The following is a 57,671-nucleotide window of genomic DNA, read 5'->3' on the forward strand; positions in this document are numbered from 1 at the left end:
GTCAGCTCTGGCGTTTCTCTGAGAATTCGGTAAACACTGGGGTATCCGGCAATTCCAGTACCAGTCGCACGCCGCCGAGCAGTCCATCGTCGAAATAGGCTCGCCCACCGTGCAATTGCGCCTGCTGTGCCACCAGCGCCAGCCCCAGCCCGGATCCGCCCTTGGCGGCCTGACTGCCGCGCGCGAAGCGTTCGAAGACGGTGGCGCGTTCGGCGGCGGGAATGCCGTGCCCATTGTCGTCGACGCTGATCACTATGTGCCCGAACGGATCTCGATGCGCCGAGACCAGCGCCTCGGTCGCGCCGCCGTGCCGTGCGGAATTGGCCAGGGCATTGTCGATGGCCAGGCGCAGCCCGGTGGGCAGGCCGCGGGTGACGAGTTCGGCATCGGTGTCGATGCGCACCTTCAGATTCGGGAAGTGCCGGTTGGCATCGTGTGCGGCGGCATCGATGAGTTCGGCCACATCGGTGGCCACGTGATCGCGGGCATTGGTGAGGTCCCCGGCGGCGAGCCGTTCCAGCGCCGCGAGGGTGGATTCCACCCGGTTCTGCCCGCGATGCAGGTCGATGAGGATTTCCGCGCGCTGCGCCTCGTCCAGGTCCAGGGTGCGCAGCACTTCCAGATCGGTGCGCATGGCGGTGAGCGGGGTGCGCAGTTCGTGTGCGGAGACGGCGGCGAAATCGCGGGCGGTCTCCAGCGCGGCGGCGGTTTCGGCCTGTGCCCGGTCGATGCGCTCCAGCATGGTGTTGACCGCGTCGGCGAGCATTTCCGATTCGCGCACCCCGTGCCCGTCCACGGGCAGCGGGCCGCCGGGTTCACCGTGCCGGTCCAGTTGCCGGGTCAGGTTCGCGATCGGCCGCACCGCGCGCCCGCCGAACAGCCAGCCCAGTCCGGCCGCCGCGGCCACGGCCAGCAGCGCCGCCCACAGCACCCAGCGCCGCTGCGCGGCCGTGGTGCGCTCATTCTCGGTGGTCGGAATACCAAGGGAGACAACACGTCCGGAGGGTTGATTCTGGGTGGTGGTGAGCACCCGGTAGGTATTGCCGTCCACGGTGACGGTGTGATTCCCGACCGGTAGCGCGGGCAGCTGCACCGAGGTGCTGGCCAGTGACCCGTCGGCATTGCGCACGGTCAGCGCCATATCGTTGGTGGGTCCGAGCACGCCGAGCACGGTCACCGCGAGCACCGGTTCGATGAGCACCACCCGCGAGGTGACGGCCAGCTGCTGATCGGCCTGCGCGAGATTATTGCGCTCGATGGCGTACATGGTGAACCAACTCAGCGCCGCCACAATGATTGTCGCGCCGAGAGCGGCCGCCGCGGCGACGCGCGCCCGCAGTGAATACGAGCGGCGTCGCGGACTGCGCGGGCGGTTCACGGCGTCATTTCGGCGCGCGCAGCACGAATCCGACGCCGCGAATGGTGTGCAGCAGCCGGGGTGTGCCGTCGGTCTCGAGTTTGCGGCGCAGATAGCCGACGAAGACGTCCACCACATTGGTGTCGGCGGCGAAGTCGTAGCCCCACACCAGTTCCAGCAGTCGTTCCCGGCTCAATACCACCCCGGCGCTGCGCGCCAGTGTGGACAGCAATTCGAATTCCCTTTTGGTGAGCTCGATTTCGTCGCCGTGCAGCAGTGCGCGATATCCGGCGACGTCGACTTCCAAGGGCCCCACCGTGATTCCGCCCGGCACCGAGGACGGCGGCACATCACTGCGCCGCCGCAGCAGCGCCTTGATCCGCGCCACCAGTTCGGCCAGCACGAACGGTTTCACCAGGTAGTCGTCCGCCCCGGATTCCAGTCCGGCGATGCGGTCGTTGACCGAACTGCGCGCGGACAGCACGCAGATCGGCACCTCGTTGCCCATGGCGCGCAGGGCGGTGACCACGCCCGCGCCGTCCAGGATGGGCATATTCATATCGAGCACGATGGCATCGGGTGCGGTCTCGTTGACCGCGCGCAGCGCCTGCGCGCCGTCCCGGGCGATGACCACCCGGAAGCCCGAGAGCCGGAGCCCGCGTTCGACCGAGACAAGAACATCCTCGTCGTCATCGACGACCAGGACAGTAGGTAACTCGCCGCGTTCGCCCACGGGTTCCATTGTCGCAGTCTCTGCCTCAGTAGTTGTGGCAGGTGTCGGCGACGGTCTGGATGGTGGCGGCCATACCGGAGGCGCGCGGATCGTTCGCGGCGGAGTTCGCGGCGTCCGGGTTATCGCGCACGTAGGCGTCGAATTCGGCCTGGCGCTGCGCGGGCGACTGATCGAACTTGGCCTTCAATTCGGCCTTCTGCGATGGGTTCTGGTCCAGCAGCGAGGCCAGGGCGGGGGCCTTGTCGTGCAGTGCGGCGTCGACCTGGGCGAAGGTGCAGGTCGAATTCAGCAGCGGCGCGGCCAGATCCAGCGGGCTCGCGGAGGCGGTGGCGGGGGCCAGTGCGATCGCGACGGTGGCGAGCGCACCGGCGCCGAAGACTGCGGCGGTCCGGTGGTTACGGACGAAACTCATGTATCGGCCTTTCTCAGCGGTACACGGGTCCTGCGACCCGTGCCCGCCCGACGCTAGGCCACCGCCATGGGAGTCCCGTGAACGATCTCTGAGAAAACCGTGTGGGTGCCCGAATTCGCCCCGGTCAGCGCGTGATTCAGGCGGAGGGCGCGGTATCTCCGCTCGGCGCGGCGGCATTGGGGTCGATGCGCCGGAACGGGGTGGTGGCCGCGGTCGCGGCATCGGCGGCCGCGATGCGCTCCTTATCCTCCATCAGCGTCACCGCATCGCGGATCTGCTTCTCCAGGGTGGGCAGCATGCCCGCGTCCTCGATGGTGGGCGGCACCTCGAAGGTCTCGCCCGCCGCGATCTGGCGCATGGTGCGGCGCAGGATCTTTCCCGATCGGGTCTTGGGCAGCGAGGTCACCGCGACCACGTCGTACAGCGTGGCGATGGCGCCGACCCGATCCCGCACCCGCTCGATGACCTGGGCGCGCAACTCCTCGGGCGCGATATCGACACCGGCCTTGAGCACCACGTATCCGATGGGCCGCTGGCCCTTCAGCTCATCCGGCACCCCGACCACCGCGGTCTCGGCGACCAGCGGATGTCCGGCGATGGCGGCCTCGATGCCGCCCGCGGACAGGCGATGTCCGGCCATATTGATCACATCGTCGCTGCGGCCGAGCACGAACAGATAGCCGTCCTCGTCGAAGAAGCCGGAGTCGCCGGTCAGATAGTGCCCGGGATAGGCGGAGAGATAGGAGCGCTCGAAGCGCGCGTCATCACGCCACAGCGTGGTCAGCGTGCCGGGCGGCAGCGGCAGCCCGATGACGATATTGCCCTCGGTATTCGGCGGTACGGCGTTGCCCTCCGAATCCAGTACTCGCAGCCGATAACCGGGCACGGGAACCGAGGCCGATCCGGCCTTGATCGGAAGCTGTTGCAGTCCAAGCGGATTGGCGCAAATGGGCCAGCCCGTCTCGGTCTGCCACCAGTGATCCACCACCGGGCAGTCCGGCCGATCGGCGAGCAGGGTGTCGACCGACCATTCATAGGTGGCCGGATCCAGCCGCTCACCGGCGCAGAACAGCGCGCGCAGGGTGGACATGTCATGCCGCTTGGCCAGCGCCGCTTCGGGATCGGCGCGGCGGATGGCGCGCAACGCGGTTGGCGCGGTGAACATCACATCGACCTTGTAGTCCTCGATGAGCCGCCAGAACGTGCCCGCGTCCGGTGTCCCGATCGGCTTGCCCTCGTAAAGGATGGTGGTCGCCCCGACCAGCAGCGGCGCGTACACGATGTACGAATGCCCCACGACCCAGCCGATATCGGAGGTCGTGAGCATGGTCTGCCCGGCATTGACGTCGTAGATATTGCGCATCGACCAGGCCATCGACACCGCGTGCCCGCCGTTGTCGCGGACCACGCCCTTGGGCTTTCCGGTGGTGCCGGAGGTGTAGAGGATGTACAGCGGATCGGTCGCGGCCAGCGAAACCGGTGCGGCCGGTTCGGCGTCGCGGATCGCCTCATCCCAGTCCAGCCAGCGCGCGGCCACGGTCTGTGACGAATCAGGCAGATATTCGGTGGCGGCCTGTGCCGCGGAGAAGCGCAGTTCGGGAAAGCCGTCCCGCGCTTTGACCAGCACATTGCGCGGTGCGGTGGTCTCGGCGATATCCAACGCCTGCAACACGATCGGCGGGTATTCGATACGGCGGCCGGGTTCGAGCCCACCGGAGGCTGTGATGATCAGCACAGGTTCCGCGTCATCGATGCGAGCGGCCAATTCGTGCGCCGCGAAGCCGCCGAAAACCACCGAATGCACCGCACCGATGCGAGCACAGGCGAGCATCGCGATAACGGATTCCGGAATCATCGGCATATATATGACGACTCGATCGCCGGTTTTCACACCGAGTCGCACCATGGATCCGGCAAATCGGGCGACTTCGTCCAGCAGCTGTGCGTATGTGTAAACACGCCTGGTGCCGGTCATAGCGGAGTCGTATATTAGGGCGGGCTGATCGGCGCGACCCCCCTCTTGACCGCCGGAACCGCCCTCCGAGGGTGTGATCTCGCGCACATGACGATCAAGTGCGTTGTAGGAGGTGTTGAGGCGAGCGTCCGGGAACCAGCGCGCGGTCGGGCGCGCATTCGAGTCGAGGATCTGGGTGGGCGGAACATCCCAGCTGATGGATTCGGCCGCGGTGCGCCAGAACTCCGAGGGATCGACCAGGCTCAATTGATACGCCGGTCGGTACTCCTGCTTCGCGTTCAACCCCGTGACTCCCTAGCTCCGCAGCACGCATGTGAAGGGCATGGATGCCCGCCTCGATAGATCAGCCTGATTGTGGCAGACTTCACGCGACGTCCGGGCGGACGCCGCGACCTTTGATAATGCCTGCAAACGGCTGGTCAGAGACTGGTGGTTGCCAAGAGGTCACACAAGAAGTTATTGATCCGTTAGAATCGCATGTCACATATTTCGGCCGTCTTGGACGCAATTTCTCGGCCAGCCGCAGTTCTCGGCCAGCTCCGTCTGTCGAGCCCAGCGTGCGATCGCGGAGGCTCGCTGATGGCGCGTGGCTTGGGCCAGTTTGGAAAGTGAGTGGGAGATGCGTGACGCCGCAAGGTCCGGCAGCAATAAGCGCTGGGCGCTGAGCAACTGGGACCTGCGATGGAAGGTGACGGCGGTGCTCGCCGTCCCGCTGTTGGTCGCCGTCGTGCTGGGTGCGTCGAGGATCTCGGCAGAGTTCGCGGAGTCCAGCAGGCAGGGGAACGCGGTCGACCATGTCGCCGTTATTCCGGCGATCACCGGTTTGAGTGCCACGGCCGCTTCGGTGGTCGGTGGTCAGATGGTCCAGCTCGGCCCGAACCAGTCGATCACCACCGAACCCGAATTGGCGAGCCTGGATACCGCTATTCAGTTCGCCGAGCGCGCGGTCTCATCGCTGTCCGATCTCCCGAGTGCGCGTGCCGCGCTCGATGACATGATCACCGCTTCCAAAGCGGTTCGCGCCAATGGACTGGCGCCGCTCAAGACCACCGCCGAGGGCATCAACACCATCGAGCGGATTCGCGGTAACAGCGTCCGGACCGTGGAGAGCATCGTCTCCACCATCGCCGATAAGAACGTCGATCAATCCAAACTACGATTGGTCGACTCGCTGAACACCCGTGCCGTGCTGGTCGGCGAGGTCGCCGGTTTCGCGGACGCGCTGCGCAGCAATCCGAAGGACGGATTGCGCGATATCCAGATCGGTATCAGCACCGAGCGGCAGCTGCTCGCGGTCATGGCGCATCGGTTCGCCGACGGCGATCCGATCATCGCGGAGCTACAACGCCTGGTGGACACCCGTCTGCAGCTGGTCACCAGCCCGCAGGCGCAGGCCGGTCAGCTGCCGGTCTCGGATCTGAAGGATTCGCTGGTCTCCAGCGTCGAGAACTATCAGACCATCGGCACCAATTCGACCAAGGACATCGTGTCCCGAGTCGACGTGCTCGCGTCCAATGCGCGCGGCGACGCCATCCGCTACACCGTGATCGTCATCGCCACCATTCTCGGCGCGCTCGCGCTGGCCGTGTTGATCGCGCGCGCGATGATCGTGCCGCTGCGCCGTCTGCGCCTGGCCGCGCTCCGCGTCGCCGAATACGACTTGGCGCAGGAGGTCTCGCAGCTGCGTGACGGCGCCGATCCGGAAGACGTGCCGCTGGAGCCCATGCCGGTGCACACCGATGAGGAAATCGGTCAGCTGGCTCGCGCCGTCGACGATATCCACGGGCAGGCGCTGCGTCTGGCCGCCGATCAGGCCTCCATGCGTACCCAGGTCAACGATATGTTCGAGACCCTGGCGCGGCGCTCGAAGTCCCTTGTCGACCATCAGCTCTCGCTCATCGAGGCGATGGAGTACGACGAGAAGGACCCGCGCCTGCTCGAAAACCTCTTCCGCCTGGACCATCTCGCGGCGCGTATGCGTCGTAACGGTGACAACCTGCTGATTCTGGCCGGCACCAAACAGCGCCGCACCAAGTCCGCGCCCGTCGAGATCGCGGACGTGCTGCGTGCCGCCATCTCCGAGGTGGAGGACTACGAACGCGTCAAGCTGGGCGCGACCCCGCGTGGTGCGCTCACCGAACCGGCCGCCTCCGATATGGCGCACCTGTTCGCCGAGTTGCTCGATAACGCGCTGCGCGCCTCGCCGCCGGAGACGGACGTGAAGTTCACCTTCGCGCAGGCGCACGATCAGGGTTTGCTCATCGAGGTCGCGGACCGCGGTATCGGTATGCCCCCGGCTGAAATGGCCGAGATCAACCGGCGTTTGGAATCCACCGCCGAGGTGGGTCCGGATACCGCGCGGCATATGGGTCTGTTCGTGGTCGGCCGCCTGGCCGAGCGCCACGGCCTGAGCGTGCGACTGCGCCCGACCTTCGATACCGCCCGCGATCCCGGCGTCACCGTGACGGTGCACGTGCCCAAGCCGCTCATCGTGGCGGCGGGCGGTGCCATTTCGGTGCCGCCGCAGGGTAATCCGCAGCAGCCGGCCCCGGCCGCGCAGGGTGCGGGGAATCAGCAGGGCGCGCCGTCCTCCATGCAGATGCGTGCGGTCACCCGCACCGCGACCGGCAATGTCATGGTCACGGTGGATCCCGGTGTGAGCGGGCCGATTCCGGCCGGTGCGCCGGGAGCGCCCGGAGCACCGGCTCCGGCGGCCGCCTCGGGCGGTGCCTCGACGGGTCTGCCGCAGCGTTCGCCGGGTACCAACGTGCCGGGTGGTCTGCCCGGTAGCGGTGGCGGTCTCGGCGGTGGCGGACTTGCCGGTGGCGGTCTCGGCGGCGGTCTGCCGCAGCGTCAGCCGGGCGTGAACGGTCCGACCGTGAAGCACACCGTGGCCACCCCGTCGGTGGACAGACCCGGTGGGCTACCCCAGCGCGATCCGGGTGCGAATGGTCCGGCCGCGCCGGGTGCGCAGCCTGCCGCGAATCTGCCGCAGCGCCCGCCGGGCGATGGCCCGGCCCGGCCCGGCGGCGGTCTCGCCGCCAATATGCTTCGCCGCCAAGGTGGTCCGGGTGGTCCCGGTGGACTGCCCCAGCGTCCGGGTGGCCCCGGTGCGCCGGGTGGTCCGGGTGCACCGGGTGGTCTCGGCAACTCCGGCGGTCCGGGTGGTCCCGGCGGTCCGGGTAAGGGTGTCGGCCTCGGTGGCTCCAATGGTCTCGGTGGATCGGGTGACTCGGGTCTGACGCAGCGCGGTCCGGTACCGCCGCAGCGGGATGGTCTGGCTCCGCGTGATCCGGCGACCGGGCTTCCGCAGCGCGGTGGCGCTGATCAAGCGAACGGTTCGGCGTCCGGCGGTCTGCCGCAGCGCCAGCCGGGCACCAATGGCGCACCGGGTCGTGAGCCCAGTGTCGGCCTGCCGCCGCAGCGTTCCGCCCAGGGCGGACTGCCCACCCGTGAGCCGGGTGCCAATGGCGCGCCCGCGCGTGATGGTTTGCCGCAGCGCGGTGAGGCCGCAGGTGGTCTCCCGCAACGTGATTCGGGTCCGACCAACCGTCCGCAGCCGCCGCAGCGCGGTGGCGCGGATGCCGCCGCCGGTGGTCTGCCGCAGCGTGGTGACGCCGCGGGTGGTCTCCCGCAACGTGATTCGGGTGCGGGGAACCGTCCGCAGCCGCCGCAGCGCGGTGGTGCTGATGCCTCCGGTGGTCTGCCGCAGCGCGGTGGCTCCGACGCCCTGTCGGGTGGTCTCCCGCAGCGTGGCGGTTCGGATGCCCTGTCGGGTGGCTTGCCGCAGCGCGGTGGTTCGGATGCCCTGTCCGGTGGTCTGCCGCAGCGCGGTGATTCCGATGCTCTCTCGGGTGGCTTGCCGCAGCGCGGAAGCGGAGCGGATGGCGGCCCGCAGGGTCGTCAACAGCCGCCGCAGCGCGGTGGCCAGGATTCCCTCTCGGGCGGCCTGACTCAGCGTGATCCGTCCGCCGGTGGTCTCCCGCAGCGAGACGGCGGCAATGGTCTGCCGCAGCGGGATCAGTCCGGTGGTCTGCCGCAGCGCGATACGGGCAGGCACGGCCTGCCGCAGCGCGGTGGTGCCGATGCCGCGGGTGGTTTGCCGCAGCGCGGTGGCTCGGATACCGGCTCCAACGGTCTGCCGCAGCGTGATTCGGGTCAAGCGCTGGGTGGTGGAGCGGCGCAGCGTGGTGGCGATCAGGCCGGTGGCCTGCCGCGTCGTGCGCCCGGTGGCAATGGCGCGCCTGGCGCACCGCAGCAGGAAGCCGCGTTCGGCGGTCAGCCGCAGCGTCCGGGTGGTCTGCCCCAGCGTGGTGCGGATCCGGCCGGTAGTGGTTTGCCGCAGCGCGACGGCGGCTTGCCGCAGCGCGGTGGCACCGATGCGGGTGCGCCCGGTTTGCCGCAGCGCGGCGCCAGTGGTCTGCCGCAGCGGGATCCGGGTGCGGGTCTGCCGCAGCGGCCGGCTCCGCTGCCGGGTCTGGGTCTGCCGCAGGGTGATTCGGGTGATCCGAAGGACCGCGGCCGGCACAGTTTCCGTTCGAATCCGCAGAAGGCGGCCTCGTTCTTCCAGACCCGGTTGCAGCCCGCGACGGGTGAGGATCAGGCCTCCATGGGTACGCCGATCTTCGCTGAGATGATGTCGGCGTGGTTGTCGGATCCGAGCGCGGAGCGATCCCATGTGGCCTCGTCCTTCGAATCACCGGGTGATGAGGGTTGGCAGGCCGCGCAGCGGGTAAACGAGTCCGAGCCGCAGCGCCGTACGGCCGCGGGTCTGCCGCAACGTGATCCGGGTAACCGACTTGTGCCGGGCGGTGTCAACGGAAACGCTGACAAGGCGGCCCATCGCGACCCAGAATCCATCAGGTCGAGTCTGAGTCGGCATCAGCAAGGTGTCCGGGATGGCCGTGCGATGAAAGAAATGAACCTAACCGGAGATAAAGGAGACCGATGAACCCCGATCTAGGTGGTACGAAGCGTCAGCTGGATTGGCTGGTTTCGAATTTCGCCAATGAGGTTCCGGGCGTCGCACACGCGGTTCTGGTTTCGGCGGATGGTCTGCTGATGGCCGCGAGCGCGCAACTGCCCGTGGATCGTGCCGAGCAGCTGTCTGCCGTGACCGCGGGCCTCGCGAGCCTGTCGGTGGGCGTGTCCAATCTGTTCGAGGGCGGCACCGTCCTGCAGTCGGTGGTCGAGATGGAGCACGGTTACCTGCTCCTGATGGCCGTCGGCGACGGTTCCTACCTCGCGGTGCTCACGAATACCTCGTGCGACATCGGCCAGGTTGGATACGAAATGGCGTTGTTGGTCGAGCGAGTGGGCCAGACAGTCCAGGCCACACCTCGCGTCACGATGGGTTCCTGATGGCGGGATGGACATAGACAACGAACGCATCGGTAGCGCCGAGCCGAGCCTCGTTCGCCCGTATTCCCTGACTGCCGGCCGTACCCGGCCGAAGGTGGAATTGGCGTTGGAGGCGCTCGTCGCATCGCATCCGGTCGCCCTCGAGCGGCAGTTCGAACTCACCAACATCGAGACGTCAATCGTGGAGTTGTGCAGAGAATCGCCGTCTGTCGCCGAGGTCGCCGCGCGCCTGGGTATCCCGATCGGGGTGGCCCGGGTGCTGGTCGCTGATCTGATCGAAGCCGGCCATGTACGGGTTTCGGCGACATTGAAAGACGATTCCAGCGACGATGAACGTCGCGAGCTGATCGAAAGGGTTCTCAGTGGACTCCGGCGTATTTGATTCGACGACACAGGTCGATACGCGCACCAGCAAGCCCACGTCGGCCAAGATCGTGGTCGCCGGTGGGTTCGGTGTGGGTAAGACGACCCTGGTAGGTGCCGTCTCGGAGATCGTTCCGCTGCGCACCGAAGCTCTGGTGACCAATGCCAGTGTGGGCGTGGACTCCCTCACGGGTGTTCCGTCGAAGGCCACCACCACGGTGGCCATGGATTTCGGCCGTATCAGCCTGGCCGATGATCTGGTGCTCTACCTGTTCGGCACGCCCGGCCAGTACCGCTTCTGGTTCATGTGGGACGACCTCATCAAGGGCGCCATCGGCGCGGTGGTGCTGGTCGATACCCGTCGCCTGGAGGACAGTTTCGCCGCCGTCGATTATTTCGAGGCACGGAACCTACCCTTCCTGGTGGCGATCAATGAATTCGATGATGCGCCAAGGTATCCGGTGGAGGACATTCGTCAGGCGCTCGCGGTGCCCGCCGATGTCCCCATCCTGTCGATGGATGCCCGTCGCCGGGAACCGGTGAAGCAGGCGCTGGTCGCTGTCACCGAGTACGCGCTGCGCAAGGTCGTGCAGGGCTACTAGCAGGACGACGCGGCCTCCGGCGTTGCCCGCAGCGATGTCGGAGTCCGGTTAAGCTCGCGCGCGTGAAGACCTCGGCGCGAGAGTTGCTCGGCGAGTTGCTGGATCCCGGTTCCTTCGAGAGCTGGGATCTACCGCCGATCCCTGTCCAGGCTTCTTCCGCGTATCGGGCGGAGTTGGACGTAGCGGCGATGAAGGCCGGCATCGATGAGTCGGTGCTGACCGGTGCCGGAATGTTGCGCGGACGGCCGGTGGCCGTGATCGCATGCGAATTCGCCTTTCTCGCAGGGTCTGTCGGGGTTGCCGCGGCCGAGCGCATCGTGTCGGCGGTGGAGCGCGCCACCGAGCTGGGTCTGCCGCTGCTGGCCTCGCCGACTTCGGGTGGTACCCGAATGCAGGAGGGCACAGTGGCTTTCGTGCAGATGGTGAAGATCGCCGGAGCTGTCGCCGTGCACAGGTCCGCCGGGTATCCATATCTGGTGTATCTCCGCAATCCGACCATGGGTGGCGTCTTCGCCTCGTGGGGATCGTTGGGGCACATGACATTCGCCGAACCTGGCGCGCTGATCGGTTTTCTCGGACCGCGCGTCTACAAGGCACTTTACGGCCGCAGCTTCCCCGAGGGGGTGCAGACCGCAGAAAATCTGTACCACAGCGGCGTCATCGACGGCGTGGTGCCGATCTCGGTGTTTCGCCGGATCGCGCATCGGGCCCTGAATGTGCTGTGCGACGGTCCGCAGCCGCTCACCGAAATGGACGGTGACACCCGCGATTTCGACAATGGCGTGGGCATTCTGCAGGCCGGGCACGAACTGCGCGGTCCGGCGCTGCAGGTCGGGAATGATGTGCCCGCGTGGCAGTCGGTGCTGATCTCCCGGCGTGCCGATCGTCCGGGCATTCGCGAACTGCTCCGGCATGCGACCGACCGAGTTCCGTTGTCCGGCACCGGACAAGGTGAATCCGACCGGACGGTTGTGCACGCGCTGGCGCGCTTCCGCGGTCAGCCATGCATCGTCTTCGGCCACGACCGCGCGGGCCAGTCACCCGACCAGACCATGGGTCCGGCGGCGCTGCGCGAGGCGCGCCGCGCCATGCATCTGGCCGCCGAATTGCATGTGCCGCTGGTGCTGGTGATCGACACCATCGGCGCATCGCTCTCCCGCGAGGCCGAGGAGCGCGGCCTGGCTCCCGAAATAGCCCGCTGTCTGGCCGATCTCGTCACCCTCGACACCCCGACGGTCTCGGTGCTGCTGGGGCAGGGGAGTGGTGGCGGCGCGCTGGCGCTGCTGCCCGCCGACCGCGTGCTGGCCGCCGCCAATGGCTGGCTGGCCCCGCTGCCGCCGGAGGGTGCGAGCGCGATCGTCTACCGCGATACCCTGCACGCCCCGACAATGGCCGCGCGACAGGGCATTCGGGCGACGGAATTGCGGTCCAACGGGATCGTTGACCGCATCGTCCCCGAATATCCCGATGCCGCGGACGAAGCGGTGGATTTCGCGCTGCGCATGGTGTCGGCCATCGCGGCGGAGGTCGCGGACCTGACCGCCAAGCCGCTGGCTGAACTCCGCGCGGTCCGGCAGCTCCGCTATCGAAGGCTGGGGCTGCCCGAGTAGCGCTGCCGATGATCTTCGGGACACCGGTTTCGGGGGCTCACTGAAATGCTCGAATTTTACTATTGTCTCGAGATGACAGTTGGAAGTGCTTGCGGTGTAATGGAATTGCTTCCGTGAGTGGGTAACACGGAGGTTCTGCATGTACCGAACTGCTCGTCTCGTCATGATCGGAGCGGTCGCGGCCGCGGCGTTGACCACCGGCGCCGCGTCCGCCTCGGCCGATACCGGTTCGGCGAATCCCGGTTCGCTCGGCACGCTTTCGGCGAATACCGGTTCGAGCCCCGGCCTGCTGGTCAATCTGCTCACGGCCGGTTCCTCCGGTGCGGGCTCCTCGATCGGCGGCAATTCGCTGTCGTACCTGATCGAGCAATTGCTCATCAATTCCGGTTCGTTCACGCGCTGCCAGCTCAGCACCACCGACGATCCGTCCTGCGTCATCTGGCACTGATCGAATATCTGCTGGAAGTTAGCCCGCTCACATATCGCCATCCTGGCCTGACACGCGCGGGCGCGTGGTTGACGCCCAGGTGAACCACTTCTACGGTCGGAATGGTGACTTACCGGAGCGAGACCAGCGCAGTCCCCTCGATCGTCCTCAATGACGGCCATGTCATGCCCAAGCTCGGCTTCGGTGTGTTCAAGGTCGAATCGGGTGACACCGTCGACACCGTGGCGACCGCGCTGCAGGTCGGCTACCGGAGTATCGATACCGCGGCCATCTACGGCAACGAGTCGGAGGTGGGCCGCGCGCTCGCCGATTCGGGGCTGCCGCGCGATGAACTCTTCATCACCACCAAGCTGTGGAATCGCAATCAGGGCTATGACTCGACCCTGCGCGCCTTCGACGAGAGCATGAAGCGTCTGGAACTGGATGTTCTGGACCTCTATTTGATTCACTGGCCGATTGCCGAGTCCGGTTTGTACGTGGACACCTTCCGGGCGCTGCAGGCGCTCAAGGCGCAGGGCCGGGTCACCTCCATCGGCGTCTCGAATTTCACCCGCGAACATCTGGAGCGGGTCATCGAGGAGACCGGTGAGACCCCCACCGTGAACCAGATCGAATTGCACCCGTATCTCGCGCAGACCGAGTTGCGCGCCTTCCACGCCGAGCACGGCATCATCACCGAGGCGTGGAGCCCGCTGGGCCGGGGCGCGGAGCTGGAGGACGCGACCATCGCCGCCGTCGCGCAGGAGGTGGGCCGCACGCCCGCGCAGGTGATCCTGCGCTGGCATATGCAGCTCGGTAATGTCGCAATCCCGAAGTCGGTCACCGCCTCTCGCATCGCGGAGAACTTCGAGGTCTTCGATTTCGAGCTGACCCAGGATCAGGTGACGCGAATCAGCGCCCTGGACAACGGCACTCGCATCGGCCCGAATCCGGACGAGTTCCAGGTGGACGCGCCTGCCTGAGGTTCAGGGCCTCGGCGTTCCGGCCTGCGGCCACCGGCTGTCGAGGAGGTCGGCGAACATGCGGGTGACCCGATCGGCGAGGGCCGATGCGGTGGTTCCCATTTGGGCGGAACGCAATTCGAGTTTGCCGTCCACCGTGAGCGATGCCAGGCCGTGTGCGAGGCTCCACAGCGACAGGGCCAAGGTCTCGGCATCCTCGGGCGGCAGGCCGCCGGTGCGGGTGGCGTCGTCGATGATGCCCTCGAGGACGGCGTAGGCGGCATCGCCCGCGGCCTCGGTCTCGGGATGTTTCTCGGGCTGATGCAGTTCGGGCCGGAACATCAGCCGGAAGTACCCGGGGGACGCCCGCGCGAATTCCACGTACGCCACGGTCATGCGGATGATCGCGTCGCGCGGTCCGTCGGCTTGTTCGCGAGCTGAGATCAATTGCGCGCCAAGCTGTTCGAAGCCGCGCGTGGAAATCGCCGCCAGTAGCGCGGCTCGGTCGCTGAAGTGGTGGTACGGCGCGCCGGGGCTGACGCCCGCTTCGCGTGCGACCCGGCGCAGGCTCACCGCTGCCAAACCCTCGGTCTCGATGAGGTGCAGCGAGGCGCGCAGCAGCTCTTCGCGGAGGTCTCCGTGGTGGTAGCGGTCCTTGGTCGGCATGGGATGAGCGTAAGGGGTTGACTTCGGCGTGCCCTTGAATCTATACATTGTTTAGATTCTAAACACTGCTCAGATTGGAGCCGTCCCATGTCGGATCTCGTTCTCGTCACCGGCGCCTCGGGCTATCTCGCCGGGCATGTCATCGATGAATTGCAAGGTCAGGGCTATCGCGTGCGCGGCACGGTGCGCTCACTCGCCAAGGCCGCCGAACTCACCCACCTGACCGGAGTCGACTTCGTACCGGCCGATCTGGACTCCGACGCGGGGTGGGCGGAGGCCGTGGCGGGCTGCCGTTTCGTGCTGCACACCGCCTCGCCCTTCCCGCCCGCCGAACCCGAACACGAGGACGAACTGGTGCGCCCCGCGGTGGACGGCGCGCTGCGGGTGCTGCGCGCCGCGGCGGCCGCGGGTGTGCAACGGGTGGTGCTCACCTCATCGGTGGCGGCCGTCATGCGCGGGCACGGCGATCGGGTACTTACCGAGGACGACTGGTCGGATGTCAACGCCTGCAACGCCTATGAGAAGAGCAAGACCCTGGCCGAACGCGCCGCTTGGGATTTCGCGGCGGCGCATCCGGAACTCGAACTGGCCGTGATCAATCCGGGCATGATCCTGGGCCCGGTGCAGCGCGCCGCCGCCGGAACCTCGGTCGATGCCGTGCGCATCCTGCTGGCCCGGGAAATGCCGGGCCTGCCCGATCTCGGCTTCTCCACGGTCGATGTTCGCGATGTGGCCGTCGCGCACCGGCTCGCCATGGAACTGCCGCGGGCCGTGGGCAATCGCTACATCTGCGCGGGCGAACAGGTCGCGCTACCGGAGATGGCGCGTGCGATCGCCACCGAATACCGCGTCCCGACCCGGGTGCTGCCCGATTGGCTCGTCCGACTGAGCGCCCGTTTCAATCCCGCCGCCGCGACCGCCGCCCGCTACCTGGGCCGCACCGAACACGTCAGCGCCGCCAAGGCCCGGGACGAACTCGGCTGGACCATGCGCCCGGTCCAGCAGACCCTGCTCGACACCGCCGCCAGCCTGATCCGCTTCGGCGTCGTCGCCGACCCCGGCACCCCGCGCGGCAAGGCCCCCCGCCCCACCCCGCAAGCCGTCGCCTGACCGAATTCCCACACCGTGAGATGGTCACACAGTATGCAGCCCAAGGTATTTGGTGAGCTCCACTGCTGCCGCCCGCCCCGCGCGGTTGGCCCCGATGGTGCTCGCCGACGGCCCGTACCCCAGCAGATGGATGCGCGGATCAGCCGCCACCTGTGTGGCGAGCTGCCCGGTCATGGTGATCCCGCCACCCGGCCCGCGCAGCCGCAGCGGAGCGAGATGATCGAGGGAACTGCGGAACCCGGTGGCCCACAGAATCACGTCGGCGGCCTGGAAAGTGCCGTCGGCCCAACGGATTCCACCGGGTTCGATGTGATCGAACATGGGTTTGCGATCGAGCACGCCGCGTGCGCGGGCGGCGCGCACCCGGTCGTCCTCGGGCAGTCCGGTCACCGACACCACCGAGCCCGGCGGCAGTCCGCGCCGCACGCGATCCTCCACCATGGCGACCGCCGCGCGTCCGGCCTCCGGTCCGAACTTGCTGTCCCGGAACACCGGTTCGCGCCGGGTGACCCAGGTGGTGTCGGCGACCCGCGAAATCTCGTCCAGCAGTTGGATTGCCGTGATTCCGCCGCCGACCACGACCACATGCTTACCCGCGAATTCGCCGGCGGTGTTGTAGTCGTGCGCGTGCAACTGTCGTCCCGCGAAGGTGTCCGCGCCGCGATAGAAGGGAATGAACGGTTTATCCCACGTCCCCGTGGCGTTGATGAGCCCGCGGCTGCGAATATCGCTGTCCACGACCGGTTTAACGACCGAAGGGTCCGTGTGATCGAGGCTTACCGGCCGCACCTCGGAGTGCAGCAATCCGTCCACCTCGGCATCCGGGCAGGTGGCATCGGTCGCCCGATCGCACACCACACTCACCGATACCGGCCGATGCACGCGCAGGTCGAACCGCTTCTCGTACAACTCGAAGTAGTGCGGTACCGCGGTGGCGGCCTGCGCGTTCTCGGACCCGTCCGGCAGCGTCTCCTCGAAGGACATTCCGGGCAGATCGTGCACGCGGTTCACTGTGCTCAATGTCAAAGAAGGCCAGCGGAACTGCCACGCGCCGCCCGCCGCGGGCGCGTGGTCGACAATCAGAAAGTCCTGTTCGGGGCGTAATCCGAGTCTGCGCAGGTGGTACCCGACCGACAATCCGGCCTGGCCCGCACCGATCACCAGGATCTCGACATCGGGTGTTGCTGTCACGGACCCGACGGTACGCCCGCTTACAGTGAACATGTCCATGGGTACGTAGCACAGTGGGGAAGGACAAATGCTCGGAGTCAGCCGTGATGGCGATGTCGTCACCATCGAACTGCAGCGTCCGCAACGGCGGAACGCACTCAACGAAGAGCTCGTGCGGTTGCTGCGCGATGCGATCGAGGAGGCCGCGGGGTCGGCTCGGGTGATCGTGCTGACCGGTCAGGGTCCGCTGTTCAGCGCGGGCGCGGATCTGGACGGCGTCTATTCGGACAGTTTCCTGGGTGCGCTGCTCGGCATGCTGCGCGCCATCGAGACCGCACCGGTGCCGGTGATCTCCGCGATCAACGGGGGCGCGCTGGGTGCGGGCGTGCAATTGGCCATCGCCTCGGATCTGCGGGTGATGAGCCCGGATTCGTTCATCGCCATTCCGGCCGCGAAACTCGGTATCTCCGTGGATCGTTGGACGGTGCGGCGACTATCCACGCTGATCGGGCCGGGTCCGGCGCGCACCATTCTGCTGGGCGCGGAACGGGTGCAGGCGCAGGACGCGTACAACTTCGGTTTCGCCAATAAGATCGGCACGCTCGAGGACGCGCAGATGTGGGCCAAGCAGATCGCCGAGCTGGCTCCGCTCTCGCTGCGTCATATGAAGCTGGTTTTCAACGATGACGGCAGCCGCGGTGATGACACCGCCGAACAGAGCGCCGCCCTGGCCGCGGCCTGGGCCAGCGCCGATGCGCAGGAGGCACGGGTGGCTCGGTTGGAGAAGCGTTCCGCGAGATTCGAGGGCCGATGAACGACAAGCGCTTGGGCGCGAATGCGCGGAGACTGGCTGGTATGGCAGCGGGTGCATTCGGAATCTCCTGGGTGGTGCGGGCGGCATGGGGTATCCCCAATGCCATGGGTGCGTCGATCAATGCGATCGCGCCGACCGCGACCGGGGCGACGACCTATCGGAACAAGCAGTTTCACAACACCGAACCGAGTTCGCAGCTCACCGGTTCGGGACTGGAACTGCTGTATCAGCTACTGACACAACGCAATACGGGCAGGCCGCCGGGTGCGATCCCGCTGGAGACGCCGGTGGTGCCGGAACAGGCCGCCGATCTCGCGGTCACCTGGTACGGGCACGCCAGCTGTCTGGTCGAGGTGGACGGCTACCGGGTGCTCACCGATCCGGTGTGGAGCGAACGGGTTTCGCCGTCCGCGCTGGTCGGTCCGGCCCGGCTGCATCCGGTGCCGACGCCGCTGGAGGCGTTGCCGCCGGTGGACGCGGTGCTCATCTCGCATGACCATTACGACCATCTGGACCGCGATACCGTCGAAACGCTGGTGCAGACCCAGGACGCGGTGTTCATCGTGCCGATCGGTATCGGCGCGCATCTGCGGCACTGGGATGTCCCGGCCGATCGCATCGTCGAATTGGATTGGGCCGCTTCGGTTTCCCTGTCCGAGCTGGAGCGTGCGCATCCGGACGGCACCGATCTGGTCATCACCTGCTCCGAGGCCAGGCATTTCTCCGGTCGCGGTCTGGTGCGCAACACCACGCTGTGGGCGTCCTGGTCCATCGCCGGTCCGACCCGCCGGGTGTATTTCGGCGGCGATACCGGTTACACCAAGGCATTCGCGGAAGCGGGCGCGCGGCTGGGCCCGTTCGATCTGACTCTCCTTCCCATCGGCGCGTACGACCGGCACTGGCCGGACGTGCACATGAATCCCGAGGAGGCGGTGCGCGCACACGCCGATCTGTGTGTCGGCGATCCCGGATACGGGGTTTTGGTTCCCATCCACTGGGCAACCTTCAATCTGGCCTTCCACGGCTGGTCGGAGCCGGTTCGCCGGATGGTCGCCGCCGCGAAAGACGCCGGTACGACGGTCGCCGTGCCCAAGCCGGGACAGCGGATCGACCCGATTGGCCTCCCATCAGGGGATACGTGGTGGGAAGATGTGCGCGAATGACCGAAGACCGAGAGTGAAGGAGCAGGGACTGTGAGTCTGATTGACACGCTCAAGGGACTGGTCGGCAAGGGCAAGGAAGTGGCGGCCCAGAACGCCGAAAAGATCGAAAGCGCGGTCGACAAGGCCGGCAATGTGATCAATGACAAGACCGGCGGCAAGTACTCGTCGCAGATCGACAAGGGTACGGCCGCGGTCAAGAACGCGATTCCGGCCGATGCTCCGGCGGAGGCGCCCGCGCCCGCCGCCGAGCCCGCACCGGCCGAAGCCGCGGCCGCGCCCGCACCGGAGCCCGCACCCGAACCCGCTCCGGAACCGGCCCCCGCGCCGGAACCGGCTCCGGGAGATCAGCCACCGGCCTGATTTTCGCCGCCGCCCCCGTCATTCCGGCGGGCTTTTGGCCGGAATCCACTGCCCGCGAGGTGTGGATTCCCGGCCGTAAGCCATGCCGCGATGACGGGGTGAGCCGACCGTCGGCTTCGGACCCGGGAAGCCGTGGGCTGGCGGGAATATCCCGCACCCGGCCCTAGACTGCTGCCTATGGGGTCCCGCCGGGATTTCGGGGGTATCGAGGTTGGGCTCACCAACCTCGACAAGGTGCTGTATCCGGCCACCGGCACCACCAAGGGCGAGGTGATCGACTACTTCACCGCCATCGCCCCGGCACTGCTGCCGCATATCGCACTGCGGCCGGTGACTCGCAAACGCTGGCCCAACGGGGTCGAACAGGGCTCTTTCTTCGAGAAGAATCTGGCCGAGCACGCGCCGAAGTGGCTGGCGCGCCGCACCGTTCCGCATTCGGACCGCCCGGTGACCTATCCGCTCATCGATTCGGTGGCCGGTATGGCCTGGCTCGGACAGCAGGCCGCGCTGGAAGTGCATGTGCCGCAATGGGTTTTCGACGGGGAGACGCGCGGTCCGATCACCCGGCTGGTATTCGATCTGGATCCCGGCCCGGGAGCGGGGCTGTCGGAATGCGCGGAGGTGGCGCTGATCCTGCGGGATGTGGTGCGCGAGGTCGGACTGGACGCGTACCCGGTCACCAGCGGCTCCAAGGGAATTCACGTCTACGTGCCGTTGGATCGGCGGGTCGCCGCAGACGGTGCGTCGGCGGTCGCCAAACAGGTGGCGTCGAATCTGCAACAGCTGCGACCGGAATTGGTGACCGCGAATATGGCCAAGTCCGAGCGCGCGGGCAAGGTGCTGCTGGACTGGAGCCAGAACAATATGGCCAAGACCACCATCGCACCGTATTCGCTGCGCGGCCGCGCTGAGCCGTGGGTGGCCGCGCCGCGCGACTGGTCGGAGATCGAACAGCGTAAGAAGCTGCGGCACTTACGATTCGGCGACGTCCTGCGCCGCTGGGAGCGCGACGGCGATCTGCTGGCCGGGCTGGACGAGCCGGTGCCGGAGCAGCCCGACAAGCTGCACGTCTACCGTTCCAAGCGCACCGCCGAACGCACGCCGGAACCGGTGCCCGCCACCGCGCCCGCGTCCTCGGACGGGAATCGCTATGTGGTGCAACGACATCAGGCGCGGCGACTGCACTGGGATGTGCGACTCGAGCGCGATGGCGTGCTGGTGTCCTGGGCGGTGCCCAAGGGGCCGCCGGTCGACACCCATGAGAATCGGCTGGCCGTGCACACCGAGGATCATCCGCTGGAGTATCTGGACTTCCACGGCTCGATTCCCAAGGGGGAGTACGGGGCCGGGGATATGGAGATCTGGGATCACGGCACGTACGAGACCGAGAAGTGGCGGGACGACGAGGTGATCGTCCGACTGCACGGTGAGCGGCTGGACGGGCGGTACGCGCTGATCCGGACCGACGGCAAACAATGGCTCATGCACCTGATGAAGGATCAGGCCGGCGAGACGGAAGATCATGGCGCGCAACCCGATTCGCGAACCAGGAAGCCGGTTCCGCTGCCGCACGGCCTGACTCCCATGCTGGCCACTCCCGGCGATGTCGCGTCTCTCGATGCCGAGCAGTGGGCCTTCGAAACACTGTGGGACAGCGTCCGCCTGATCGCGGAGATCGAGGATGACGCGGTGGCGCTGCACGATGCCAATGGCCGCGGGGTCCGCCGCTTTCCAGGATTGGCGGCCCTGGGCGGCGAATTATCCGGTCACCGTGCGGTTCTGGACGGCGCGGCGGTCGTACTCGACGATCGGGGCCGCGCCGATCCCGCGCTGTTGCGCGCCGATCCGGGCAGTGCGGTGCTGGTGGCCTTCGACGTGCTGTATCTCGACGGCACCTCACTGCTGCGCAAGCGGTACGAGGATCGCCGCCGCGTGCTGGAGGCGCTCGCCGCACGCATGCCGTCCCTGATCGTCCCGCCGCTGCTGACGGGTTCCGGTGCCGAGGCGCTGCGCACCGGCGAGGAACAGGGCGCGGCGGGTGTGCTTGCCAAGCGCCGTGATTCGGTCTACCTGCCGGGGCGGCGCGGCCGATCCTGGGTCAGCACCCGCACTCCGGGCTCGTCTCGGTAGGCACGTTCAGGCGACGGCCGGGGTGATCTCGCTTTCCGGTCGCGGTTCGGCGGTCGCGTGCACCCCGTGGAAGCCCGGCAGGAAGCGATCGACATAGGGGATGAGCAGGTGGATGAGCGGCCCTATTCCGAAGGCGTACACCAGGGTTCCGATCCCGACGCTGCCGCCGAGCACCCAGCCGATGGCCAGGACGGTGACCTCGAGTGAGGTGCGCACCATCCATACCGGCCGCCCGGTCCGGCGAACCAGTCCAGTCATCAGGCCATCGCGCGGTCCCGGACCCATGCCCGCGCCGATGTACAGCACACTCGCGACCGCGTTGAGCAGCACCGCCGCCACCATGGCCGCGATGCGCAGCGGCAGCCCGTCGATATCGGGCATCACAGTCAGCCCCACATCCACCGCGATGCTGATCACCACCACATTGCTGACCGTCCCCAGCCCCGGCTTCTGCCGCAGCGGTATCCAGGCCAGCAATACCACCGCGCCGGTGATGGCGACGACGGTTCCGAAGCTGACCGGCACATTCCCGGCCACGCCCTGGTGGAACACATCCCACGGATCCAGACCGAGCGCCGCGCGCAGCATGACCGCCATGGACCACCCGTACAACCACAACCCGAAATAGAGGGCGACCAGCCTGCGCAGCAACATGCTCCAATGGTCCAGCCCACTGGCCCGCGAAAACAGATCCAGTCATCCGATACTGGCATCTTCTTCCGGAGTCCACCCTGCCCCCGCTATTCATGAGCGTCGGCTGTGGATGACTGTGGATAGCGGGGGAGATGCTGTGCGCGTGCGCCTGTGGAATTCGGGGTACGGGTGCGCGCGAATAGCGACCGGCCAGTTCTATTCATTTGCGCCGCACCGTCTTCCAGCGCAACGTCCTGGCAACGACGCGCGCTCGCCGTTGACCCGGAGGTATGCGCGGCAGTAACTTGAGGAATCCGATGCGCCGGAGTTGCAGGTCAGCGCGATGGGCGAAGCCCTCGGGCCTGGAGCGTCGGTGATTCGACGCTGGAGGCGGGCATGCGGCGAGATGACGCGACCGAGCGCGGGGGATTGGTGCCGGTCGAGCACGGACATTCATGGCGCACCGGACCGGGGCGCATCGTAATAATCTGTCTCGCAGTGCTTCTTGCGGCGTGGTCGGCGACCGCCGCCGCGGGTGCGGAGGGCGTGCCCGCGCCGGACGACGATCCCTTCTACGCCGCGCCCGCCGGACTGGAGTCCAATGCCGATGGGACGGTGCTGAATTCGCGGCCGATCTCGGTGCTGGGACTGAACCTGCCGGTGGCGGGCTGGCAATTGCAGTATCGGAGTACGGATTCGACGGGGGCGGCGGTGGCCGATGTGGCCACCGTGATGACACCGCTGCTGCCCTGGTTCGGCCCCGGTGGGCGGCCGCTGCTGTCGTACCAGGTGGCGGAGGACAGTCTCGGCACCCGCTGCGCGCCCTCGTTCGCCCTGCGCGGCGGCCGCGATATCTCGATTATCAATACCGCGCTTGATATTCCGTTCCTGACGGCCATGCTCTTGCGCGGCTGGGCCGTGGTGGTCTCCGATTACGAGGGTCCCGAATCGCGCTTCTTCGACGGGGTGAATTCCGGCCGGGGCGTGCTGGACGGCGTGCGCGCGGCCAGATCATTCCCACCTGCCGGGGTCACCGCGGACAGCCCGATCGGCGCGTGGGGCTATTCGGGCGGTGCCTTCGCGACCCTGTGGGCCATGCAGCAGCGCGCGGATTACGCACCGGAACTGTGGTTTTCGGGTGTGGCGGCGGGCGGCGTGCCCGCGAATATCGCCGCCATCTCCCGCAGGGTCGACGGCGGTGTCCAGGCCGGACTGGCGGTCTTGATGATCGCGGCCTTCGCCCGCATCGATCCCGGATCGGGCATTGCCGAGGATCTCAATGACAATGGCCGGGACATGCTCGCGCGCGAGTCCGCGGCCTGCGGTGCGGATATGGTGCTGCGGCACCTGAATCGGCATCTCGACGAATACTCCGATACGCCGAATCTACTGTGGCACCCGCAATTTCAGGCCGCCACCGAGCGGCAGGAGCTGGGTGCGGTAGCACCGGATGTGCCGCTGTACCTGTACCACAGCACCGCCGACGACGTGATTCCCGTGGAGGGCTTCAGCGCCCTGGTGGACCGCTATTGCGCTCTGGGAGCGAACATTACGGCCGTGCACTCCGGCATTCCCGGCCACAATCCGGCGGCCGCGGTGGAATCCCTCGGCGCCATGAACTACCTCGGTGACCGGTTCGCGGGCCTTCCCGCGCCCACCGGCTGCTGAACGGGCCTCGGCGACGGTCGAGGCCCGCAGTAGACGGCTGAAGTCCCCCGGAGACGGCTGAGGTCCCTCGGAGACGGCTGGGGCGCGCACCGAAATGGTGCGCGCCCCAACGGGATCCGCGTCGAACTACTTGGCGTCGTTGAACTTCGAGGTGCCCGGGGCCGCGGTCAGCGTGCCGATCAGGTCCATGCCCGCGACGACCAGCGCCGGGCCACCGACCACCAGGGTGCCGATGATGCCGCCGATGGTCGCGCCCGCGATCACACTGGCCACGACGCCGGGACCTGCGACGATGCCGGTCAGGCCGACCAGCGCGCCGAGCGCGGTGCCGATGAAGGCGCCGATGGCGGTGGCGATGCCGAACTGGCTGGCGAAGGTCTGCATGGCCAGCGCGTTCTCGGTGGTGGAGGCGACCGGCTGCACCACGACGGGGCGGGCCGAGGAGACGTCCTTGACCGCGGTGATGTCCAGGGTGCGCGCACCGTCGGAGACCGCGGCGGGCATGGTGTACTCGACGCCGTCCTGGCGGAAGGTGAGCGGCAGGCTGACCACGGTGTTACCCGCGTTGTCCTTGATATCGACCGACTTGCCGGTCAATTCGAACGCACCGTTGGTCAGGGTGGTGATCACGTCGTTCCCGACCAGGTTCGAGGAGTAGCCGATCTCGGGAGTCGTCTGGTCGGCATGTGCCACCCCGGAGCTCGCGATGGCGACCGCCACGGCGATGGGTGCGGCAACCGCCGTGATTTTGCGCAGCTTCATTGCTTGTCCAATCTTCATCAGGTTTTCGGGGCAACACACGCCCAACACGATCGATTCCCTTCCAATCGGAAACGTGTTGAGCCCCCGTGCGTTTGCGCTGCCCACTTGCTACCGATCACGGTAGCTCGCCCCACCGACACGTCGAATCATTTTTGACTCGAGAGTCGCTCAAAACAGCAGTTCGGTCACAATACCCATAGCGCAAAAAACTGCCAAAACGGACAGAGCGATGGCATCGGATCGACCCGGAGCGCCGGGGCGCGCTGTCAATTCGCCGGTGCCGCCGCGGGTGGTGATGGCCTCGCCGAGTTCACCCGCCCGGCGGCTGGCGACGGCCATTCCGGCGGTGAGGATATCTATCCACGGGTTCTGCGCGGCCTGGTGCAGCAGTGAATCCCGGGGCCGCAGTTTGCGCGCCGCCCGCAGCACCCGCATCTCCTCCAGCAGCAACGGGAGTCCGCGCAGGGTCAGTGCGATCACCACCGCCCATTCGTCCACCGGCACGCGATGCCGTACGCCGTGCCTGGTCCAGCCGATACGCCGCAGCGGCGCACCGAGTCTGGCGAGCGCGGGCGCGACCTCGCCCATCGGCGTGGTCCACGCGACCAGGAACGACGCGCCCAGCAGCAGGAAGCCGAACAGCACGATCTGGGTGTATCGCAGCAGCGCGCCCATGCCGACCGGGGCGTTGATGGCCGCGCCGATCAGAATGCCGACCCAGAACCACCAGGGGAAGCGGGGGAGTGTGCCCAGCGGTAGCCGGGCAATGAGTCCGGCCCCGATCAGCATGGCCGTGCCCAGTCCGAGCAGCGCCCAGGACGGAGTGAAGATGAGCAGCGCGCTGAACGCGAACACCCAGATGATCTTGGTGCCCGCCCAGAGCCGATGCACCGGGCTGTCGACCGGAACTTCGCGCAGGATGACACTGCTCATCGCAGTCCTCCGATCGAACCGTGGGCCGCCCGGGCGGCGGAATAGCTTGGCGGCGGGGCGTTTTCGACGAGCCTGCCATCGCTCAAATGCACGATCCGGTCGCAGACCGGTGCGGTCTCGGAGACGTCGTGCGAGATGATGACCAGGGTGAGCCCCGAATCACGCAGCCGCGCAAGCAATTCCACCACGCTGGCGCGGCCCGCCGGATCGAGTCCGGCCAGCGGTTCGTCCAGCACCACCACCTGCGGCCGACTGGCCACGATGGCGGCCAGCACCACGCGTTTGGCCTGTCCGCCGCTGAGCGATTCGATGGAACGCGAGGCCAGTGCCCGGTCCAGTCCGACCGCGTCGAGGGCGCGGGCGACGGCGGCGGTGCCGCGGCCACCCCAGTCCTCTATCTCCGCGCCGACGGTCTGGCGCTGCAATTGCAGCCGGGAATGCTGAAAAGCCAACTGCACCGCGCCGATTCGCTTGTGCGAGGGCTTGGCCCCGGTGTACTCGCGCAGTTCGCAGCTGCCGCCGCTGGGGATGGTCAGTCCGGCCATGATCCAGGCCAGCGTGGACTTGCCGGAGCCGTTACCGCCGACGACCAGCAGGGCCTCACCGCGCCGCACCGACAGGTCGATACCGTGCAGAGCCGGTGCCTCCCAGGGCGTTCCGCGATTGTAGGTGTGCCGGACGTCCTTCAGCTCGAGCACGGTATCGCCCATCGGCCCGCGCCGTTGATCGCGAACCGGGTGCGGCCAGGCGGGCAGGTGGGCGACCGTGCGCCCGCCCTGCAGGTGCACCACGCGGTCGGCGGCCGCGGCATCGGCTTCGTGATGGGTGACCAGCACGACCGCCATTCGATGCCGCCGGGGCAGATCCGCGAGCAGTGCGACGAGGTCGCGCCGCCCTTCCGGATCGATCATGGAGGTGGCCTCATCGGCCAGCAGCAGGGTGGGTTTGCGGGCCAGGGCGGCCGCGACCGCGAGCCGTTGCTGTTGTCCGCCCGAGAGTGTCGCGGTTTCCCGTCTACCCATGCCGGCCAGTCCGACCTCGCCGAGCAGGGCGTCGACGTCGACCGCGGCGGCGATTTCGGTGGGCAGTCCCCACACCACATCGTCGGCGACCAGGACGCCCAGGGTCTGGCTTTCGGGACGCTGCAAAACCATTGCGGTGCCGCCGTTCACACCGAGTCCGGCCGAGCCCGGCCGGGTGACGTCGCCGCCGGTGGGCGGGCGGCCCGCGAGAATCCTGGTGAGCGTGGACTTTCCGGAGCCGTTATGCCCCACCACCGCCACGAATTCCCCGACCTGAATCGTCATATCGATGCCGCACAGCGCATCGGTGGTCGCGTCCGGATAGCGAAACGCGACCTGCCGCAACGTAACCGGCAGCGGTGCGACCGGCCGATCGTCGGCGGGCGCGTCCAGCAGATCATCGCGTCCGGGCAGCCAGGCCAGTCGATCCAGCACGGTGCCGAGCACGAACCACGATACGATCCCGCTGACGAGCATGGCCGCGACGATGCCGCCGCCGATCCAGGCCCACCACCAGTGCAGCACCGAATCGGTGTACCCGGCGATATTGCAGCCGAGCGGTTCCAGCACCGCCTGCCGCGCCGCGAGATCCTGAATGCCCTTCGCGGTATTGCGGATGCTGTCGAACAGTAGATTGCGGGTTCGCGAGAACAACTGCAGCATGCCGACGGAGAACCCGGCGAACACCAGCCCGGCCAGCAGTGAGAGTCCGAGCACCGCGGGCAGTCCGCCGCCCCGCCGCTTGACGACCCCGATGATGCCGCCCACCACCGCGACCCCGACCAGGTTGGTGGCGGGCACCAGCCCCGCCGCCACGAAGGTCACCAGCGTTCCGGCGACGGTCGCCGCCACAATGGCCCGCAACCGCTGCCGGTGCGCCAGCAATCCGAGCGGCACCGCCGCCACCAATTGCAATGCCGCCGCGAACGGCACCAGCGACCCCACGGTCACCAGTCCCACCGTCGCGCCGCCCAGCACCGCCCCGGTGGCGAGCTCGATGGGCCGCAGCGGCCCGTGCGGAAGTGCGGACCCGCGGGGCCGGTCCGGCACGGCTAATCGAGTCTGGGACGAATCGGTCACGCCCTCCAGTCTGCCGTGCTCCGCCGACTACCCGCCCCGACCTGCGCCACATCCACACACTTTCGCCATACATGCGCACATCCGCACGTGTGTGACTATCTCGGCAACGGGGTGAGTGCGTAGTCGTAGCGGTGCAGTGTGGCGGTGCGGCGGCGGTAGCTGCGGGTGGTGCCGGGCCAGTTGTTGGTGATGCGGCCCGACGCGGTGCGGTACCAACTGGTGCAGAAGTTCCAGGGGGTGCGGGCCAGGCGGTGTTGCAGGGCGCTGTTGTACGCGTATTCGTTGTCGGCTTTGACCTCGAGGGTGTGGCCCGGGTTCTCGGCCAGCAGCTGGACCGCCTGGCGGATATAGCGCGCCTGGGATTCGAGCATGTAGATGATGGAGCCGACGCCGAGGTTGGTATTGGGCCCGTAGACCAGGAACAGATTCGGGAATTCCGGGACCGTGATGCCGAGGAAGGCGTGCGCGCCCTCGGCCCAGACATCGGAGAGATCGCGGCCACCGCGCCCGCGAATCCGCATGGGCCACAGGAATTCCGTGCCCTTGAAGCCGGTGCCGTAGATGATGACATCGGCCTCGTGCACCACTCTGTCGGCGGTACGTACCCCGTCGGGGACGATATCGCTGATGGCCGTGGTCTCCACATGCACATTGGGCTGGGTGAGCGCCGGATAGTAGTCGTTGGAGAACAGGCCGCGTTTACAGCCGATGGGGTAGTCGGGGGTCAGCTTGGCCAGCAGTTCGGGATCGGTGACCTGTTCTTCCAGGTGATTCTGTGCCATTCGGGAGACCCCGCGCACGATGCCCGGAAATTCCACCAGCCCCAATGCCACGAATTCGGCGATGGCCCACCAGGAAAAGCGTTCCGCCGCGGGCAATCCCGGCACGTGCAACAGCACGCGCTGATGCACCGGCTTGTAATCGGTGTCGAATTTGGGCAGCACCCAGGCGGCGGTGCGCTGGAAGAGCGTCAGTTCGGCCACATCCGGCTGGATCTCGGGAATGTACTGGATGGCGCTGGCCCCGGTTCCTATGCAGGCCACGCGTTTTCCCGCCAGCTTCACCTCGTGATCCCACAGCGCGGAATGGAAGGAAGCGCCCTCGAAGCTGTCGATCCCGGGGATATCCGGCATGGCGGGCCGGGACAGCTGCCCGACCGCCGAGACCAGCACATCCGCGGTGCGCGCGACCCCGTCGGCCGTCGTGACCGTCCACTGTCCGGAGGTTTCGTCGAATTCGGCCGCGGTGACATCGGCCCCGAAGACGATCGATTCCAGCAGTCCGTGCCGCTCGGCGACGCCGCGCGCGTACGCGAGAATATCGTCGCGCCCCGAATATCGCTGCCGCCATTTGGGTTTCGGCTCGCGAGAGAAGGAGTACAGCGGTGAGGGCACATCGCAGGCGGCCCCGGGATAGGTGTTCTCCCGCCAGACGCCCCCGAGGTCGGCGGCTCGCTCCAGAATGGTCACCTCCCGAAACCCATTCCGCTGCAATTCCACAGCCATCCCGATCCCGCCGAATCCGGCACCGATGACGATCACCGAAGGCATCGGCCCTCCTAACGTCGAAGACTGTTCTCACTGTAGAAGCCCGCTTCGCGCCGCGTAGCAGACCGGATCGAGAGTTTCGGCCATAATTCGGTTATGAGTACGGTGCCGGAGGCGGGGATCAAGGACTGGGACTTTCCGCGCGGGGTGGCGAGCGTGGCGCTGATGGTCGGGTTCGCGGCCGAGCACGGGGTGGCGGCGGGGCGCATGCTGCAGGGCAGCGGGCTCACCGAGAAGGTGCTTGCCGATCCGGACGCGCAGATCGACGCGCACACCGAACTGGCGGTGATCCGGAATCTGGTGCGCGAGCTCGGGGATCGGTCGAGTCTGGGACTGGAACTGGGCCGCCGGTATCGGATCACCACCTTCGGGATTTTCGGCTTCGCCTGCGTCAGCAGTCCTACCCTCGGCGAGGCCATCGCCTTCGCGCTGCGGTACCTGGAGCTCAGTTTCACCTTCTGCATTCCGGTGGCGCGCTGGCAGCCCGGGGAGTTCGTGGCGCGAATTCACGATGAGCGGGTGCCCGCGGATGTGCGCCGATTCCTGGTGGAGCGCGATGTGACCGCCATGCACCAGATGCTGTGCGATCTGCTGGGGCATCGGGTGGATCTGGTGCGCGCGGAATTCGATTTCCCCGCGCCGGACGATACCGCGCCTTATCTCGAAATCTACGGTCTGCTACCGAGTTTCGACCGCCCGCACAATCTGTTCACGATGGATCCGGCGGTGCTGGAGCAGCCGCTGCCGCAGGCCAATGAGCACACCCTGGCCATGTGCCTGGCGCAGTGCCGGGAATTGGTGTCGCGGCGGCGGGCGCGCACCGGCATCGCGGCGGATGTGCGGGAATTGCTGGTGCCGCGCGGCGGTGCGGACGGATTCGCCGCGCCACCCGGAATCGATTCGGTGGCAAGGGATCTGAATATGAGCACCCGGACGCTGCGGCGGCATCTGGATACCGCGGGCACCAGCTACCGGCAGCTGCTGGACGAAGTCCGCCGGGCGCTGGCCGAGGAAATGCTCACCGCCACGCCGCTTTCGGTGAGCGATGTGGCGATCCGGCTCGGTTACGCGGAGGCGTCCACCTTCATCCACGCCTTCAAGAGATGGACGGGCACAACGCCTTCCGCGTATCGCCGAGGTGCGCTCAGTCCTGCGGTTCGCTGAGCCAGCCGCCCATGGCGATGGGCCGGAACATGGTGAGCAGCTTGCCGTCGCGAATGGAGTGGAACAGCAGCGACGGATCCGGCGCGAAATCGATCGGCACGTGACCCGGTGCGGCCCTTTCCCATTCGAGGCCGATGGTGGAGGACACGCTCGGCGCGACGATCAGCGGTTTGCCCGCGAACGTGGTCACCAATCCCGCGTGTACGTGCCCGGTGAGAATGCCCAGGATGCGGTCGTCCCCGGCCACGATGTCGGCGAGCCGTTCCGGCTCTGTGAGCCGAATGGGATCGCAGACCGTGCTCTGCACCGCCGTCGGCGGATGATGCATGGCGATCAGCACGTGTTCGTCGGCCGGCGTCGCGGCCAGTAGATCGGTCAGAAAGGTGAGGGTGGCGTCCTCCAGCAGCCCTTCGGGTTTCCCGGGAATGCTGGAGTCGAGCAGGGCCAGGGTGAGCCCGTCGACGCTGTGCGCCTGATTGATCGGTGCGTAGCTCGCGGGCTCGTCGAACAGCACGGTGCGCATATTGCCGCGGTCATCGTGATTACCGGGCAGCAGAATCACCGGCACATCGGCGGTCAGGGCGGCGCGGGCCTGCCGGTATTCCTCGATATCGCCCTCATCCGCGATATCGCCGGTGACGATGATGACGTCGGGTCGCTGCGGCAGTTCGGCCAGAAAGGCCATCACCCGTTCGGCGCGTTCATTGTTCCGGGCGCCCATATTGAAGTGGGTGTCACTCAGCTGTGCCAGCAGAACCATCGGCATCACTTTCTGTGAAGGGCCGCATCACCGCGCCCGCAGCGGCGCAACGCCGCGCCACCAACTCAGGCTAGATGAGCTGCCACTATGCGGTCTCGGTGAGACTCGCCACCGAATATAGCGATCTCACATCAATCACCGCTTGTGGTGGCCCGGCTCATGGCTTTTCGCGCGTCATTCAACAACGCTTCCGGATCGTTCGTGATATCGCCGATGGCCCAGAAGTCCGCACCCGGCTCGGCCTCCAGCTCCAGCCGCGGGGGAGTGCGCCAGGACGCGTCCAATCCCAGCCGCCAGGAATGCAGATAGGTGCGATCGAAGGCCCCGGATTTGTCGAACAGTGGATCGCCGATGATCGCGTGGCCGATCCAGGCCAGGTGCACCCGGATCTGATGGCGGCGGCCGGTGATCGGCCGCAGCGCCAGCACGGTGCGCGATTCGTCGGCGGCCACCCGCGCGAATTCGGTGATCGACGGATAGTTCTTGCCCGCCAGCACATCTCGTTCGTCGACGAGCCAGCGATCGCCGTCCCGTCGAATGCTCTCGCGCGGCGCGGCAATGCGGATCCGGTTCTTGCGCCCCACGCTCAGGGGCAGCTCGATGATCCCGCGCTCGGGCAGCCCACCCGATTCGACCACCGCGAGATAGGCCTTGGCGGCGGTCCGCTTGTTGAATTGCCGCGTCAATTCCCCGTGGGCGGGCAGCTCTTTGGCGAGCAGCACCATGCCCGAGGTGACCTTGTCGATGCGATGCACCGGGTACAGCGTCTCCCCGGCGGCCGCGGCGAGCTCCACGATATCGGTGTCGTGGCGCTCGCCGGTCACCGATATCCCGGCGGGCTTATTGAGCGCGAGGATCTGCTCGTCCTCGGTGATCAGGCACTGTTTCCGCAGTTCCGGCCAACGCGTATCCACGGAATCAGCGTAGAGATCAGCCGATGGCCCGTTCCAACTCGGCCAGTCCGGCCTCCATATGGGCGGGCATCCGGTCCAGATCGGGGACGGTGCGGCGGCAGCCGACGAACCCGAAATCGAGATTGTCGCCATTGGTGGTGAGCGTGATGTTCATGGCCTGCGATTCGAAGGGAATCGACAGCGGATAGTTGCTGTCCAATCGCGCGCCCTGCATATAGACCGGTTTACGGGGCCCGGGCACATTGGAGATGACGAGATTGAACGGCATCCGCGGCAGCGCCTCGAATCCCGGCATCAGCGAAACCCCGAGCGGTGTCATCAGCAGTGCCGACAGCGCCATCGCCTCCATGCGCGGCAGCTGGGTGAAAACCTGTTTGGCCTCGCGCATGGAGGTGCTGATGGCGGTTAGTCGCGCCAGCGGATCATCCAGGTGCGTGGCCAGATTCGCCAGGCAGGCCGCGACCATATTGCCTTCGGCATCGGCCTCGGCGGCGCTGCGGATATTCACCGGCACCATGGCGATCAGCGGTTCGGCGGGCAGTCCGTCGTGTTCGATCAGATAGGCCCGCAGCGCCGCAGCGCTCATGGCGAGCACCACGTCGTTGACCGTCGCGCCGGTGGCGAGCCGAATGGCGTTGATGCGCTCCAGCGGCCAGGAGCGCACCGCGATGCGCCGCGCCCCGCCGATGGTCACATTGAACATGGTCTTGGGCGCGGTCATCGGCATGGTGAGCCGCCCGTCGATGGCCCCGCGCAGCGGCGAGGCGATATAGGCCGTACTTCTGATCATGCGCGGCAACGCTTTTCGCAGCTGTGACCACGGGCTCGGTGGTTCGGGTGCGTCCTGCACGACCGGCGCGGTGCCCCACGGCACCCGCACGCGCGCGTCGAACGGATCGTCGGTGAGGGTGTGCTGGAGCAGCCGCATGGCCGAGACGCCGTCGATGAGGGCGTGATGCATTTTCACGTAGACGGCGAAGCGCCCGTCGTCGAGTCCCTCGATGACGCGGGCCTCCCAGAGCGGCCGGTGCCGGTCCAGCAGGGTGCCGTGCAGTCGTTCGGTCAGGTCGATGAGCGCGTCCATGCCGCCGGGGGTGGGCAGGGCGGAACGCCGCAGGTGGTAGCCGAGATCGACCTTGTCGGCATGTGACCAGGTCAGGCTGGAGAAGCCGCCGAATCTGCGGCTGGGATGCCGCCGGAAGCGGGTGCGCACCTCGGTGGAGCCGGCCATCGAGTCGTAGACGTCGTGCAGGAATTCGGGACCCGCGTCGGCGGGTGGTTCGAACAGCTGCAAGCCGCCCACGTGCATGGGGTGTTCGCGGGATTCGACGGCGAGGAAGATCGCGTCGAGAGGGTTCAGGAGGTCCATCGGTTTCGCCTAACCGGTGGGGGCAGCATCGAGCCGGGGAGGGCTCGCACAGACTGCCGGGGAGAATTACGGTCGGCGACGCTGCCCCCCGCTGCCTTGACGGGGAATCACGTTATCACTGTGCTTGTTTCGTCATAGCCCGAACTTCGGAACGCAAACTATCGGTTTGGTTGCGATCGGTTTGCTCGGCGTCATTCCACTCTTCCCGCTCGGCTTCCTCGACCGAGGCGAAATGCATGCCGACAATGGTGCGCCGCCCGTGTGCGAACGGATGCACGCGATGCAGGGTGGTATCGGTGCGCATCAGATACAGATCGCCCGCGGTCAGCTCCCAGGAGTGAATCGGATTGCGGGTCAGCGTGCGATGGATATCGGAGTGGTCCCAGTCCCGCCGGGTGTGCGCGACGGTCTGCACGAAACCGCCGTCCTCCAGCGGCGGGCACTCCACCACCAGGACGAGCGCGAAAGCGTAGTCATCCCAATGCCATTGGCCGATGACGTCATCGTGATGCCGTCGCCGCACCGCGAACCGCCGCGGGGCCGGACAGGACAGCACATGCTGGGAGGCCACCTCGGCGAGCTTGTGCCGCAAGGGTTCACAGTCGTAGAGCTGTGGAATGCACTGCCCGCGCGCGACCACTTCGCGGGAGCCGATATCGACGGTGTGCCGTGCGGGCGGCTCCGCGGTCCGCGTCGCCTCCGATTCGGCGGCCGGGACTTCCCAGTCCAGATGATGGTCGACGATGGCGAGCGCCTCGGCGGCCAGGGCGCGTTTGACGCGATGCGGCAGCAGGAAGCCGAGCCGGGCTATTCCGGTCTCGGCCAAGCGGTCTCGCGCATGACGCAGGGCTGCGGGGTCCACCGCGCTCAGATGTCTCCGGGCGGCGTCCACGGTGCTGTGGTGCTGCACGTATCGATTGTATTCCGTTGCCCGCCAACGATTATGGATTCAGGTCGCCGAAGGATCACGATCGGGTGGCGGCCCGTGACCTTCGGTGGCCGGGAACGGGCGCGGCGGTGACGCTCCGGACTCGCCGCAGAGACGGGGGTCGTGCCGCAGCGGCAGGTCAGCGGGGGTAGCTTTGAATTCGCTATGGCTGACTACGGGCATGAGCTGAGGTTCGGGATATTCGTTCCGCCCGAGGCGGCGCGCGGGCAGGCGCTGCTGCGGCTCATTCGCCGCGCCGACGATTCCGGCCTGGAAGTGCTGGCGGTGCAGGACCATCCGTATCAGCCCGCCTTCCTGGACACCTGGACCCTGCTCTCCTACGCCGCCGCCATCACCCGCAGGCTCACCCTCATGCCCGCGGTGGCGAATCTGCCGCTGCGCCCGCCCGCGGTGCTGGCCCGCAGCGCCGCGAGCCTGGATCTGCTCAGCGGCGGCCGGATGGAACTGGGCCTGGGCGCGGGCGCGTTCTGGGATGCCATCGTCGCCATGGGCGGGGAACGCCGCACCCCCGCGCAGGCGCTGACCGCGCTGCGCGAGGCGGTCGGGGTGATCCGCGCGGTCTGGGGTGCGGACGGCCGCCCGTTCCTGGACGGCGAGTTCTACTCCCTGCACGGCGCGAAAGTCGGCCCGGCACAGGCGCATCGGATCGGCATCTGGCTGGGCGTCTACGGTCCGCGCGCCCTACGCCTGACCGGTGAGCTGGCCGACGGCTGGCTGGGCAGTTTCGCCTATTCGCCCCCGGACGCGCTGCCGCGCCTGATGACCGCCATCGATACCGGCGCTCGCGAGGCGGGCCGCGTCCCCGCCCTCATCCGCCGCGCCTACGTGATGGATCCGTCCATGCCGGTCGCCCAGCTCACCGAGGTGGCGCTGGCGCACGGCATCAGCGAATTCCTGCTCCCGGTGAATCCCGAAGGGGAGCGGGAGACACAGTATTTCGCCGCCGAGACCGCCCCCGCGGTGCGCGCCGCGGTCGCCGCCGCCCGCGTGGCCTAGCGGATCACTGTCCGAAGAATCGGCTGTTCAGAATCTGGCGCAGCGGGGACAGCGCGTTGCCGTAGCTGACCCGGTCCGAGCGCACGGTGTGCATGGAGCTGTCACCGCGCTTGGGGTCCTCGCAGATGACGCGAATGTGCTTGCCATTGGGCCGGATCGGGCCCAGCGTGAGATCGACCGTGCCCGATTTATCCACCACGCCCCACGGCCCGGCGAGATTCTTGCCCGCGATCTGACAGCGATTGCCCGCCTTCTCCCCGCTGACGTGCGCGGTGACGGCGGTGCGGCCCTGGATGACGGCCTTGGGTTCACTGGTGGCGGTGGCGGCGCCCGCGGCCAGCAGCGTGCCGAGGGTGCCGATCACGGCTGCGGTGATGATGCGGGTGCGGACCGAGCGACTCATGGTTCCGATAGTGAAGCGCGTCCCATGAGGTTTCTGTGAAGTCGGGGGATGAATTGGCGATGAACTTCGCGCCAAAACCCCTTCCACCTGGACGGTTTGATACGTTTTGTTGATCATGGATCGCGCCATCAGTCGTCGCGCCATGCTCGGTTTGGCCACCGCCGCCGGGCTGTCCATCGCCGCGTGCAGCCGCTCCGAGGAATCTTCGGGTACATCCACCACGTCGACAGTATCGAGCACCGATGCCGTCGCAATCGCCACCGACGCATATATTTTCGGATATCCGCTGGTGCTCATGCACGCGACGGCGGATACCGGTGGTCCGGTGAATCGCTTCCGGCACGCGCAGGGGCTGCCCACGTCGGCCGATCGGCTGCTGGTCCGCACCAACCTGGACACCCTCTATTCGACCGCCTGGCTGGATCTGGCCGACTCGCCGATGGTGTTGCAGGTGCCCGCGATCGAGCGCGGCCGCTTCTGGCTGATGCAATTGCTGGACGCCTGGTCGAACACCGTGCACGATCCCGGCAGCGTGCGGCCCGACAGCGGCCGTGCCGATCCGCCGTTCACATATCTGATCAGCGGCCCGCACTGGACCGGGCAGGTGCCGGACGGCGTCGCGCATCTGCGCATGCCCACGGTCACCGCGTGGCTGCTGGGCCGCGTGCAGGTCAACGGTGTCGCCGATCTGCCCGCGGTACATACCATCCAGGACCAATTGCGGCTGGCCCCACTGGCTTCCTGGCTGGCCGATCGCACCGCGCTCACCCCGGGCGTGCCGATCCCGCAGGGGCAGGGCGGCCGCAGCTATCCGGTCAAGGATGTGGCGGCGCTGGACGGCCGCCGGTTCTTCGATCGACTGTGCGATCTCATGTCCACCGACACGCCCGCCGAAGCCGACGCCCCCGCGCTGAAACGCTTCGCCGCCATCGGAATCGCGCCCGGCGGCAATGTGGACGCCCTGCGCCTGGAGGATCTCGACGCCGCCGCGGCGGCCGCGCGCAAGGCCATCGCGGGCTATGTGGACCCGGGCGCGTACACCGAGAACGGCTGGCTCTTCCACGACAATCTGGGCAGTTACGGCACCGATTACGCACTGCGGGCCGGTACCGCGCTCTCCGGGCTGGGCGCGAATCTGCGCCGCGACGCGCTGTATCCGACCACCTCGGATCTATCCGCCGACAACAATGGCCAGCCGCGCTCGTTCCGGTTGCGCTTCGATCCGGGCCAGTTGCCGCCGGTGGACGCCTTCTGGTCGCTGACCGCCTACGATTCGGATGATTTCCTGGTGGCCAATCCGGCGGGCATCTACACCCTCGGTCATCAGCTGCCGCCGGTGCCGGGTCCCGACGGTTCCTTCGAGATCACCGTGCAGAATGCCGATCCGGGACCGGCCGTGCCGCACGGCAATTGGCTGCCCATCCCGGCGTCGGGCACCTTTTCGCTGACCCTGCGGTTGTACGCGCCGCGACCCGAGGCGACCGACGGCAGTTGGAAGCCGCCCGAACTCAAACCGGTGTCCTGACTGTCCGGCCGGAGTGTTCTCTGCCAGAATCGAATTGCTATGAGTACGCTGAGCGCCGTTCATCGTGGGTTCCGGAGCCGATAGGACCAGCTGCGGACCGACCTCGAGGAGGATGTGGTGACTGCCGTAGCCCCCAAGCCGGAATCGGGATTAGAGGCCACTCGGCCCTACCCGGCGCGGCTGGGCCCCAAGGGTTCGTTCATCTACAAGGCGGTGACGACGACCGACCCCAAGGTGCTCGGCGTCATGTACCTGACCACCGCCATCTCGTTCTTCCTCATCGGCGGTTTGCTGGCGCTGCTGATGCGCGCCGAATTGGCTCGCCCGGGCATGCAGTTCCTGTCCACGGAGCAGTTCAATCAGCTGTTCACCATGCACGGCACGATCATGCTGCTGTTCTACGCCACGGCGATCGTGTTCGGCTTCGCCAACATCATCCTGCCGTTGCAGATCGGCGCGCCCGATGTGGCGTTCCCGCGCCTGAACGCGTTCAGCTACTGGCTGTACCTGTTCGGCGCGTCCATGGCGACGGCGGGCTTCGTGACCCCGGGTGGTGCGGCGGACTTCGGCTGGACGGCGTACACGCCGCTGTCGGACATCGTGCATTCGCCGGGCGTCGGCGCGGACCTGTGGATTCTGGGCCTGGCCGTCTCGGGCCTGGGCACGATTCTGGGTGGCGTGAACATGCTGACCACGGTGGTCTGCCTGCGCTGCCCGGGTATGACCATGTTCCGGATGCCGATCTTCACCTGGAATATCGCCGTCACCAGTGTGCTTGTGCTGCTTGCCTTCCCGTTGCTGACCGCGGCGCTGTTCGGCCTGGCGTACGACCGGCACCTGGGCGGGCACATCTACGATCCGGCCAATGGCGGGGCCATCCTGTACCAGCATCTGTTCTGGTACTTCGGCCATCCCGAGGTGTACATCATCGCGCTGCCGTTCTTCGGCATCGTCACCGAGATCTACCCGGTCTTCTCACGTAAGCCGATCTTCGGTTACACCACACTGGTTTACGCGACGCTGGCCATCGCGGCGCTGTCGATCGCGGTGTGGGCGCACCACATGTACGCCACGGGAGCCGTTCTGCTGCCGTACTTCTCGTTCATGACGTTCCTGATCGCGGTTCCGACGGGCGTGAAGTTCTTCAACTGGATCGGCACCATGTGGCGCGGACAGTTGACGTTCGAGACGCCCATGCTGTGGTCGATCGGGTTCCTGGTGACGTTCCTCTTCGGTGGTCTGTCGGGTGTCATCCTGGCCAGCCCGCCGCTGGACTTCCACGTGTCGGACTCGTATTTCGTTGTGGCGCACTTCCATTACGTGCTCTTCGGCACCATCGTGTTCGCCACCTTCGCGGGCATCTACTTCTGGTTCCCGAAGATGACCGGCCGCATGATGGACGAACGCCTGGGCAAGTGGCACTTCTGGGCGACATTCGTCGGCTTCCACACCACGTTCCTGGTGCAGCACTGGCTGGGCAACGAGGGTATGCCGCGCCGCTACGCGGACTACCTGGATACCGACGGATTCACCACGCTCAACACGATTTCCACGATCGGCGCGTTCATTCTCGGCGCTTCGATGCTGCCGTTCGTGTGGAACGTCTTCAAGAGCTACCGCTACGGCGAAGTGGTGACCGTGGACGATCCGTGGGGTTACGGCAACTCCCTGGAGTGGGCGACCTCCTGCCCGCCGCCGCGGCACAACTTCTACGAGCTGCCGCGTATTCGTTCCGAGCGTCCGGCGTTCGAGCTGCACTACCCGCACATGGTCGAGCGCATGCGCGCCGAGGCCCACGTGGGCTGGGGCACCAAATCGCATCGGGTCGCGGAGCTGGATGACAAGGTCTCCAGTTAGCGGAATTTTAGGATTGACATAGAAATTCACTTCGCCCTAATCTTGTGACCGTAACAAGATTATGGCGAAGGGCTTTTCATATGCGCAAGCTGCGGTTTTCCGGTGTTCCCGAGCAGATCGCCGGTGCCGAGCCGGTCCCCGGTCCCGGACAGCTGCTGGTCCGTTCGGAACTCGCGGGCGTCGGCGTGGGGCTCGTTCGCATGATCGCCTCGGACACCACGATCGATCCCGGCGGTGAGATCGCGGGCGTCGTCGTCGCCGTCGGCTCCGGCATCGCGCCGGAATGGGTCGGCCGCCGGGTGGCGGGTGTGGTGTTCGAGGGCGCGTACGCCGAATATGTCTTGGCGGCACCGGCATTGGTAACCGAGATCCCCGACGGGGTGGTCGCCGCCGATGCGCTCGCCATCGTGCGGGGCGGCCTGGTGGCGCTGGGTGCGCTGCGCGCCGGACGATTCGGGGCGGGGGAGTCGATCATGATCACCGGCGCGGCCAGCGGAAGCGGCCATCTCGCGGTGCAATTGGCCAAAGCCCTGGGCGCGAGCCGGGTCGCCGCGGCGGTGAGCTCCGCCGAGAAGGCCGAGTTCGTGCGTGAGTGCGGTGCCGATGCCGTGGTCACCTACGACGAGCCGTGGACCGAACGCGTGGATGTGGTGCTCGACGGCGTCGGCGGCGAGCTCGTCCAGCGCGGCGTGGAAGTGCTTGCGCCGCACGGCCGTCTGGTGGCGTACAGCGCCGGGCGCGGGACGGTCGACGCGAACAGTCTGCTCGCCGATCTGAAGACCGTCACCGGATTCTCGATCGGCCTGCTCAGCCGCACCCGGCCGGACCTGATCGACTCCTACCGTGCCGAACTGTGGAAACTGCTGGCGGCCGGGCTGATTCGCCCCCGGCACACCGTATTGCCGTTCGAGGGAATCGATGCCGCGATCGATCTCATCGCCACCCGCCGCAACCTCGGCCGCGTCATGATCCGCACGGCCTGAGGCGGCGCCGCGAGGTCGAATCACGGTCGCGGCCAGGGTCTTCCGTCGATGCGCTCGATATCGGTGTTGAGCCGCTCCAGGTAGCCCGCGAAGATCGCCACGTCCTCGGCCGACCAGTTCTCCATGACCCGTTGCAGCCCTTCGGTATTGGCCGCGCGCTCCTGCTCCAGGCCGCGTTCGCCCGCCGCGGTGATCCGGAATTTGCGGGCGATGCCGCCGTCCGGATCGGCGATGCGTTCCACCACGCCCGCGCGCAGCAGCGCCGCGGTCTGTCGGTTCAGGGTGGAGGTGTCCAGGCCGAATGCCTCGGTGAGCTGGCCGATCGTCATCGGTCCCTGGGCGCTGAGCCGGCTCAGCAGCACGTAGGCGCTGCGGTCCAGGCGGGTGCCGTCGCGCCGGTAGCGCGCGTTGATGGTGTACCGGCCGAGCAGCATGGTTTCGAATTCGACCCGGTCCGTGGGCTTTTCCATGCCGTCCTTCCGTTGCTGCCTGCGTGAGCCTGTCTATCACAGGTGATCTGGGTCACAGCATTGATATGCACCATGCATATCGTGTGTACCGTACACATGCGTTGCACTCGATCGATGAGGAGAAGCGCGTGGCCGTGTCAGCAAGTGACGCCCGAGCCGGATCGGCAGCCGTCCCCGGGCCCGGCGATCCGATCGGCGGACGGCCCGGCGGTATCGTCGGCGTCCTCGCCATGGCGGGCATCATCGCCGCCGTCATGCAGACCCTGGCGGTGCCGCTGCTCGGCGAACTGCCCGCGCTGCTGCACACCAGCGGATCCAATGCCTCCTGGGTGGTGACCGCGACCCTGCTCGCCGCGGCCGTCACCACACCGGTCGCGGGGCGGCTCGGCGACCTCTACGGCAAGCGCCGCATGCTGTTGATCTCCACGGTCCCGCTCATCGCGGGCTCGGTGCTGTGCGCCGTCGCCGGATCCGTCGCGCCGATGATCATCGGGCGCGGATTGCAGGGTATGGGCATGGGCATTCTGCCGCTTGGCATTTCGGCGCTGCGGGATCTGCTGCCCGCCGAACGGCTCGGCCCGTCCATCGCGATGGTGAGCGCCTCCATGGGAATCGGCGGCGCGGTGGGCCTGCCGGTCGCGGCAGCGGTTGCGCAGCACGCGAATTGGCGGGTGCTGTTCTGGGTGGCGGCCGGATTGAGCCTGCTCATCGCGATTCTCATCTACGTGGTGGTGCCCGATGTCCCGGTGCTCGCCAAGGGGCGTTTCGACGTGGTCGGCGCGGTCGGGCTCGGCGTCGGTCTGATCTGCCTGCTGATCGGTATTTCCAAGGGCGCGAGCTGGGGCTGGGACAACGGCGGCATCATCGGACTGCTCGTCGCGGCGGTTCTCGCGCTGGCGCTGTGGGGCTGGTGGGAGTTGCGCACCCGGGATCCGCTGGTGGATCTGCGCGTCACCGCGCGGCCCAGGGTGCTGCTGACCAATGCCTCGTCGATGGTGCTCGGCTTCGGCATGTACTCGGCCTCGCTGATCATTCCGCAGCTGCTGCAACTGCCCAGGTCCACCGGATACGGCCTGGGACAGTCGATGCTGGCGATGGGCCTGTGGATGGCCCCCGGCGGGCTGATGATGATGCTGGTGTCCCCGCTGGGCGCGAAGCTGTCGGCGGCGCGCGGTCCGAAGGTGACGCTGGTCGCCGGTGCGCTGGTGCTGGCCGCCGGTTACGCCTCCTCGACGGTGCTCATGGGTTCCACCTGGGGGCTGCTGGTGGCGGTCTGCGTATGCAACTGCGGTGTGGCGCTGGCCTACGGCGCGATGCCCGCGCTGATCATGAGCGCGGTGCCGCTATCCGAGACCGCGGCGGCGAACAGCTTCAATACCCTGATGCGCTCGATCGGCACCTCGTTCTCGGCCGCGGTCATCGGCGCGGTGCTGGCGCAAATGAGCACCACGCTCGGCGGTCATCCGATTCCGACCGAAAATGGTTTCCGCACAGGGCTTTTCATCGGCTGCGGGGTGGCGCTGGCCTCGGCCGCGATCGCCGCCTTCATTCCGGTCAAGGGTGAGGAAGCAAGCGGCCGCTCAACCACCGGCGCGAAGGCCGCGGTGGCCTGATCATTCGTCCACCTACGGCACGCTGGAAATAGCAGCAGACTTCCAGCAACTGTGCGGTACTGTCCGCAGTCGGAGCGAAAGACCGTATCCAATTGCGCTCCGGCTCATTCCGCCGCTCTCGACTTCGGGAGGGACAGTGCCAGCCCAGTCTCCGGATGTCCGCGTCGCCGTGCCGTTCGAATTGTCCCGCGCCCAAATGGAATTGTGGCTCGCGGACGATATCGGAGCCGGGGACCGCACCGCTCCGCGCGCCCTTCCCGGCCAGGCGCACTACCTGGAATTGCGGGGTGAACTCGACGCCGAACGCTTCGACGCGGCCTCGCGCCGCGCCTTCGAGGAGTTCGGCGTCGGCCGGCTGCGCATCGGCCGCGCCGACGGACAGCCGTATCAGTGGCTCGCCGCCGATATCGGCGGCGGACTCGAACGCGTCGACCTCACCCGCGAGGCCGAACCGTATCGGGCGGCGCTGGATTGGATGAACCGGCGGCATCGTGAACCCATCGAACTCATCGACGCGCCGCTGTGGGCCGCGGCGCTGCTGCGGGTCGAACCGGAGTTGCACATCTGGTACGCGCAGATGCATCACGTCGCCATCGACGGCTACGGCGGATTGAGCCTGATCGCGCGCATCGGACAGTGGTACGACGCACTGCTGCGCGGGACCGAGCCGGTGCCGTTCGGCGGTCTCGCGCCGGACCTGATCCAGGCTGCGGACGCCGAATACCGGGCGTCGGCGCGGTTCACCGCGGACCGCGACTATTGGCGGGAACGCTTCTCGGACTGGACCGTTGCGCCGCCCGCCGGGGTGGCGACCCGGGTGCGCGCTGCCGGTCCCGCACCCGTCGCGCTGCGCTCGGCGGGTGCGCTGTCACCGTTCGAATGGGTGGCGCTGGAACAGCTGGCCGCCGACTGCGCGGTGAGCCCCGCGCAGGTGCTGGTGGCCGCGGTGTGCGCGTTCCGGGCGGGCACCACCGGCGGGACCGAGCCGATGGTGCAGTTGGCGGCGTCCGCCCGAACCACCGCCGCGCTGAAGCGATCCGGCGGCATGCTGGCCAATGTGCTGCCGATCCGGCTGCGCTGCGCGGGCGCGATCACCGCGCGCGAGCTGATCGCGGCGGCGGCGCGGGAGATCACCGGCGGGCTCCGGCATCAGCGCTACCGCTTCGAGGAGCTGCGCCGCGATCTCGGCGTCACCCCCGATCAACTGCTCGGCCCGACCGTGAACCTGATGTTCTTCGACCGCACCAGCCGATTCGGCCGCGCCACCGGTGAATACCGCATCCTGTCCTCGGGTTCGGTGGCCGATCTGCACTTCAACCTGTACCGCGCCGGAGCCGAACAGGGTCTGTCGGTCGACCTGCTCGCCAACCCGGATCGCTATGACCAGACCGAGCTGAACGACCTCCTGAACCGCTTCCTGCTATTCCTCGGCAACCTTCTGGCCGCCGACCCGGATCAGCCCGTGGGCACCATCGGACTGCTGACCGATACCGAGCGCGACCGAATCCTGCACGCCCCCAACCGGATAGACGAGCCCGACCCCCGCCTGCTGCCCGACCTGCTGGCGGCCGGAGCCCGCCGCGGCGGCGACGGCACCGCGGTGGTCGACGGTGCGACCTCCCTCGCTTACAGCCAACTGGACGACCTATCGAATCGACTGGCGCACAGCCTGATTCGCCGCGGCATCGGCCCGGAGGACATAGTCGCCGTCCCCGCCCGCCGTAGCGCGGCCTGGGTGGTGGCCATCTGGGCGCTGGCCAAAGCCGGAGCCGCCTACCTGCCGGTCGATCCGGCCCACCCCGTCGACCGAATCGCCGCGATACTCCGCGAAGCCGGAGTCCGCCTCCTGATCGACACTCCCGCAACGCCATTCCCGGACCGGGTGCGCCACGGCCGCGAATCACTCACCGTCCCGGCACCATCGGACTCGCACGACAGCAGCGCCCCCGGCACGACCGCCACCGATCGCGTGCGCGCGCTGCGCCCGGGACATCCGGCGTATGTCATCTACACCTCGGGCTCGACCGGTGCGCCCAAGGGTGTGGTCGTCACCCACGCCGGTCTGACGGGATTGCTTGCGGCACAGGCCGATCACCTTCCGGCCGCCCCCGGTGATCGCGTGCTGTGCGCGACCATCCCGACCTTCGACGCCTCGCTGTGGGAGGTGCTGCTCGCCGCGACGACCGGGGCGACCCTGGTGATCGCCGACGGCGACTCCTACGCGGGCCCGCGCCTGGCGGATCTCATCCGCCGGGAACGGGTGACCCATGCCTTCCTCACGCCCGCCGTGCTCGCGGCCACCGATCCCACCGGACTGCCCACCCTGCACTACCTTTCGACCGGCGGCGAGGACTGCCCACCGGCCGTGGTCGCCGCGTGGTCACCCGGCCGCACCCTGGTCAACGTCTACGGCCCCACCGAGGCCAGCATCGTCACCAACCTCGCCGCGCTGACCCCGGACCGCCCGGTGACCCTCGGTACCCCGGTTCCCGGTATGCGCTGCTACGTCTTGGACCCGTGGCTCCGCCCCGTCCCGCCCGGTGTGGTCGGCGAGCTCTACCTCGGCGGCCCGGGCCTGGCCCGGGGCTTCCTCACCCGCCGGGCCGGGACCGCCGCCGCCTTCCTGGCCGATCCCTTCGGCGCGCCGGGGGAACGCCTGTACCGCACCGGCGATCTCGCCACCCGGACCGACTCCGGCGACCTCGAATTCCACGGCCGCCTGGATTCCCAGATCAAGATCCGCGGCCTCCGGATAGAGCTCGGCGAGATCGAAGCCGCCGTGGCCGCCTGTCCCGGCGTCGCTCAGGCCGTGGTCATGGTGCACGGCGGTCGCGACGCCGCCCAGCGGATCGTGGCCTACGCGGTGCCGGAGCCGGGGGTGCTGCTCACCACCCGGGAGCTGGAAGTGTCTGTGGCGCAGCGGTTGCCGAGCTATATGGTGCCGGTGATCGTGCTGCTGGATCGGCTCCCGGTCACCGCGAACGGGAAGGTCGATCGGGCCGCTCTGCCCGCACCCGCCCCGGTGGCCGGCCGGTATCGCGCGCCCGTCACCGAGGCGGAGAAGGTGGTGGCGGAGGCGTTCGCGCAGGTGCTCGGCGGGCGGCGCATCGGGCTGGACGATGACTTCTTCACGCTGGGCGGCGATTCGCTCGGGGCGGCATTGGTCGCGGGGCGGGTCGGGGCGGCGCTGGGCGTGGCGGCCGGGGTGCGGGATCTGTTCGAGGCCGGAACGGTGGCGGGATTCGCGGCGCGGGTGGGCGCGCGGGATCTGCTGGTGGAGCGGGAGCGGCCGGGGGTCCGGGAGCGGGGTGGGCCGGTGCCCATGTCGTATGCGCAGCAGCGGCTTTGGCTGGCGCAGCGGATGGATCCGGAGTCGGCGGCGTACAACATGCTGCTGGGGTTGCGGTTGAGCGGTGAGCTGGATGTCAGCGCGCTGACCGCCGCGCTCACCGATGTGGTGGAGCGGCACGAGGCGTTGCGCACCTCATTTCCCGAGGTCGACGGGGTGGTGCGGCAGCGGATCGCGCCGGTCGACACGGTGGTTTCGGGCCTGGTGGCGGAAACCGTTGCGGCCCAGGATGTCGAGGACACCCTGGCCGAGTTCGGGCGCGCCAGTTTCGATCTCGCGGCCGCCCCGCCGATTCTGGTGCGGCTGCTGCGGATTCATGACCCGAATGGCGTGGCGGAGCAGCATATTCTCGCCGTTCTGGTGCATCATGTGATCGCCGACGGACTTTCGCTCGCTCCATTCGCGAGGGATCTGGCGGCCGCGTATCCGGCCCGGGCACGCAGTGCGGCTCCGCAGTGGACCGCACTACCGGTGCAGTACGCGGATTACACCCTCTGGCAGCGCGAGGTGCTCGGCGCCGCGAACGATCCGGAGTCCGAACTGTCCAGGCAGCTCGGCTACTGGTCGCGCGCGCTGGCCGGGCTGCCGGTGGAATCCGGTCTGCCACCGCATCGGCCGCGCCCCGCGCGTGGCTCGCGGCGGGCGGAGCGGGTGAGTGTGGAGGTTCCCGGTAGCACCGTCCGGGGATTGCGCGAGGTGGCTCGCCGGCACGGCGCGACCATGTTCATGGTTGTGCACGCCGGCCTGTCGGCGGTGCTGGCCGCGGTATCGGGTGGAAGCGATATCGCGGTCGGCACCCCGGTGGCCGGGCGCGGTGACGCCCGCCTCGACGATCTGATCGGCATGTTCGTCAATACGCTCGTACTGCGGGTGCCGGTGGATCCGGCCGAATCCTGTGACGGCCTGCTGTCCCGGGTCCGCGATATCGATCTGAGCGCCTTCGCCCATGATGAAGCGCCGTTCGAGCACGTGGTCGACGCCCTCGGCCTGCCCCGTTCCGGCGTGCGGCATCCTCTGTTCCAGGTGATGCTGTCCTTCCGCCCGCGCGCGCACGCCGAATTCGAGCTGCCGGGTCTGCGGGTGGAGTCCGTCGAAATCCCGTTGCCACTGGTCAAATTCGATCTGGAATTCACCGTCGCGGAGTCCCCGGACGAATTGGCGGTGAGCCTGCGCTATGCGGCCGACCTCTTCGACGAGCCCGCCATGACCGCGCTCACGCAGCGGCTGTGCCGGATGCTGGAACATATCGCCGCCGATTCGGCGGCTCCGGTCGGCGCGGTCGACCTGTGTTCCGCCGATGAGCATCGCCTGCTGCGCGAATGGAACGAGACCAGTCAGGCGGTCGCGATCACGCTGCCGCAGTTGCTGACCCGTGCGGCCGCCTATGATCCGGACGCGTGCGCGCTGCGCTGTGAAAGCGGTGCGTTGAGCTACCGCGAGCTCGGTGAGCGCGCGAATCAGCTGGCGCGCACACTGATCGCGCTCGGCGTCGGCCCGGAGGACATCGTCGCGGTGGCGCTGCCGCGCTCCCCGGAATGGGTGATCGCGGTCTGCGCGGTCGCGCACAGCGGCGCGGCCTATCTGCCCGTGGACCCCAACGCGCCCGCCGAACGCATCGAGCATATGCTCGCGGATTCCGGTGCGGCCCTGGGCATCACCACCGATCGCCGCCGCGCGGACCTGCCCGCGCCGGCCGGTGGCGGCTGGTTGCTCATCGACCCGGACGAGCCCGCCGACGAGTTCGCGCCGCCGATCACCGACGCCGACCGGGTGCGCCCGCTGCGCCTGCACCATCCGGCGTACGTCATGTACACCTCGGGGTCGACCGGAATCCCCAAGGCCGCCACCATCACTCACGGCGGCCTGGCGAATGTCCTGGTCACCCAGGCGCAGCGCTGCGACGCCGATCCGGACGCCCGGGTGCTGGCGGTGGCCTCGCCCAGTTTCGACGCCTCCATGTGGGAGTTGCTGCTGGCCTTGGGATCCGGTGCGACCCTGGTGCTGGCTCCGCCCTGGGCGTACGCGGGTGACGCCCTGCTCGAACTGCTGGAGCGGGAGCGCATTACGCACGCCATGCTCACCCCGCGCGTACTGGCGACGCTCACCGATCCGGGGCGGCTCCCGCAATTGCGGCTGCTGGCCACCGCCGGTGAGACCTGCCCGCCGGAACTGGCCGCTCGCTGGTCCACCGGACGGTGTTTCGTCAATGTCTACGGCCCGACCGAGACCACCATCTGGTCGAGCGTCAGCCGTCCGCTGCGCGCCGACGCCACCGTATCCATCGGCGGTCCGGTGATCGGTGCGCGCTGCCATGTCCTGGACGGCCGCCTGCGCCCGGTGCCGCCGGGCGTGATCGGCGAAATCTATATCGCCGGGCCGGGTTTGGCGCGCGGTTATCATCGCCGCCCCGGATTCACCGCGACCCGTTTCGTATCCAGCCCGTTCGCGAGCACCGGCGAACGCCTGTACCGCACCGGTGATCTCGGCTGCTGGCGCGGTGACGGTGAACTGGATTACCACGGCCGCAATGACTTCCAGATCAAGATTCGCGGCGTCCGCGTCGAACTCGGTGAGATCGAGGGCGCGCTGTCGGCCGCCCCCGGGGTCGCGGATGCCGTGGTCGTCCTGCACGCCGATGCGTCATCCGGGCCGGGGGAACCCGAGATCGTCGCGTACGTGGTCCCCGATGCGGGACACCGGATCGATCCGGCCGAACTGCGCACCGAACTGGCGCGGGTGCTGCCGGCGCATTATCTGCCGACGGTGGCGATCGTGGAACGCCTTCCACTGACCATCACCGGGAAGGTGGATCGAGCCGCCCTGCCCGCCCCCGTGCGCGCTCGGGAACGGTATCGCGCACCGGAGACCCCACTCGAGGAGACGGTCGCGCGCGCGTACGCGGCGGTGCTCGGCCTGGATCGCGTCGGCGCGGATGGCGATTTCTTCTCGCTCGGCGGCAATTCATTGAGCGCCACCCGTGCGGTGGCGGCATTGCGCGGTGCCGGTATCGAGTTGGATCTGCGGGCGTTGTTCGAGGAGCCGACCGTGACCGGGCTGGCCGGGGCGCTGGCGGCGCGCGGGGTGTGCGCGCCGTTCGATCCGGTCGGCGAGGACACGCGCCCCCGGCCGGACCTGGTGCCGCTGTCCTTCGCGCAGCAGGGTATTTGGCTGCTGGACCGGCTCGGGGCGGGCGCGGCCTACCATATTCCGCTGGCCGTACGGCTGAGTGGAGCCCTCGACGTGACCGCGCTGACCGCGGCGGTGGCGGATGTGGTGTGGCGGCACGAGGCGCTGCGCACCTGGTTTCCCGAACGGGACGGGATGCCGTATCAGGCCGTGGCACAGGACGATATCGGCGTGCTCGACATCCGCCGGGTGTCGCGGCAGCGACTGGACCGCGCACTGCGCGAATTCGAGTGCGAGCCTTTCGATCTCGCCGCCGAGCCGCCGATTCGAGCACGGCTCTACGGCATCGACGAGCCGGGCCGCCCCGCCTCCTGGGTGCTGATCCTGGTCGTGCACCACGTGAATGCCGACGGATTCTCACTCGGTCCGCTCGCCCGCGATCTCGCCACCGCCTATACCGCCCGCGCGCTCGGCGCCGCACCGAAATGGCCCGCGCTGCCGATGCAGTACTCGGACTACGCGATTCGCCAGCACGCCGCGCTGGGTGCCGCCGATGATCCGGGCTCGGAACTGAATCGGCAACTGAAGCAGTGGATTTCGGTACTGGACGGCGCACCGCTGGAATTGCCGCTGCCCTTCGATCGCCCGCGCCCCAGGCAGTCCGAGCATGCCGGTGGCAGCGTCGAATCGACCGTGCCGCCGGAGATCACGATCGGCCTGCGGGAACTCGGCCGCCGCCAGCGCGCCTCGCTGTTCATGGTGGTGCATGCGGCGCTGGCCGTACTGCTGGCGAAGCTGTCCGGCACAACGGATATCGTCATCGGCACTCCGACCGCCGGGCGGGATCGGCCGGGTCTGGACGATCTGGTGGGCATGTTCGTCAATCCCGTCGCGCTGCGCGTCCCCGTCGACGGCCGGGAATCCTTCGGCGGGCTGCTGCATCGGGTCCGCGATATCGATGTCGAGGCGCTCGATAACGCGCACACTCCCTTCGAGCGGATAGTCGAAGCGCTCGATCTGCCGCGTTCCACCGCCCGGCATCCGCTGTTCCAGGTCGTGCTGTCCTATCAGAGCTTCGGCTCGACCGAACTGGCCCTGCCCGGCGTTCGCGTCGAAGCCCTGCCGCCGTACACCGGCGCGGTCCGATTCGATCTGGAATTCGAAGTGGCGGAGCGGAATTCCACCCTCGGCCTCACCCTGCGCTATGACACCGCCCTGTTCGACCCGGGCACCGCCGAAAGCGTGCTGCACCGTTTCGGCCGCCTCCTCGCCCAGGCCGCCGCCACCCCGGATCGCCCGGTGCGGGCCATGGACGTGCTCACCCCTGAGGAACGCCACGACATTCTGTACAGCTGGAACCGCACCGGCGGTGCCACCTGCATCAACCTGCCCGGCCTGATGTGCCGCGCGGTCGCCCTGGCCCCCGATGCCACCGCCGTCGTGTATGGCGACCGCACCCTCACCTACCGCGAACTCAACGAACGGTCGAACCGGCTGACCCGGGCCCTCATTCGCCGCGGCATAGGTACCGGCGATGTGGTGGCGGTGGCCATCCGCCGCTCACTGGATTGGGTGATCGCGCTGTGGGCGGTGGCCAAATCCGGCGCGACCTACCTTCCGATAGATCCCCGCCACCCTTCCGGCCGCATCGATCAGCTGCTCACGGATTCCCATGCGGCACTGGGTATCACGACCGCAGACGTGGGTGCCTGGCTGACCGGCCCGCGCGAGGTCGCCGCGGCCGCCGATGAACACCCGGCTACCAGGGGCGCGTCCCGCCGGGGCGTCGCACCTCGTGCCGCACAGCCCATTTGGCTGGTACTGGATGCTCCGGAGGTCTCGGCGGAACTGGCCGCCACTTCGGCAGCCGTCGTCACCGGAAATGAGCGCCTCCGCAATGTGCGACTCCACGACGCGGCCTACCTCATCTTCACCTCCGGCTCGACCGGCGCACCCAAGGGTGTGGTCATCACGCACGCCGGTCTCGCCAATACGGTCGCCGCACAGGCCGAACACTGCGCTCCCCAGCGTGATTCACGCATCCTCGCGGCGGCGTCCCAGAGCTTCGACGCCTCGATCTGGGAGCTGCTGCTCGCCCTCGGCGCGGCCGCCACCCTGGTCATCGCCGACCCGGACCTCTACGGCGGCCCCGAACTCACCGATCTCATCCGCCGAGAACGAATCACCCACGCCTTCCTCACCCCCGCGGTCCTCGCGGAACTGGATCCGGCGGAATTGCGAACGGTCGCAACGGATTCATGCGAGGGCGCGAGCGACATACGCTGCGAGGCCGAGTCGGAGTTGCGGGTGCTGGTGACCGGTGGGGAGGCGGTGCCGCCCGCGCTGGCGGCCCGGTGGTCCGCCGATCGCCGCCTGCTGATCGCGTACGGTCCCAGCGAGGTCACCGTCATCTCCAATTACAGTGCGCCGTATGAGCGGGGGCAGCCGGTCACGCTGGGCGGACCGGCGACCGGGATACGCTGCTATGTCCTCGACGCCTGTCTGCACCCGGTGCCCGACGGCGTGACGGGGGAGATGTACATCGCCGGGCCGGGTGTCGCGCGCGGCTATCACGGCCGGAAGGGGCTGACCGCGCTCCGCTTCCTGCCCGATCCGTTCGCGCCGGGCCGGATGTATCGCACCGGGGATGCGGTGCGCCGCCGGGCCGATGGCTCGCTGGAGTTCCTGGGCCGCACTGATTCCCAGCTCAAGGTGCGCGGTATGCGCGTCGAACCCGGCGAGATCGAGGCCGCGCTCACCGACCTGCCGGGCGTCGGCCAGGCCGTTGTCGTCCTGTACACGGAGACGCCCGGCGATCCCCGCATCGTCGCCTACATCACCGCCGACGCGCCGAACCTGGAGGTCACCGGCGTGCGCGCGGCTTTGACGGCCACCCTGCCCGGGCACCTGGTCCCCTCCGCCATCGTGCTGTGCGAACGACTGCCGCTCACCGTGAACGGCAAACTCGACCGCGCCGCCCTGCCCGCCCCGGCACCCGAAACCGCCGAGTTCCGCGCCCCGGCCACCACCGCCGAGCGCGCGGTGGCACGCGTATTCGCCGAGGTCCTGCACCTCGACCGGGTCGGCCTGGACGACGACTTCTTCCGCCTCGGCGGCAATTCCCTCAACGCCACCAGGGTCGCCGCGCGCCTGGGTACGGCACTGGGCGTGCGAGTACCGGTGCGCTCGATCTTCGACGCCCCCACGGTGGCAACCCTGGCCGACCACCTGGCCACCGCCCCGCGCACCACCCGTACCCCGCTCACCCCACAACCCCGCCCGGACCGCATTCCGCTCTCCTATGCGCAGCAACGCCTTTGGCTGCTGCACCGCCTCGACCCGCGATCCGACGCCTATCACATCCCGCTGATCCTGCGCCTGCGCGGCCGCTTGAACGCGCCCGCCATGGCGGCGGCGGTACGCGAGGTCATCGCCCGCCACGAAACCCTGCGTACCTACTTCCCCGACACCGACGGCGAAGGCTCCCAACGGATCCTGACCACCGGATCCGGTGATGCGCTCGGCTCCCCGGAAGATCGGACCGTTGCGCCGAGCGGCTTGCCAGCGCCGGAAACGCGTGTGGTGGACGGGTCGGTCGTACGGGAGGCTTTACAGGAATTCTGTTCGCGGCCTTTCGATCTGACGGCGGCGGTGCCGGTGCGCAGCGCCCTGTTCGCGCTCGGTGAATCGCCGGACACCGCGCGCGAGTGGGTGCTGGCGTTCGTGATTCATCACGCCAATGCGGACGGCTATTCGCTCACGCCGCTGGCCCGGGATCTGGCGGCCGCCTATGCGGCCGTGTGCGAGGGCCTTCGCCCGCAGTGGGCCGAACTGCCCTTGCAGTACGCGGATTACACGCTGTGGCAGCGTGATGCCCTGGGCTCGGTGGAGGAATCCGGGTCCGAGATGACGCGCCAGATCGATTACTGGATGGGCACGCTCGCGGCATTGCCCGCGGAGATCGGCCTGCCGTTCGATCGACCACGCCCGGTGGTCGCCTCCTTCGCGGGCGCGGCCATAGCGTGTGAGATTCCCGAGCAGACGGTGCGGCGGTTGCGGACGGTGGCGGCCGAGCATGACGCCTCGCCGTTCATGGTGTTGCACGCGGGCCTGGCGATACTGCTCGCGGCGTGGTCGGACGGCGATGACATCGCCATCGGCACCCCGGTGGCCGGGCGCGGGGCGGCGGAGCTGGACGATCTGGTCGGCATGTTCGTCAATACCCTGGTGCTGCGCACGGAAGTCGCTCCCGCGCAATCATTCTCCGAATTCCTGGAGCGAGTGCGCAGTATCGATCTGGCTGCCTTCGCGCATGCCGATGCGCCGTTCGAACAGGTTGTGGAGGCGCTCGAGCCGCCGCGTTCGCGGTCTCGGCACCCGCTGTTCCAGGTGCTGTTCACACTTCAGAACCTGGAACCCGTGCGCCTGGAACTGCCCGGACTCACCGCCGAAGTCGTCGAATCCGACTCGCAGGCCGCTCGCTTCGATCTGGAATTCACCATCGCGCCTTCGGATTCCGGGCTGACGCTGCATATCCGGTATGCCACGGACCTTTTCGACCACGACACCGTCGCGGCCCTGGCCCAGCGCTACCTGCTGCTGCTCGACAGCGTGACCGCCGAGCCGCTGACGGCCATTGCCCGACTGCCGATCCTCGGCCCGTCGGAGTATCGCCGAATCATCCAGGACTGGAACAGGACCGGTGCGGCGGAGAGCGATCTGCTGCTGCCCGATATCCTGGCCGCCGCCGTGCGTCGTGCCCCCGACGCCGAGGCCGTTCGCCATGGCGATCTGGCTCTCACCTACCGCGAACTCGATGACCGCGCGGCCCGGCTCGCCACCCTGCTCACGGCCCGGGGCATCGGCCCCGAGGACGTGGTGGCACTCGGGATGTCCCGCTCCCTGGCCTGGGTGGTGTCCTGCTGGGCGGTGGCGAAATCCGGCGCGGCATTCCTGCCCGTGGACCCGGCCTTTCCGGCCGCGCGCATCGCCGACCTGCTGCACCCGGTCCGGCCCGCCGCGATTCTCACCGCGGCGGCCGAATCCGCCGCCTTCGCGCATACGGGGATGCCGCTGATCTCACTGGCCGCCGACGGAACCATCGTCACCACCGCCGAATCGCGGACCGAAATCGATGGGGCTTCGAGCAACGAAGTACGGTCGCACGCCGATCGGGCGCATATCGACAACGCGGCCTACATCATTCACACCTCGGGCTCCACGGGTGCGCCGAAGGGCGTCGTGATCAGTCACGCGGGCCTGGCGAATCTGGCTGCTACACAGGCGAAGTACATCGGGGCCGAGCCCGGCAGCCGCGTATTGTGCGTCGCCGCACCGAGCTTCGACGCCTCGGTGTGGGAGCTGGTGCTCGCGGCGGGGGCGGCGGCCGCGCTGGTCGTCGCGCCGCCCGAGGCGTACGCGGGTGCCGCGCTCGCCGAATTCATGCGATGCGAGCGCGTGACCCATGCCTTCATCACCCCGGCGGTGCTGGCCTGCACCGATTCGGCCGGACTGCCGGATCTGCGCGTGGTGGTCACCGGCGGCGAAGCCTGCCCGCCCGCGGTCGCGGCTACCTGGGGCAAGGCCCACCGCCTGGTGAACGTCTACGGCCCCACCGAGGGCACGGTGATCGCCACCCTCGAGGACGCTCTCGACGGTGCACGACCGGTGACGATCGGCGGGCCGGTCATCGGTGCCCGCTGCTACATCCTGGACCGCTGCCTGCGCCCGGTTCCGGTGGGCGCGACCGGTGAGCTGTATCTCGGCGGCTCGGGAGTGGCCCGAGGTTATCTGCACCGAACCGCCGCCACCGCCGCCTCTTTCGTCGCCGATCCCTTCGGCCCCGCCGGTGAACGCCTGTACCGCAGCGGTGATCTGGCCGCCTGGTCGCCGGATGGACGACTGATCTTCAAGGGTCGCAATGATTTCCAGGTCAAACTGCGCGGAATGCGGATCGAACTCGGCGAGATCGAGGCAGCCGTGTCCGCCGCACCCGGAGTGGCTCAGGTGATCGCGGTCGCCGCCCCGGCGAATACCTCGGCGGGTGCGCGGCTCGTGGCCTACGTCATTCCGGAGCCGGGCCGGACGATCGACGCCACCGCCGTCGCAGCGGTTGCCGCACAACGACTTCCGGCACAGCTGGTGCCGGTCGTGATGCCGCTCGAGCGCATGCCCCTGCTGTCGAACGGGAAGATCGACCGGGCCATGCTGCCCGCACCCGCGTTGCCCGCCAGCACTTTCCGATCCCCGGTCACGCCCGCGGAGCAGCGGATTGCCACCGCCTTCGCCGAAGTTCTCGGCGTAGCGGAGGTCGGTCTGGACGACGATTTCTTCACCCTCGGCGGCAATTCCCTCACCGCGGCCCAGGCCATCTCGCGCCTGGACGGGATCATCACCCTGCGCGATCTGTTCGAGGCTCCGCAGGTCGCCGCGCTGGCCCGCCGACTGGAGGCCGAAAGCGCCTCGGCGATGCCGGATGAGGACGAAAAAGCAAGCGACACAGCGGAGAACGAGTCCTACGCGGTGGTTCTGCCGCTGCGCCGCTCCGGTCCGGACACGCTCTTCTGCATTCACCCCGGCGGCGGTATGGCGTGGCCGTACGCGGGCCTGCTCACCCATCTCGATCCGGCCGTCTCGCTGTACGGCCTGCAGGATCCCTGGGTGGTCCGCGACGAACACCCTTTCACCACCCTCGCGGACTACGCCGACCGCTATGTCACCGAGATTCGCCGGGCCCAGCCGCACGGCCCCTACCGCCTGCTGGGCTGGTCGCTCGGCGGCCGCATCGCCCACGAGGTCGCCGTGCGGTTACAACTGCAGGGCGCGGAGGTGCGCACGCTCGCCCTGATGGACACCGCCGCGTACGACGGCACCGAACAGGCTTCGGGTGACACCGAATCCGCATGGGCGGAGTTGCGCGCCAATGGCGATATCGCCCGCGCGGCCGCGGTGTTCCCGCCCGATCTGGTCGAGCGCGCCACCGTCGCGCTCACCCGTGCGGTCCCGGGTGGCCCGTCCGGGCGCTATCGCGGGGATCTGCTGCATTTCACCGCCATTCGGGAGACCGATGCGGACCGCCGCCCCGCCGAGACCTGGATGGAGCACATCACCGGGACGGTGACCGATATCGAGGTGGACGCCACCCATATCGGCATGGCGGCCGCCGCACCGCTCGCGGTGATCGGCCGGGAGCTGGTGCGGCGCTGGGATCGCGGGTGAGCCTCGACGATCTGCCCCGGGCCATCAAGGTTTTCGGCGCGCGCGTGCACAATCTGAAGGACATAGACGTCGAGATCCCGCTGTGGTCCTGGGTGGCGATCACCGGTCTGTCCGGTTCCGGGAAGTCCTCGCTCGCCATGAATGTGCTCTACGGCGAGGGCTATCAGCGTCTGCTGGACGGCCTGTCCACCTACACCCGGCGGCGGATCAGCCAGACCGAGCGCCCGGATGTGGATCGCATCGATTTCCTGCCCGCGACCCTGGCGCTGCGCCAGCGCCCGCCGATTCCGGGGCGGCGCAGCACGGTCGGCACCATGACCGAGGTGTACAACGTGCTGCGGCTGATGTACTCGCGGCTGGGATCGCACCTGTGCCCCACCGGATTCCGGCTGCCGCCGACCCTGGACGTGGCGATGCGCGGCTATGTCGACCTGCCCGAATGCGGTGGCAGGGTGGAATTGCCGGGCGCGGAATCCTTCTCGTTCGACAGTTTCGGGGCCTGCCCGCGCTGCGGCGGCCTCGGCACGGTCGAGGAGATCGACGACGACGCGCTGATCCCGAATCCGGACCTGACCATCGAAGAGGGCGCGGTCGCACCCTGGAAACTGCCGCTGCGCGATTTCCAGCCGCAGATCGCCGCGCAATTGGGCGTGCGCATCGATGTGCCCTATCGCGACCTCACCGCGCGCGAACGCGATATCGTGCTGGACGGCCCCGCCGAGAAACGGCACGTGGTGGTCACCACCAAATCCGGCCGGGCCGCCGAACTCAACGGCACCTACGAGAATGCCCGTGCGGCCGTGCGGCATTCGCTCGCCAATGCCAATAGTCAGACCACCCGCGAACGGCTCGGCAAATTCTTCACCCTGCACACCTGCCCGGCCTGTCACGGCACCCGGCTGCGCCCCGAAGCGCTCGGCACGCTGCTCGAGGATCGCACCATCGCCGAGACCAGCGCGCTCACCCTCGCCGAATTGTCCACGTGGGCACCGGGAGTGCCGGAGCGCCTGCCGGCCGATATGCGCGAAATCGCCACCCGCCTCAGCACCGAATTCGTGCGCGCCATAGCTCCGCTACTCACCCTCGGGCTCGGCTATCTGACCCTGGACCGGGCGGGTGAATCGCTCTCGACGGGGGAGCGGCAGCGCATCCAGCTCACCGCGACGCTGCAAACCCGTTCCACCGGAATGCTTTACGTGCTGGACGAACCATCCATCGGCTTGCACCCGGCGAATATGGACGGCTTGATCGGTGTCATCCGCGCCCTGGTCGACAATGGCAATTCGGTGGTCATGGTGGACCACGAGGTGGAATTGCTGCGCCAGGTGGACCAGCTCCTGGAAATGGGACCGGGCGCGGGCCGCGCGGGCGGTACGGTCATCGCCCGCGGCACCGCCGCACAGCTGTCCGATGACCCTAATTCGATTACCGGGCCCTATCTTTCGGGGCGCGCCGACCCGCATGCCCGCAAGCCGCGCGGGGTGCGCGCCGGGGATGATCAACTGGAGATCACCGTCGGCGATTTCTACACCCTGCACGATGTCACCGCCCGCTTTCCGCTGCAGCGGCTGACCCTGGTCACCGGCGTATCCGGTTCCGGCAAAACATCTCTGGTGCTGGACAGCCTGGTCCCGGCGCTCACCCGTCGGCTGGCGGGGGAGCGACTGCCCGCCCATGTCCGGGAACTGAACACCGGCGGCATCACCCGCGTGATCACGGTGGATTCCACGCCGATCGGCAATAACAGCCGTTCCACCCCCGCCACCTACTCCGGAGCCTTCGACGGTATCCGCGCGCTCTTCGCCGCGACCCCGCAGGCTCGCGAAAAGCACTGGGGCGCGGGCAGATTCTCCTACAACGTCAAGGGCGGACAGTGCCCGACCTGCACGGGCCTGGGCGAGGTCTCGCTGGATGTGCAGTACCTGCCGGATATGGTGCTGACCTGCCCGGCCTGCCACGGGGCGCGCTACAACCCCGAGACCCTCGAGGTGCGCGTGGACGGCTCGACCATCGCCGACGTGCTGAATCTGACCGTCGCCGACGCCGCCGACCGTTTCGCGGGCGTACCGCGCATCGGCCCGCCGCTACAGGCGCTGCGCGAGGTGGGCCTGGGCT

General features: G+C 68.0%; 38 protein-coding genes (1 of these 38 only partly in view). 21 read left to right on the forward strand and 17 right to left on the reverse strand.

Annotation, left to right across the window (positions count from 1 at the left end; all coding sequences use genetic code 11):
• Position 1 precedes the first annotated feature (1 nt).
• The 4 genes from ACFC0O_RS28010 to ACFC0O_RS28025 form a co-directional block, all read right to left on the reverse strand.
• Positions 2 to 1,378, reverse strand: a complete 1,377-nt coding sequence (locus ACFC0O_RS28010; RefSeq protein WP_364641358.1) for a HAMP domain-containing sensor histidine kinase — start codon at positions 1,376 to 1,378, stop codon at positions 2 to 4.
• A gap of 4 nt (positions 1,379 to 1,382) precedes the next feature.
• Positions 1,383 to 2,099 (reverse strand): response regulator transcription factor, encoded by a 717-nt coding sequence (locus ACFC0O_RS28015; protein WP_364641355.1) that lies wholly within the window; start codon positions 2,097 to 2,099, stop codon positions 1,383 to 1,385.
• 16 nt (positions 2,100 to 2,115) lie between these two features.
• Positions 2,116 to 2,502, reverse strand: a complete 387-nt coding sequence (locus tag ACFC0O_RS28020) for a hemophore-related protein (protein ID WP_375962793.1) — start codon at positions 2,500 to 2,502, stop codon at positions 2,116 to 2,118.
• A gap of 136 nt (positions 2,503 to 2,638) precedes the next feature.
• Positions 2,639 to 4,759 carry an AMP-binding protein gene (locus ACFC0O_RS28025; protein WP_375962795.1) on the reverse strand — a complete coding sequence of 707 codons (2,121 nt, stop codon included), beginning with the start codon at positions 4,757 to 4,759 and terminating at the stop codon, positions 2,639 to 2,641.
• Positions 4,760 to 5,096: 337 nt separating this feature from the next.
• On the opposite strand from ACFC0O_RS28025, the gene ACFC0O_RS28030 reads away from it, so the two are divergent.
• The 7 genes from ACFC0O_RS28030 (at position 5,097) to ACFC0O_RS28060 (ending at position 13,823) form a co-directional block, all read left to right on the forward strand.
• Positions 5,097 to 9,428, forward strand: coding sequence for an ATP-binding protein (locus ACFC0O_RS28030; RefSeq protein ID WP_375962798.1), 4,332 nt, complete (start codon positions 5,097 to 5,099; stop codon positions 9,426 to 9,428).
• On the forward strand, positions 9,425 to 9,838 hold the full coding sequence (locus tag ACFC0O_RS28035) for a roadblock/LC7 domain-containing protein (RefSeq protein ID WP_029930951.1): 414 nt from the start codon (positions 9,425 to 9,427) through the stop codon (positions 9,836 to 9,838). Before ACFC0O_RS28030 ends, ACFC0O_RS28035 begins: the two co-directional genes overlap by 4 nt.
• Positions 9,839 to 9,845: 7 nt before the next feature.
• Complete coding sequence (locus ACFC0O_RS28040) at positions 9,846 to 10,220, forward strand: DUF742 domain-containing protein (protein ID WP_364641343.1); 375 nt, start codon at positions 9,846 to 9,848, stop codon at positions 10,218 to 10,220.
• Complete coding sequence (locus tag ACFC0O_RS28045) at positions 10,201 to 10,803, forward strand: ATP/GTP-binding protein (protein WP_297623101.1); 603 nt, start codon at positions 10,201 to 10,203, stop codon at positions 10,801 to 10,803. Before ACFC0O_RS28040 ends, ACFC0O_RS28045 begins: the two co-directional genes overlap by 20 nt.
• A gap of 62 nt (positions 10,804 to 10,865) precedes the next feature.
• Entirely contained in the window at positions 10,866 to 12,413 is a 1,548-nt protein-coding gene (locus ACFC0O_RS28050; RefSeq protein ID WP_375962802.1) for a carboxyl transferase domain-containing protein, read from the forward strand.
• A gap of 139 nt (positions 12,414 to 12,552) precedes the next feature.
• Positions 12,553 to 12,861, forward strand: a complete 309-nt coding sequence (locus tag ACFC0O_RS28055; protein ID WP_375962805.1) for a hypothetical protein — start codon at positions 12,553 to 12,555, stop codon at positions 12,859 to 12,861.
• Positions 12,862 to 12,965: 104 nt separating this feature from the next.
• Complete coding sequence (locus tag ACFC0O_RS28060) at positions 12,966 to 13,823, forward strand: aldo/keto reductase (RefSeq protein ID WP_375962808.1); 858 nt, start codon at positions 12,966 to 12,968, stop codon at positions 13,821 to 13,823.
• A gap of 3 nt (positions 13,824 to 13,826) precedes the next feature.
• On the opposite strand, the gene ACFC0O_RS28065 is transcribed toward ACFC0O_RS28060, so the two are convergent.
• On the reverse strand, positions 13,827 to 14,468 hold the full coding sequence (locus ACFC0O_RS28065) for a TetR/AcrR family transcriptional regulator (protein ID WP_375962811.1): 642 nt from the start codon (positions 14,466 to 14,468) through the stop codon (positions 13,827 to 13,829).
• 87 nt (positions 14,469 to 14,555) lie between these two features.
• Between ACFC0O_RS28065 and ACFC0O_RS28070 the strand changes: the two genes are divergently transcribed.
• The gene (locus tag ACFC0O_RS28070; RefSeq protein ID WP_375962813.1) at positions 14,556 to 15,578 is read left to right on the forward strand and encodes an NAD-dependent epimerase/dehydratase family protein; all 1,023 of its coding nucleotides are present in this window, start codon (positions 14,556 to 14,558) and stop codon (positions 15,576 to 15,578) included.
• Between the two features lie 24 nt (positions 15,579 to 15,602).
• Here the strand turns inward: ACFC0O_RS28070 and ACFC0O_RS28075 are convergent, their stop codons facing one another.
• Complete coding sequence (locus ACFC0O_RS28075; RefSeq protein ID WP_375963904.1) at positions 15,603 to 16,802, reverse strand: FAD-dependent oxidoreductase; 1,200 nt, start codon at positions 16,800 to 16,802, stop codon at positions 15,603 to 15,605.
• Positions 16,803 to 16,836: 34 nt separating this feature from the next.
• Between ACFC0O_RS28075 and ACFC0O_RS28080 the strand changes: the two genes are divergently transcribed.
• The 4 genes from ACFC0O_RS28080 to ligD all read left to right on the forward strand — a co-directional run bounded on the left by ACFC0O_RS28080 (position 16,837) and on the right by ligD (position 21,215).
• Positions 16,837 to 17,562 (forward strand): enoyl-CoA hydratase, encoded by a 726-nt coding sequence (locus ACFC0O_RS28080; RefSeq protein ID WP_375962816.1) that lies wholly within the window; start codon positions 16,837 to 16,839, stop codon positions 17,560 to 17,562.
• Between the two features lie 41 nt (positions 17,563 to 17,603).
• Positions 17,604 to 18,725, forward strand: a complete 1,122-nt coding sequence (locus ACFC0O_RS28085) for an MBL fold metallo-hydrolase (protein WP_375962818.1) — start codon at positions 17,604 to 17,606, stop codon at positions 18,723 to 18,725.
• Positions 18,726 to 18,755: 30 nt separating this feature from the next.
• The gene (locus tag ACFC0O_RS28090; RefSeq protein WP_364641316.1) at positions 18,756 to 19,085 is read left to right on the forward strand and encodes an antitoxin; all 330 of its coding nucleotides are present in this window, start codon (positions 18,756 to 18,758) and stop codon (positions 19,083 to 19,085) included.
• A 177-nt stretch (positions 19,086 to 19,262) separates the two neighbouring features.
• Entirely contained in the window at positions 19,263 to 21,215 is a 1,953-nt protein-coding gene (gene ligD, locus ACFC0O_RS28095; protein ID WP_375962821.1) for a non-homologous end-joining DNA ligase, read from the forward strand.
• A gap of 6 nt (positions 21,216 to 21,221) precedes the next feature.
• Here the strand turns inward: ligD and ACFC0O_RS28100 are convergent, their stop codons facing one another.
• Entirely contained in the window at positions 21,222 to 21,869 is a 648-nt protein-coding gene (locus ACFC0O_RS28100; protein WP_375962823.1) for a YitT family protein, read from the reverse strand.
• A 477-nt stretch (positions 21,870 to 22,346) separates the two neighbouring features.
• Here ACFC0O_RS28100 and ACFC0O_RS28105 point away from each other — a divergent pair, with 477 nt between their 5' ends.
• Positions 22,347 to 23,516, forward strand: a complete 1,170-nt coding sequence (locus tag ACFC0O_RS28105) for a lipase family protein (protein ID WP_375962825.1) — start codon at positions 22,347 to 22,349, stop codon at positions 23,514 to 23,516.
• A 126-nt stretch (positions 23,517 to 23,642) separates the two neighbouring features.
• Here the strand turns inward: ACFC0O_RS28105 and ACFC0O_RS28110 are convergent, their stop codons facing one another.
• The 4 genes from ACFC0O_RS28110 to ACFC0O_RS28125 all read right to left on the reverse strand — a co-directional run bounded on the left by ACFC0O_RS28110 (position 23,643) and on the right by ACFC0O_RS28125 (position 28,863).
• Positions 23,643 to 24,278 carry an ammonium transporter gene (locus ACFC0O_RS28110; RefSeq protein ID WP_364641305.1) on the reverse strand — a complete coding sequence of 212 codons (636 nt, stop codon included), beginning with the start codon at positions 24,276 to 24,278 and terminating at the stop codon, positions 23,643 to 23,645.
• 168 nt (positions 24,279 to 24,446) lie between these two features.
• Positions 24,447 to 25,211, reverse strand: a complete 765-nt coding sequence (locus tag ACFC0O_RS28115; RefSeq protein ID WP_375962828.1) for an energy-coupling factor transporter transmembrane component T family protein — start codon at positions 25,209 to 25,211, stop codon at positions 24,447 to 24,449.
• Positions 25,208 to 27,283 carry an ABC transporter ATP-binding protein gene (locus tag ACFC0O_RS28120; RefSeq protein ID WP_375963907.1) on the reverse strand — a complete coding sequence of 692 codons (2,076 nt, stop codon included), beginning with the start codon at positions 27,281 to 27,283 and terminating at the stop codon, positions 25,208 to 25,210. Before ACFC0O_RS28120 ends, ACFC0O_RS28115 begins: the two co-directional genes overlap by 4 nt.
• Positions 27,284 to 27,408: 125 nt before the next feature.
• Positions 27,409 to 28,863, reverse strand: a complete 1,455-nt coding sequence (locus ACFC0O_RS28125; protein WP_375962830.1) for a flavin-containing monooxygenase — start codon at positions 28,861 to 28,863, stop codon at positions 27,409 to 27,411.
• A gap of 93 nt (positions 28,864 to 28,956) precedes the next feature.
• On the opposite strand from ACFC0O_RS28125, the gene ACFC0O_RS28130 reads away from it, so the two are divergent.
• Complete coding sequence (locus ACFC0O_RS28130; protein WP_375962832.1) at positions 28,957 to 30,024, forward strand: AraC family transcriptional regulator; 1,068 nt, start codon at positions 28,957 to 28,959, stop codon at positions 30,022 to 30,024.
• Here the strand turns inward: ACFC0O_RS28130 and ACFC0O_RS28135 are convergent.
• The 4 genes from ACFC0O_RS28135 to ACFC0O_RS28150 all read right to left on the reverse strand — a co-directional run bounded on the left by ACFC0O_RS28135 (position 30,005) and on the right by ACFC0O_RS28150 (position 33,977).
• Positions 30,005 to 30,784 (reverse strand): metallophosphoesterase, encoded by a 780-nt coding sequence (locus tag ACFC0O_RS28135; RefSeq protein WP_375962834.1) that lies wholly within the window; start codon positions 30,782 to 30,784, stop codon positions 30,005 to 30,007. The two genes, ACFC0O_RS28130 and ACFC0O_RS28135, sit on opposite strands and share 20 nt — an antisense overlap.
• A gap of 131 nt (positions 30,785 to 30,915) precedes the next feature.
• Positions 30,916 to 31,698 carry an RluA family pseudouridine synthase gene (locus ACFC0O_RS28140; protein WP_375962836.1) on the reverse strand — a complete coding sequence of 261 codons (783 nt, stop codon included), beginning with the start codon at positions 31,696 to 31,698 and terminating at the stop codon, positions 30,916 to 30,918.
• A gap of 16 nt (positions 31,699 to 31,714) precedes the next feature.
• Complete coding sequence (locus ACFC0O_RS28145) at positions 31,715 to 33,067, reverse strand: wax ester/triacylglycerol synthase family O-acyltransferase (protein WP_375962838.1); 1,353 nt, start codon at positions 33,065 to 33,067, stop codon at positions 31,715 to 31,717.
• 115 nt (positions 33,068 to 33,182) lie between these two features.
• Positions 33,183 to 33,977: a hypothetical protein gene (locus tag ACFC0O_RS28150; RefSeq protein WP_375962841.1), complete on the reverse strand. Its 795-nt coding sequence runs from the start codon at positions 33,975 to 33,977 to the stop codon at positions 33,183 to 33,185.
• Between the two features lie 183 nt (positions 33,978 to 34,160).
• On the opposite strand from ACFC0O_RS28150, the gene ACFC0O_RS28155 reads away from it, so the two are divergent.
• Positions 34,161 to 35,012: an LLM class flavin-dependent oxidoreductase gene (locus ACFC0O_RS28155; RefSeq protein ID WP_375962843.1), complete on the forward strand. Its 852-nt coding sequence runs from the start codon at positions 34,161 to 34,163 to the stop codon at positions 35,010 to 35,012.
• A gap of 4 nt (positions 35,013 to 35,016) precedes the next feature.
• Here ACFC0O_RS28155 and ACFC0O_RS28160 read toward each other — a convergent pair whose 3' ends face one another.
• Complete coding sequence (locus ACFC0O_RS28160; RefSeq protein ID WP_364641278.1) at positions 35,017 to 35,415, reverse strand: hypothetical protein; 399 nt, start codon at positions 35,413 to 35,415, stop codon at positions 35,017 to 35,019.
• Between the two features lie 115 nt (positions 35,416 to 35,530).
• Here ACFC0O_RS28160 and ACFC0O_RS28165 point away from each other — a divergent pair, with 115 nt between their 5' ends.
• From ACFC0O_RS28165 to ACFC0O_RS28175, 3 genes are all read left to right on the forward strand, one after another.
• The gene (locus ACFC0O_RS28165) at positions 35,531 to 36,940 is read left to right on the forward strand and encodes a DUF1254 domain-containing protein (RefSeq protein ID WP_375962845.1); all 1,410 of its coding nucleotides are present in this window, start codon (positions 35,531 to 35,533) and stop codon (positions 36,938 to 36,940) included.
• A gap of 117 nt (positions 36,941 to 37,057) precedes the next feature.
• Entirely contained in the window at positions 37,058 to 38,797 is a 1,740-nt protein-coding gene (gene ctaD / locus ACFC0O_RS28170) for a cytochrome c oxidase subunit I (protein WP_364641272.1), read from the forward strand.
• A gap of 80 nt (positions 38,798 to 38,877) precedes the next feature.
• Positions 38,878 to 39,780, forward strand: a complete 903-nt coding sequence (locus ACFC0O_RS28175; RefSeq protein ID WP_375962847.1) for a zinc-binding dehydrogenase — start codon at positions 38,878 to 38,880, stop codon at positions 39,778 to 39,780.
• A gap of 20 nt (positions 39,781 to 39,800) precedes the next feature.
• On the opposite strand, the gene ACFC0O_RS28180 is transcribed toward ACFC0O_RS28175, so the two are convergent.
• The gene (locus ACFC0O_RS28180; protein ID WP_364641265.1) at positions 39,801 to 40,250 is read right to left on the reverse strand and encodes a MarR family transcriptional regulator; all 450 of its coding nucleotides are present in this window, start codon (positions 40,248 to 40,250) and stop codon (positions 39,801 to 39,803) included.
• 230 nt (positions 40,251 to 40,480) lie between these two features.
• Between ACFC0O_RS28180 and ACFC0O_RS28185 the strand changes: the two genes are divergently transcribed.
• The 3 genes from ACFC0O_RS28185 to ACFC0O_RS28195 all read left to right on the forward strand — a co-directional run.
• Entirely contained in the window at positions 40,481 to 41,863 is a 1,383-nt protein-coding gene (locus ACFC0O_RS28185; RefSeq protein ID WP_375963910.1) for an MFS transporter, read from the forward strand.
• 136 nt (positions 41,864 to 41,999) lie between these two features.
• A complete protein-coding gene (locus ACFC0O_RS28190) occupies positions 42,000 to 55,556 on the forward strand; it encodes an amino acid adenylation domain-containing protein (RefSeq protein ID WP_375962850.1) in 13,557 nt (4,518 codons plus the stop codon).
• Positions 55,553 to 57,671: the 5' portion of an excinuclease ABC subunit UvrA gene (locus tag ACFC0O_RS28195; protein ID WP_375962853.1), read on the forward strand. 371 nt of this gene lie beyond the right edge of the window; 2,119 of the gene's 2,490 nt are visible here — the first part of the coding sequence; it begins with the start codon at positions 55,553 to 55,555; the stop codon falls past the right edge of the window. Before ACFC0O_RS28190 ends, ACFC0O_RS28195 begins: the two co-directional genes overlap by 4 nt.

Source organism: Nocardia sp. NPDC056100, assembly GCF_042266325.1.
Taxonomy (GTDB): Bacteria; Actinomycetota; Actinomycetes; order Mycobacteriales; family Mycobacteriaceae; genus Nocardia.

Excerpts from the sequence above, each read along its gene's own strand:
- ACFC0O_RS28065 (WP_375962811.1), bottom strand. The coding sequence starts at position 14,468 with ATGCCGACCAAGGACCGCTACCACCACGGAGACCTCCGCGAAGAGCTG.
- ACFC0O_RS28020 (WP_375962793.1), bottom strand. The coding sequence starts at position 2,502 with ATGAGTTTCGTCCGTAACCACCGGACCGCCGCAGTCTTCGGCGCCGGT.
- ACFC0O_RS28030 (WP_375962798.1), top strand. The coding sequence starts at position 5,097 with ATGCGTGACGCCGCAAGGTCCGGCAGCAATAAGCGCTGGGCGCTGAGC.
- ACFC0O_RS28125 (WP_375962830.1), bottom strand. The coding sequence starts at position 28,863 with ATGCCTTCGGTGATCGTCATCGGTGCCGGATTCGGCGGGATCGGGATG.
- ACFC0O_RS28135 (WP_375962834.1), bottom strand. The coding sequence starts at position 30,784 with ATGGTTCTGCTGGCACAGCTGAGTGACACCCACTTCAATATGGGCGCC.
- ACFC0O_RS28035 (WP_029930951.1), top strand. The coding sequence starts at position 9,425 with ATGAACCCCGATCTAGGTGGTACGAAGCGTCAGCTGGATTGGCTGGTT.
- ACFC0O_RS28180 (WP_364641265.1), bottom strand. The coding sequence starts at position 40,250 with ATGGAAAAGCCCACGGACCGGGTCGAATTCGAAACCATGCTGCTCGGC.
- ACFC0O_RS28165 (WP_375962845.1), top strand. The coding sequence starts at position 35,531 with ATGGATCGCGCCATCAGTCGTCGCGCCATGCTCGGTTTGGCCACCGCC.
- ACFC0O_RS28145 (WP_375962838.1), bottom strand. The coding sequence starts at position 33,067 with ATGGACCTCCTGAACCCTCTCGACGCGATCTTCCTCGCCGTCGAATCC.
- ACFC0O_RS28075 (WP_375963904.1), bottom strand. The coding sequence starts at position 16,802 with ATGTTCACTGTAAGCGGGCGTACCGTCGGGTCCGTGACAGCAACACCC.
- ACFC0O_RS28040 (WP_364641343.1), top strand. The coding sequence starts at position 9,846 with ATGGACATAGACAACGAACGCATCGGTAGCGCCGAGCCGAGCCTCGTT.
- ACFC0O_RS28070 (WP_375962813.1), top strand. The coding sequence starts at position 14,556 with ATGTCGGATCTCGTTCTCGTCACCGGCGCCTCGGGCTATCTCGCCGGG.
- ACFC0O_RS28055 (WP_375962805.1), top strand. The coding sequence starts at position 12,553 with ATGTACCGAACTGCTCGTCTCGTCATGATCGGAGCGGTCGCGGCCGCG.
- ACFC0O_RS28160 (WP_364641278.1), bottom strand. The coding sequence starts at position 35,415 with ATGAGTCGCTCGGTCCGCACCCGCATCATCACCGCAGCCGTGATCGGC.
- ACFC0O_RS28085 (WP_375962818.1), top strand. The coding sequence starts at position 17,604 with ATGGCAGCGGGTGCATTCGGAATCTCCTGGGTGGTGCGGGCGGCATGG.
- ACFC0O_RS28115 (WP_375962828.1), bottom strand. The coding sequence starts at position 25,211 with ATGAGCAGTGTCATCCTGCGCGAAGTTCCGGTCGACAGCCCGGTGCAT.
- ACFC0O_RS28110 (WP_364641305.1), bottom strand. The coding sequence starts at position 24,278 with ATGAAGCTGCGCAAAATCACGGCGGTTGCCGCACCCATCGCCGTGGCG.
- ACFC0O_RS28080 (WP_375962816.1), top strand. The coding sequence starts at position 16,837 with ATGCTCGGAGTCAGCCGTGATGGCGATGTCGTCACCATCGAACTGCAG.
- ACFC0O_RS28185 (WP_375963910.1), top strand. The coding sequence starts at position 40,481 with ATGGCGGGCATCATCGCCGCCGTCATGCAGACCCTGGCGGTGCCGCTG.
- ACFC0O_RS28155 (WP_375962843.1), top strand. The coding sequence starts at position 34,161 with ATGGCTGACTACGGGCATGAGCTGAGGTTCGGGATATTCGTTCCGCCC.
- ligD (WP_375962821.1), top strand. The coding sequence starts at position 19,263 with ATGGGGTCCCGCCGGGATTTCGGGGGTATCGAGGTTGGGCTCACCAAC.
- ACFC0O_RS28100 (WP_375962823.1), bottom strand. The coding sequence starts at position 21,869 with ATGTTGCTGCGCAGGCTGGTCGCCCTCTATTTCGGGTTGTGGTTGTAC.
- ACFC0O_RS28175 (WP_375962847.1), top strand. The coding sequence starts at position 38,878 with ATGCGCAAGCTGCGGTTTTCCGGTGTTCCCGAGCAGATCGCCGGTGCC.
- ACFC0O_RS28130 (WP_375962832.1), top strand. The coding sequence starts at position 28,957 with ATGAGTACGGTGCCGGAGGCGGGGATCAAGGACTGGGACTTTCCGCGC.
- ACFC0O_RS28015 (WP_364641355.1), bottom strand. The coding sequence starts at position 2,099 with ATGGAACCCGTGGGCGAACGCGGCGAGTTACCTACTGTCCTGGTCGTC.